The 52,403-nt window shown below is 70.9% G+C and carries 49 protein-coding genes and 1 pseudogene (1 of these 50 running past the window's edge); 24 read left to right on the top strand and 26 right to left on the bottom strand.

The genetic code is table 11. The features are described 5' to 3' along the window. A partial coding sequence (locus tag ACFY36_RS12910) for a hypothetical protein (protein ID WP_499746120.1) occupies positions 1-196 on the top strand: 196 nt, incomplete at its 5' end. A gap of 370 nt (positions 197-566) precedes the next feature. On the opposite strand, the gene ACFY36_RS12905 is transcribed toward ACFY36_RS12910, so the two are convergent. From ACFY36_RS12905 to ACFY36_RS12895, 3 genes are read right to left on the bottom strand one after another with little or no spacing between them, the layout of a single operon-like run. After that, positions 567-1,571, bottom strand: a complete 1,005-nt coding sequence (locus tag ACFY36_RS12905; protein WP_499746119.1) for an alpha/beta hydrolase family protein — start codon at positions 1,569-1,571, stop codon at positions 567-569. Continuing rightward, positions 1,568-1,888 carry a transcriptional regulator gene (locus ACFY36_RS12900; protein ID WP_499746118.1) on the bottom strand — a complete coding sequence of 107 codons (321 nt, stop codon included), beginning with the start codon at positions 1,886-1,888 and terminating at the stop codon, positions 1,568-1,570. Before ACFY36_RS12900 ends, ACFY36_RS12905 begins: the two co-directional genes overlap by 4 nt. Beyond that, complete coding sequence (locus ACFY36_RS12895; protein WP_499746117.1) at positions 1,885-2,574, bottom strand: hypothetical protein; 690 nt, start codon at positions 2,572-2,574, stop codon at positions 1,885-1,887. The genes ACFY36_RS12900 and ACFY36_RS12895 overlap by 4 nt, the downstream gene beginning before the upstream one ends. Before the next feature lie 144 nt (positions 2,575-2,718). On the opposite strand from ACFY36_RS12895, the gene ACFY36_RS12890 reads away from it, so the two are divergent. Further along, entirely contained in the window at positions 2,719-3,906 is a 1,188-nt protein-coding gene (locus ACFY36_RS12890; RefSeq protein ID WP_499746116.1) for an MFS transporter, read from the top strand. A 417-nt stretch (positions 3,907-4,323) separates the two neighbouring features. Then, positions 4,324-6,963, top strand: a complete 2,640-nt coding sequence (locus ACFY36_RS12885; protein ID WP_499746115.1) for a tetratricopeptide repeat protein — start codon at positions 4,324-4,326, stop codon at positions 6,961-6,963. On the opposite strand, the gene ACFY36_RS12880 is transcribed toward ACFY36_RS12885, so the two are convergent. From ACFY36_RS12880 to ACFY36_RS12870, 3 genes are read right to left on the bottom strand one after another with little or no spacing between them, the layout of a single operon-like run. Beyond that, positions 6,926-7,516: a GrpB family protein gene (locus ACFY36_RS12880; RefSeq protein ID WP_499746114.1), complete on the bottom strand. Its 591-nt coding sequence runs from the start codon at positions 7,514-7,516 to the stop codon at positions 6,926-6,928. The genes ACFY36_RS12885 and ACFY36_RS12880 overlap by 38 nt on opposite strands. A 10-nt stretch (positions 7,517-7,526) precedes the next feature. After that, positions 7,527-8,141 (bottom strand): hypothetical protein, encoded by a 615-nt coding sequence (locus tag ACFY36_RS12875; protein ID WP_499746113.1) that lies wholly within the window; start codon positions 8,139-8,141, stop codon positions 7,527-7,529. Positions 8,142-8,146: 5 nt separating this feature from the next. Continuing rightward, positions 8,147-9,001, bottom strand: coding sequence for a helix-turn-helix domain-containing protein (locus ACFY36_RS12870; RefSeq protein ID WP_499746112.1), 855 nt, complete (start codon positions 8,999-9,001; stop codon positions 8,147-8,149). A 103-nt stretch (positions 9,002-9,104) separates the two neighbouring features. Here ACFY36_RS12870 and ACFY36_RS12865 point away from each other — a divergent pair, with 103 nt between their 5' ends. Next, the gene (locus ACFY36_RS12865) at positions 9,105-9,791 is read left to right on the top strand and encodes an SDR family NAD(P)-dependent oxidoreductase (protein ID WP_499746111.1); all 687 of its coding nucleotides are present in this window, start codon (positions 9,105-9,107) and stop codon (positions 9,789-9,791) included. A 28-nt stretch (positions 9,792-9,819) separates the two neighbouring features. Here ACFY36_RS12865 and ACFY36_RS12860 read toward each other — a convergent pair whose 3' ends face one another. From ACFY36_RS12860 to ACFY36_RS12820, 9 genes and pseudogenes are all read right to left on the bottom strand, one after another. After that, entirely contained in the window at positions 9,820-10,341 is a 522-nt protein-coding gene (locus ACFY36_RS12860; RefSeq protein WP_499746110.1) for a 2'-5' RNA ligase family protein, read from the bottom strand. Between the two features lie 43 nt (positions 10,342-10,384). Then, positions 10,385-11,989: a hypothetical protein gene (locus ACFY36_RS12855; RefSeq protein WP_499746109.1), complete on the bottom strand. Its 1,605-nt coding sequence runs from the start codon at positions 11,987-11,989 to the stop codon at positions 10,385-10,387. 109 nt (positions 11,990-12,098) lie between these two features. Then, positions 12,099-13,760 carry an alkaline phosphatase family protein gene (locus ACFY36_RS12850; protein ID WP_499746108.1) on the bottom strand — a complete coding sequence of 554 codons (1,662 nt, stop codon included), beginning with the start codon at positions 13,758-13,760 and terminating at the stop codon, positions 12,099-12,101. Between the two features lie 32 nt (positions 13,761-13,792). Continuing rightward, positions 13,793-15,250 (bottom strand): aldehyde dehydrogenase family protein, encoded by a 1,458-nt coding sequence (locus tag ACFY36_RS12845; RefSeq protein WP_499746107.1) that lies wholly within the window; start codon positions 15,248-15,250, stop codon positions 13,793-13,795. Further along, entirely contained in the window at positions 15,240-16,172 is a 933-nt protein-coding gene (locus tag ACFY36_RS12840) for a branched-chain amino acid ABC transporter permease (protein ID WP_499746106.1), read from the bottom strand. The genes ACFY36_RS12845 and ACFY36_RS12840 overlap by 11 nt, the downstream gene beginning before the upstream one ends. A gap of 31 nt (positions 16,173-16,203) precedes the next feature. Beyond that, positions 16,204-17,079 carry a branched-chain amino acid ABC transporter permease gene (locus tag ACFY36_RS12835; protein ID WP_499746105.1) on the bottom strand — a complete coding sequence of 292 codons (876 nt, stop codon included), beginning with the start codon at positions 17,077-17,079 and terminating at the stop codon, positions 16,204-16,206. Further along, positions 17,076-17,729 (bottom strand): annotated as a pseudogene (locus ACFY36_RS12830) (ABC transporter ATP-binding protein); the annotation flags it as partial. The gene ACFY36_RS12835 and the pseudogene ACFY36_RS12830, both read right to left, overlap by 4 nt. 35 nt (positions 17,730-17,764) lie before the next feature. Then, positions 17,765-18,478: an ABC transporter ATP-binding protein gene (locus ACFY36_RS12825; RefSeq protein ID WP_499746104.1), complete on the bottom strand. Its 714-nt coding sequence runs from the start codon at positions 18,476-18,478 to the stop codon at positions 17,765-17,767. Further along, positions 18,475-19,746 carry an ABC transporter substrate-binding protein gene (locus ACFY36_RS12820; protein WP_499746103.1) on the bottom strand — a complete coding sequence of 424 codons (1,272 nt, stop codon included), beginning with the start codon at positions 19,744-19,746 and terminating at the stop codon, positions 18,475-18,477. Before ACFY36_RS12820 ends, ACFY36_RS12825 begins: the two co-directional genes overlap by 4 nt. A 105-nt stretch (positions 19,747-19,851) precedes the next feature. On the opposite strand from ACFY36_RS12820, the gene ACFY36_RS12815 reads away from it, so the two are divergent. After that, a complete protein-coding gene (locus ACFY36_RS12815) occupies positions 19,852-20,649 on the top strand; it encodes an IclR family transcriptional regulator (RefSeq protein ID WP_499746102.1) in 798 nt (265 codons plus the stop codon). Between the two features lie 46 nt (positions 20,650-20,695). Further along, positions 20,696-22,159, top strand: a complete 1,464-nt coding sequence (locus ACFY36_RS12810) for an aldehyde dehydrogenase family protein (protein WP_499746101.1) — start codon at positions 20,696-20,698, stop codon at positions 22,157-22,159. Positions 22,160-22,167: 8 nt separating this feature from the next. Here ACFY36_RS12810 and ACFY36_RS12805 read toward each other — a convergent pair whose 3' ends face one another. Genes ACFY36_RS12805 through ACFY36_RS12785 form a run of 5 tightly spaced genes read right to left on the bottom strand, consistent with a single transcriptional unit; the run spans position 22,168 to position 28,546 of the window. Beyond that, positions 22,168-23,523: an nSTAND1 domain-containing NTPase gene (locus ACFY36_RS12805; RefSeq protein WP_499746100.1), complete on the bottom strand. Its 1,356-nt coding sequence runs from the start codon at positions 23,521-23,523 to the stop codon at positions 22,168-22,170. Then, positions 23,520-26,441: a caspase, EACC1-associated type gene (locus tag ACFY36_RS12800; RefSeq protein ID WP_499746099.1), complete on the bottom strand. Its 2,922-nt coding sequence runs from the start codon at positions 26,439-26,441 to the stop codon at positions 23,520-23,522. Before ACFY36_RS12800 ends, ACFY36_RS12805 begins: the two co-directional genes overlap by 4 nt. A 24-nt stretch (positions 26,442-26,465) precedes the next feature. Further along, on the bottom strand, positions 26,466-26,960 hold the full coding sequence (locus tag ACFY36_RS12795) for a hypothetical protein (protein WP_499746098.1): 495 nt from the start codon (positions 26,958-26,960) through the stop codon (positions 26,466-26,468). A gap of 39 nt (positions 26,961-26,999) precedes the next feature. Further along, on the bottom strand, positions 27,000-27,686 hold the full coding sequence (locus ACFY36_RS12790; RefSeq protein WP_499746802.1) for a response regulator: 687 nt from the start codon (positions 27,684-27,686) through the stop codon (positions 27,000-27,002). An 11-nt stretch (positions 27,687-27,697) separates the two neighbouring features. Further along, entirely contained in the window at positions 27,698-28,546 is an 849-nt protein-coding gene (locus ACFY36_RS12785; RefSeq protein ID WP_499746097.1) for a sensor histidine kinase, read from the bottom strand. Positions 28,547-28,647: 101 nt separating this feature from the next. On the opposite strand from ACFY36_RS12785, the gene ACFY36_RS12780 reads away from it, so the two are divergent. The 3 genes from ACFY36_RS12780 to ACFY36_RS12770 are packed head-to-tail and all read left to right on the top strand — an operon-like array spanning position 28,648 to position 30,613. Then, entirely contained in the window at positions 28,648-29,355 is a 708-nt protein-coding gene (locus ACFY36_RS12780) for an ABC transporter ATP-binding protein (RefSeq protein ID WP_499746096.1), read from the top strand. Continuing rightward, on the top strand, positions 29,349-30,080 hold the full coding sequence (locus ACFY36_RS12775) for a hypothetical protein (protein WP_499746095.1): 732 nt from the start codon (positions 29,349-29,351) through the stop codon (positions 30,078-30,080). The genes ACFY36_RS12780 and ACFY36_RS12775 overlap by 7 nt, the downstream gene beginning before the upstream one ends. Next, positions 30,077-30,613: a hypothetical protein gene (locus tag ACFY36_RS12770; protein ID WP_499746094.1), complete on the top strand. Its 537-nt coding sequence runs from the start codon at positions 30,077-30,079 to the stop codon at positions 30,611-30,613. The genes ACFY36_RS12775 and ACFY36_RS12770 overlap by 4 nt, the downstream gene beginning before the upstream one ends. A gap of 20 nt (positions 30,614-30,633) precedes the next feature. On the opposite strand, the gene ACFY36_RS12765 is transcribed toward ACFY36_RS12770, so the two are convergent. Then, on the bottom strand, positions 30,634-31,173 hold the full coding sequence (locus ACFY36_RS12765) for a P-loop NTPase family protein (RefSeq protein WP_499746093.1): 540 nt from the start codon (positions 31,171-31,173) through the stop codon (positions 30,634-30,636). Continuing rightward, on the bottom strand, positions 31,170-32,147 hold the full coding sequence (locus tag ACFY36_RS12760; protein WP_499746092.1) for an ArsR/SmtB family transcription factor: 978 nt from the start codon (positions 32,145-32,147) through the stop codon (positions 31,170-31,172). Before ACFY36_RS12760 ends, ACFY36_RS12765 begins: the two co-directional genes overlap by 4 nt. 67 nt (positions 32,148-32,214) lie before the next feature. On the opposite strand from ACFY36_RS12760, the gene ACFY36_RS12755 reads away from it, so the two are divergent. After that, positions 32,215-33,399, top strand: coding sequence for an MFS transporter (locus ACFY36_RS12755; RefSeq protein WP_499746091.1), 1,185 nt, complete (start codon positions 32,215-32,217; stop codon positions 33,397-33,399). Here the strand turns inward: ACFY36_RS12755 and ACFY36_RS12750 are convergent. Then, positions 33,356-34,561 carry an MFS transporter gene (locus ACFY36_RS12750; protein WP_499746090.1) on the bottom strand — a complete coding sequence of 402 codons (1,206 nt, stop codon included), beginning with the start codon at positions 34,559-34,561 and terminating at the stop codon, positions 33,356-33,358. The two genes, ACFY36_RS12755 and ACFY36_RS12750, sit on opposite strands and share 44 nt — an antisense overlap. Positions 34,562-34,687: 126 nt before the next feature. On the opposite strand from ACFY36_RS12750, the gene ACFY36_RS12745 reads away from it, so the two are divergent. Then, positions 34,688-35,962, top strand: a complete 1,275-nt coding sequence (locus ACFY36_RS12745; protein WP_499746089.1) for a cytochrome P450 — start codon at positions 34,688-34,690, stop codon at positions 35,960-35,962. Here the strand turns inward: ACFY36_RS12745 and ACFY36_RS12740 are convergent. Continuing rightward, positions 35,955-37,007: a glycoside hydrolase family 26 protein gene (locus ACFY36_RS12740; protein ID WP_499746088.1), complete on the bottom strand. Its 1,053-nt coding sequence runs from the start codon at positions 37,005-37,007 to the stop codon at positions 35,955-35,957. The genes ACFY36_RS12745 and ACFY36_RS12740 overlap by 8 nt on opposite strands. A gap of 163 nt (positions 37,008-37,170) precedes the next feature. Next, positions 37,171-37,638 carry an RrF2 family transcriptional regulator gene (locus tag ACFY36_RS12735; protein WP_499746087.1) on the bottom strand — a complete coding sequence of 156 codons (468 nt, stop codon included), beginning with the start codon at positions 37,636-37,638 and terminating at the stop codon, positions 37,171-37,173. 83 nt (positions 37,639-37,721) lie between these two features. Between ACFY36_RS12735 and ACFY36_RS12730 the strand changes: the two genes are divergently transcribed. The 5 genes from ACFY36_RS12730 to ACFY36_RS12710 all read left to right on the top strand — a co-directional run bounded on the left by ACFY36_RS12730 (position 37,722) and on the right by ACFY36_RS12710 (position 43,413). Continuing rightward, complete coding sequence (locus ACFY36_RS12730) at positions 37,722-38,459, top strand: SDR family oxidoreductase (RefSeq protein ID WP_499746086.1); 738 nt, start codon at positions 37,722-37,724, stop codon at positions 38,457-38,459. 12 nt (positions 38,460-38,471) lie between these two features. Next, positions 38,472-39,413 carry an adenosine deaminase gene (gene add / locus ACFY36_RS12725; RefSeq protein ID WP_499746085.1) on the top strand — a complete coding sequence of 314 codons (942 nt, stop codon included), beginning with the start codon at positions 38,472-38,474 and terminating at the stop codon, positions 39,411-39,413. Between the two features lie 107 nt (positions 39,414-39,520). After that, entirely contained in the window at positions 39,521-41,914 is a 2,394-nt protein-coding gene (locus ACFY36_RS12720; RefSeq protein WP_499746084.1) for an alkaline phosphatase D family protein, read from the top strand. Between the two features lie 22 nt (positions 41,915-41,936). Then, positions 41,937-42,302 carry a hypothetical protein gene (locus ACFY36_RS12715; protein WP_499746083.1) on the top strand — a complete coding sequence of 122 codons (366 nt, stop codon included), beginning with the start codon at positions 41,937-41,939 and terminating at the stop codon, positions 42,300-42,302. 886 nt (positions 42,303-43,188) lie between these two features. Beyond that, complete coding sequence (locus ACFY36_RS12710; RefSeq protein ID WP_498686071.1) at positions 43,189-43,413, top strand: tautomerase family protein; 225 nt, start codon at positions 43,189-43,191, stop codon at positions 43,411-43,413. 24 nt (positions 43,414-43,437) lie between these two features. Here ACFY36_RS12710 and ACFY36_RS12705 read toward each other — a convergent pair whose 3' ends face one another. After that, positions 43,438-44,217: an IclR family transcriptional regulator gene (locus ACFY36_RS12705; protein ID WP_499746082.1), complete on the bottom strand. Its 780-nt coding sequence runs from the start codon at positions 44,215-44,217 to the stop codon at positions 43,438-43,440. A gap of 128 nt (positions 44,218-44,345) precedes the next feature. On the opposite strand from ACFY36_RS12705, the gene kduI reads away from it, so the two are divergent. The 8 genes from kduI to ACFY36_RS12665 all read left to right on the top strand — a co-directional run. Then, positions 44,346-45,161, top strand: coding sequence for a 5-dehydro-4-deoxy-D-glucuronate isomerase (gene kduI / locus ACFY36_RS12700; protein ID WP_499746081.1), 816 nt, complete (start codon positions 44,346-44,348; stop codon positions 45,159-45,161). Next, positions 45,158-45,916: a 2-dehydro-3-deoxy-D-gluconate 5-dehydrogenase KduD gene (gene kduD / locus ACFY36_RS12695; protein ID WP_499746080.1), complete on the top strand. Its 759-nt coding sequence runs from the start codon at positions 45,158-45,160 to the stop codon at positions 45,914-45,916. The genes kduI and kduD overlap by 4 nt, the downstream gene beginning before the upstream one ends. 61 nt (positions 45,917-45,977) lie before the next feature. Next, entirely contained in the window at positions 45,978-47,051 is a 1,074-nt protein-coding gene (locus tag ACFY36_RS12690; RefSeq protein WP_499746079.1) for a sugar ABC transporter substrate-binding protein, read from the top strand. Beyond that, positions 47,048-48,049 carry an ABC transporter permease gene (locus ACFY36_RS12685; protein WP_499746078.1) on the top strand — a complete coding sequence of 334 codons (1,002 nt, stop codon included), beginning with the start codon at positions 47,048-47,050 and terminating at the stop codon, positions 48,047-48,049. The genes ACFY36_RS12690 and ACFY36_RS12685 overlap by 4 nt, the downstream gene beginning before the upstream one ends. Continuing rightward, the gene (locus ACFY36_RS12680; protein WP_499746077.1) at positions 48,046-49,563 is read left to right on the top strand and encodes a sugar ABC transporter ATP-binding protein; all 1,518 of its coding nucleotides are present in this window, start codon (positions 48,046-48,048) and stop codon (positions 49,561-49,563) included. Before ACFY36_RS12685 ends, ACFY36_RS12680 begins: the two co-directional genes overlap by 4 nt. Then, entirely contained in the window at positions 49,560-50,543 is a 984-nt protein-coding gene (locus ACFY36_RS12675) for an ABC transporter permease (protein WP_499746076.1), read from the top strand. The genes ACFY36_RS12680 and ACFY36_RS12675 overlap by 4 nt, the downstream gene beginning before the upstream one ends. Beyond that, complete coding sequence (locus ACFY36_RS12670; RefSeq protein WP_499746075.1) at positions 50,540-52,042, top strand: aldehyde dehydrogenase family protein; 1,503 nt, start codon at positions 50,540-50,542, stop codon at positions 52,040-52,042. Before ACFY36_RS12675 ends, ACFY36_RS12670 begins: the two co-directional genes overlap by 4 nt. 158 nt (positions 52,043-52,200) lie before the next feature. Continuing rightward, positions 52,201-52,403 carry the 5' portion of a LamG-like jellyroll fold domain-containing protein gene (locus ACFY36_RS12665; RefSeq protein ID WP_499746074.1) on the top strand. The gene runs 4,036 nt beyond the window's last position, so 203 of the gene's 4,239 nt are visible here — the first part of the coding sequence; it begins with the start codon at positions 52,201-52,203; its stop codon lies off the right edge, out of view.

The raw sequence follows: 52,403 nt of genomic DNA, 5'->3' as shown, positions 1-52,403 counted from the left end.
GCCCGACGGCAACTGGATAGCCAGTGTTGGCAGCGACGGCAACATTCAGTTCTGGTCTACGGCGATAACCGGGCTACGAGCGGCAATGCGCGTTGATTCCGCGTTGCAGACGTGTGCCTGGATTCCCTCCTCAGGCCGGATTTGTGTCGGCGGAGTCGGCGGTGGTGTCTACCTGTTTGAGCTGCACCCGCCCTAGCAGCACGGTCTGCGGTGTTGGTGGGCGTGCAATTGCACCGGGCCGGCTGGGGCTGCAGTCAGACGGCGTCGGAGTAGGAGGTCTCGGTGCTGCGTTTCGGCGCGCAGCCAGTGGCACCAGCCGCGCAGGAGGGGCCGGAAGCGGGCTGCGGTGAAGTCCGCGGTCATCAGGAATGGCTTGTGGATGTCCTCCGTGATGGGCGGCTGGCATCCCATCGCGCCCCTCCAGGCCGAGGCCCTCGAAGCGGTCGAGCACCCGTGTTGAGGTCGGCGGCATGGTCTCACGGGTAGCCGAGACGTCGTCGGGCACGAGAGGCGGTTGGCCTTGAAGGGCGCGGTAGGGAAGCCAGGCAGCAGCTCGTGAACCTGAGCTAGCGGAGGTGCTGGTCGAAGAAGGCGAGCGGGTACGCCTGCTGGAGGCGCACGGCGCGGGCCGGGTCGTACGTGCCGATCCAGCCGGCCAGGTCCTCGTCGCTCATGCCGGTGAGGCGGGCAAGTTGCGGCAGGATCCAGACCGCGTCCGAGAACGAGATCTCGGTGCCGTCGTCGATGTGCAGGTCGCGGCGCCAGCCTTTCAAGTGGGTCCAGAAGTCGGCGGCGCTCGATCCGGGGGTGCGGGGGAAGCTCGCGGTCATCATCAGGAACGGGCGTTCGATGTCGGTGGTGAGCGGCGGCTGGCACTCCATCGGGCCGTCCAGGCTGACGCCGGCCCGTATCCGCCGGTCGCGGCCCATGATCACGGCGGTGGCGGTGCCGCCCTTGGAGTAGCCGAACATGCCGATGCGCCGTCCCGCCAGTTCTTCCTCGAGGTGGCCGAGCACGAAGGAGATGTCGGCGGCGTGGTCGTACGGGGTGACCGACACGTCGTCGTCGGGCACGTGGAGGCGGCCGCCGGGGAACTCGGTGTAGGAATCGGTGTGGTCCACCGTGATGACGGTGTAGCCGTGACTGGCCAGTTCCTGCACGATGACGGTGGTCTCCGAGCGGTGGCCGTCGGCGCCGTGCGAGAACAGGATGACGGGCCGCCGGCCGAGAGCCCGCAGCGGCGGAGCGCCGTCGTGCCCGGCCGTGAGCGGCGCCGCGGCGGCGCCGTCCGGGAGGCCGTTGGCCGCCAGCAGGGCGCGCATCGGCGCGTCGGGCATCCACGGCACCAGCGGGCCGCGCCGGGCCGACGCGGGGTACCAGACGCTGGCCATCATCTTCCGGCGCTTGCCGGCCAGCTGCCGTTCCACGGTGCCGACCGGGTACGGGCCGGTCGGCGCGGGCAAGGTGAGGCGGGGCCGCGCGGCCGAGGCCTCGCCGGCGGCGAGTGGGCCGGCGATGCCGGCGGCGAGGGCGGTGGCGAGCAGGGTGCGGCGGGTCAGTGCGGTGGTCATCGATCCTCCGGGGTGGTCTCCACACGGGCGATGAGCTGTTTCAGGCGGCCGATCTCCTCGGCCAGCGCTGTCGTGCCGGCCGGGGTGAGGGTGATCCAGGTGCGGGCGCGGCGGCCCTCGTAGCCCTTCTCGACCTCGATCAGGCCCGCTTCTTCCAACACGCTCAGGTGCTTGGAAAGGTTGCCGGCGGTCAGGTCGAGCTGGGTGCGCAGATAGCCGAACTCCACGCGGCGGGCCTCGTGGGCGACGGTGAGGATGCCGAGCCGGACCCGCTGGTGCACCACGTCGTCGAGGCCGAGGGAGGGATGGTCGCTCACCGCCGCCGTCCGGCCCACGCGAAGACGGCCGCCGCCACCAGCAGGACGACGCCGGCGATGAGCTGGGGCAGTGCCATGCCGGTCCGGAGGCCGAAGTGGGGCGAGGCGAAGCCGTCGTTCATCGGGAGCACCAGGAGCACCAGAGCCAGATATCCGGCGGTGAACAGCAGCAGCGCGAGGTTGCGTTCCAGCCAGACCAGCACCAGCAGGGCCACGCCGATCATGCCCCACGGCATGACCAGCCGGTCCAGCACGAAATACCAGTACGGGAGCGGCCCATCCGGGTACGGGTGGCTGCGGAAGTACAGGAACACGGCCAGCCAGGCGGCGGGGAACACGATGGTCGTCACGGCGCCGGTGATGGCGTACGGCAGGACCCTCGTCCCCAGCCCTCGCTGCCGGGCCGCCCGGAGGTACCAGACGGCGATGGTCGCGTACGCCAGCACCATCGCGGCCGGCCAGTAATAGAGCATGCCGTTGCGCGCGAACGTGCAACCGCCGTCGGGCCGGCAGTCCACTCGCATGCCGAACCAGTCGACCGGGATGGCGAGCAGCGTCGTCACACCCAGCACGAGCAGTGCGGCCCAGGTCATCCGCTGGTCGACGCGTACGCGGTGGGCGAGGGCGCGCACCTCGGCCAGCAGCCGGCGCGGATCGCCGTCGGCGGAGATCGGGTTCGTTGTCATGCCAATAGGTTTCCATTACAAACCTGTCGGCGCAAGTAGGTGGCGGCCTTCACATGATCGTTGCTTGCGCTTCCTATCCGCGCCCGCCTAGTTTTTATGACGCGTGCGCAACTATCGGCGTACGCAAGAAAGGGTGTGGATCTTATGCCTCTCGGACTGGTGGCGCTCGCCATCGGCGGCTTCGGTATCGGCCTGACCGAGTTCGTGATCATGGGCTTGCTGCCCGAGGTGGCGGCCGACTTCGACGTCTCGACGTCGGCGGCGGGCTGGCTTATCAGCGGATATGCGCTGGCCGTGGTGGTCGGCGCGCTCGGCCTGACCGTCGCCACGACCCGGCTGCCGCGCAAGCCGGTGCTGCTCGGCCTGCTGATGCTCTTCATCGCCGGCAACCTGCTGTCGGCGGTGGCCCCGACCTACGAGGTGATGCTCGCCGGCCGCATCGTCGCCGCGCTGTGCCACGGCGCGTTCTTCGGCATCGGCGCCGTCCTGGCGGCCGGTCTGGTCGCCCCGCAGCGCAAGGCGGCGGCCGTCGCGACGATGTTCACCGGCCTGACCGCGGCCAACGTGCTCGGCGTCCCCCTGGGCACGCTGCTGGGCCAGGCCGCGGGCTGGCGTTCGACGTTCTGGGCCATCACGGCGGTCGGGGTGGTGGCCTGGGTGGGCATTCTCGCCCTGGTGCCGGCGGACGCGGGAGGGTCAAGTGCTTCGTCCGTACGCCGTGAATTGAGCGCCTTCAAGTCCGCGCAGGTCTGGCTGTCGATCGTGGTGACCGTGCTGGGCTTCGGAGGGATGTTCGGCGCGTTCACGTACATCGCGTACACCCTGACCGACGTCTCCGGCTTCTCGTCGGGCACCGTGCCGTGGCTGCTGGTCATCGTGGGCGTGGGGCTGTTCATCGGCAACATGGTGGGCGGCCGGGCGGCCGATCGCGGCGTCGACCGCACGCTGGTGACCGTTCTGGCCGGCCTGGTCGTGGTCCTGTCCGGGTTCGCGCTGACCGCGCACAGCCAGTGGGCCACCATCGTGTGGCTGCTGCTGATGGGGGCCTTCGGCTTCGCGACGGTCCCGGGCCTGCAGACTCGGGTGATGCACTACGCGGCGGGCGCCCCGACGCTGGCTTCGGGGGCCAACATCGCGGCTTTCAACCTGGGCAACGCACTGGGCGCCTGGGCCGGCGGCCTGACGATCTCGGCCGGTCTGGGATACGCGTCCCCGTTGTGGGCGGGCGCGGGCATCACGGTCGCGGGCCTCGCGGTAATGGGAACGGCGGCGGCCATGGCCCGCACGTCGAATCAAACCGCCTCCTCTCCCGAACCAGCGCTGGTGGGCTGAACGCATCCACGGTGCCGTGGCCCTGGCTGGCTTCCGCGCCGTCCAAGTCGACGCTGTCGAGGGCCCGAGTGATGCCGGCCCAGCCCGCCGCGAGCGGGCCGGGCCGGCATCCGGATCAGTGCTCGAGCATCCAAGTGATCAGCGCGCGGGCGGCGCCCGCGATGGCGCCGCGGACGGCGGCAAGGGTGAGCTTCTCGCGCCAGGTCGGGTTGGCGGGTTCGTTGGGCATCAAAGGGCTCCCGGTGAGTCGTCGGGTCGGAGAGCCGGCCGGTCTCCCACGGTGACGTCTTCGAGCGAAGCGCCTGTTCGGGGGGTTCGGCATCGGGTGCGAACGAAGCCGAAGAGCGGCACCTGCCATCGGTGTCGTCCACGTCTGCGTTCGCTCCGCGGTCAACAGCGGTCTACGGTGATTCGTTAGTGTTCGACGGCACCGCCGAACAGCCGGGAGACGCTCACATGGTCGACGATCGGGTTGCCGCAGCGGACGAGAAGTCCCGAACCGACCCGAACTCGGTGCAGTCGCTTGCGGACTTCGCCCGGGCGTGCGACCGGCTGCGCGCCGGCCGCTCCTACGCCGCGCTTGCCAGAGCAGCCCGGCCACGGTCGCTGCCACCGGCGACGCTCAGCGGCCTTCTCAACGCCAGGACGACGCCGACCCTCGACACGGTGACCACCTTCCTGATTGCGTGCGGGCTCGGTGACGAGGCCGCGCGGGGACCATGGCTTGCCGCGTGGCGACGAGTCGCGACCGCTCACCAGCCCCGCCACGCCGATGCCGTGCGTGTCCGGCAGGCCCGGCCGCGCTTGCTCGGCGTCCACGCTGCGATCCGGATTCCTGGCGCCTCCAGCGAACTGCCGCCGTACGTGCCGCGCGACCTCGATCTCGGCCTGCGCGCCGCGCTCGCTGCCGCAGCCACGCAAGGAGGTTTCGTTCTGCTCTTGGGCGGATCTTCGGTGGGCAAGACCAGAGCCCTGTATGAAGCGGTAAACGCCGGGCTGCCGGACTGGTGGCTGTTGCACCCCGGCGATGCCGCGGTGATCGCAGCTCATGCGGTGGCGCCGACGCCGCGGACGGTGCTCTGGATCGACGAACTGCAGCGCTACCTCGATCATCCCGACGGGCTGTCCGCCGCCACCGTGCGCCGGCTCATAACTTCAGGGACGGTCCTGGTTGCGACGCTGTGGCCGGACGACTACAACATGCGGATCGCCCGGCCGCCGGCCGAGCAGGAAGATCGCTACGCCAACGACCGTGCGCTCCTCGGTCTTGCCAGCCTCATCGAGGTGCCCGAGGCCTTCACCAGTGCTGAACGGCGCCGTGGCGAAACGCTCGCAAGCACCGACGAGCGTATTCGTATTGCGCTCGACTCCAGTGACGCTGGCTTCACTCAGGTCCTCGCGGCCGGTCCCTCCCTCGTCCGCCGCTGGGAACTCGCCCCAGCCGCCGAGTGCTACGGCAAAGCAGTGATCACGGCCGCGCTGGACGCTCGCCGCGTCGGCGCTGACCAACCCGCCACCCGCGACTTTCTGTCAGCGGCTGCCCCCGCCTATCTCACTCCCGCCCAGCAGGCCCTCGCGCCATCCGACTGGCTGGACCGAGCACTGACCTACGCCACCAGTCCTGTGCACGGTGCCGCCGCGTGCCTCACGCCGGTCGCCGCCGGCATGGGTTCCATTGCTGGCTTCACCACTGCCGACTATCTCCATCAGCACGCTCAGCGAGCGCGCCGTGCCACTGCCCTGCCCGACCTCTTCTGGCAGACGCTCGTCGCCTGCTGTCATCCCGACGACGATCTCAGGGTCGCGCGCAGCGCTCAGCGTCGTGGCCGGCCCGAGCACGCCGTGGCCCTGTACCGGCGCGCCGCGGAGTCCACGGACCCCGAGAACGCCCGGGCCGAACTGGCCGATGTCCTGATCGAGCAGGGACGCGTGGACGAGGCGCTGCGGGTTCTTCGTGACCTCGACGGCACCTGGAGCTGGTACGCCGCCCGCAAGCAGTCCGACGTCCTGATCGAGCAGGGCCGTGTCGACGAGGCCCTGCGGGTGCTTCGCGACATTGCCGACGCTGGACACGAGGACGCCAAGGAACGACTGGCCGACGTGCTGGCTGCCCAAGGTCGCCTGGACGAACTTCGCGATCGAGCCGCCGCCCACGACGAGGACGCCAATCGCAAGCTCGCCGACGTTCTGGCCCAGCGGGGTTGCTTGGAAGAGCTGCGTGAACGCGCGGCAACCGGGCGCGACGCCTCATTTCGATTGGCCAATGTGCTGGTCGAATTGGGGCGCGTCGACGAGCTGCGCGAACGTGCCGATATCGGAGACCGGGCCGCCGTTGTCAGGTTGCCCGCCGTGCTGGTCAGGCAGGGGCGGATCGAGGAGGCGCTGCAGTGGCTCCTCGACCGCGAAGCAACCGGAGACGAGCACGCCGCCCGACAGTTGGTCGACATCCTTTGCGAGGATGGCCGTGCGGACGAACTGCGCCGGCGTGCTGCAACGGGTGACGACTACGCCGCCGATCGGCTGGCCACCGCGTTGGTCCGCCAGGGCGACTTCGACGAAGCGCTGGTGGTCCTCCGCGAACGCAACGAAGCAGAATGCCCAGGGGCCGCTGACCAATTGGCCCGGCTTCTTGCGAAACGCGGTCATGTCGACGAAGCGCTGGGAGTGCTGCGAGACCGTGACGACGGCGTAGACGAGTACGCCGCACTCCGCCTGGCCGAGATGCTCGCCGAACACAACCGGGTGGACGAGCTGCGCAACCGGGCCGCCACGAGGTCGGCACGACAGCGACACTTCGCGCACGCTCTGGCCGGGGTGCTCGCCGAGCTGGGACATATCGATGAGCTGCGCGAGCGTGCTGTTGGCGGGGACAAGTACGCGGCCGAGCGGTTGGTCGCCGCGCTGGTCGAGCTCGGCCGTGTCGACGAAATCCATGACGAAGTTGCGGCCGGCACGCCACACGCGGTCGAGCACCTTCACCGCCTTGAGCAGCGAACACTCAGCACGGATTCGCGGCCGGCTATCGCAACCCCGCGCGGCGGAGGATGTCGACGATGACGCCGGCCTTGCCGGCGACGTACTGGGCCATCGACATCGGATGCTCGGCGGCGACCGTGTGCTTGCGGGCGGCGTAAAGCGCGCGGTCGTCCGGGTGGGCCCGCAACCAATCGCGGAACACCAGATGCCGCAGGTGTTCGTCGCAGTCCGGGCCAAAGACGTGCACGTTGGCGTCATGGGTCTCGGTCCACAGGCAGCGGTGCTCATACCAGTGCGGTTCCCGGGCGGCCAAGGTGAAACCGGCCGCGGTCAGGGCCGGCACGTACGCGTCCTCGTCCGCCGGGTCGGCCACGATCAGGTCGATGTCGACGCGGTCCTTGGCGGCCAGGCCCGGCACCGCCGTCGAGCCGACATGCTCGACGGCGAGCGCCCGGCCGCCGAGCGCGTCCCGGATGCGCGCCTCGTAGCGCCGGAAGCGGGCCGGCCACGCGGGATCGTAGGCAACGATCTCGATGGGCTTGCTCACCTCGGCCGGCCGGCCACCGACCCGGCGCTGAGCCATCTGTTCCGGAGTGAGGGGCGCGGCCGGAGCGGGCAGTGGCGGCAGTCGCATGCCCGCGACCTTATCGCCGGCCCGCCCACGCGCCGGTCAGGGCGAGCCTTCCAGCGGCCTTCTCCGCGCGGGCCTCGGCAATCCACCGGGTGAGGTCGGCCGCTGTCTGCCCGACCGTGCGCCCGGTGGTGTCGACGACCCGTACGGTCCAGCGCCGATCGCCTTCGGCCCAGCCCCGCCAGCGTTCCCACCGCATCGCCTCGTCGCCGCCCCGCGTGATCGCCTCCGGCGCGTGCCGGGGATCGGCGGTGTGACCACGAAGCCATCGCGCCCATGCGAGCAAGGCCGGCTCGGCGGCACCACGGTCCTCGAGCCTCTGCCACCGCTCGCGGTCGTCGACGTCGACCAGGCACGCGGCGATCCCGTCCAACTCGGTGGCCGACGGGCAGGCGAGCACCTCGCCCAGGGGTGACTGCCCGGTCAGGATGACGTCGAGTCCCTCGTCCTGCCACCGCAGCGCACGCCGGATCCACTCCTCGGTGGCCCGCTGCCGCCACACCTTGTCCGCCCCCGGCGGCACGCCGATCTCGTCGAAGTCGTGCACGACCAGGCCGTCGATCCCCGTGCAGGCCCGCATCGCGGTCGTCTTCCCGGAGCAGCTCGACCCGGCCACCGTGAGCAGCATCGGCGTCAGGCGTGCCGTGGCGCCGCGTTGCGGGCGGCTTCGGGCAGGGCGGCCGACGCCAGCAGGGACAGTTTGTCGGCGTCGGGGGAGCCCGCGTCGGGGTGGAAGACGACCAGCATCAGGCTGTCGGTGCCGCTGATGGCCAGGCGCTCGCGGTTCAGGGTCAGCTCGCCGACCTGCGGGTGGTTGATTTTGATCGGGGCGCCGGTCTGACCCCGTACCTCATGACGGGCCCACAGAGCGCGGAAACGGGCGCTGGCCAGGGTCAGCTCGCCGGTCAGCTCGATGAAGCGGGGATCGTCGATGTCGTTGCCGACCGCCTGGCGCAGGTTGGCCACGAAGCACTCCGTCACGTTCTCCCACTCGGGGTGCAGCGCCTGCTCGGCCGGGTCGAGGAACAGGTCGCGCAGCTGGTTGCCGCCCGCGGCCAGGCCGGGGGAGAGGGCCCGGGCCAGGCTGTTCGAGGCCAGGATGTCGAAGTAGCGGTCCTCGATGAAGGCGGGCTGGATCAGCGAGTCGAGCAGCTTGAGCGCGCCCGGCGGCGGGGTCTGCTTGCGGGGACGGCGTTTGCGCCGCCGGGGCACCTCGGCGACCAGGGTCAGCAGGTGGGCGAAGTGGTCCTCGTCGAGGCGCAGCACCCGGGCGATCGCCTCGAGCACCTGCACGGACGGGTTGCGGTTGCGGCCGCGCTCCAGGCGCAGGTAGTAGTCGGCGCTGATCCCGGCCAGCATGGCGACCTCCTCGCGCCGCAGGCCCGGCACCCGTCGCACGCCCACGCCGGGGATGCCCGCCTGCTCGGGCGTCACCAGTTCGCGCCGGGCGCGCAGGAAGGCCCCGAGGGCGTTGGTCGTCTCGCTCACCAGGCCAGCGTATTCCGGCGTACGGGAACAGAGGGGGTCCTGTCATTCCCCTGGCATCGCAGGGATCTGGCTGGCATCCGGGGCCGCGCCTAGCGTTCCGGCCATGACCGTCACTCTGATCACCGGGGCCAACAAGGGCCTCGGCTTCGAGACCGCAAGGCAACTTCAAGACCTGGGCCACATGGTGTACGTCGGCGCCCGCGACCCGGAGCGCGGCGCGAAAGCCGCCGCCGAGCTGGGCGCCCGCTTCGTCCAGCTCGACGTGACCGACGACGCCTCGGTGAAGGCCGCGCTGGCCACGATCGGCGCCGCCGAGGGCCGGCTCGACGTCCTCGTGCACAACGCGGGCATCCTTGCCGACGGCCCGGTCGACGGCCCGGCGGCGCTGCGCGCGTTCGACACCAACGCCATCGGGCTGATCCGGGTCACCGAGGCCGCACTGCCCCTGCTGCGCAAGTCGGAGAACCCCACGGTGGTCACCGTCTCCAGCAGCATGGGCTCCTTCTGGGCGGTCACCAACCCCGAGCGGCCGGAGTACGGGCTGCCGCTCCCGCTCTACGCGGCCTCCAAGGCGGCCGTCACCATGCTCACCGTGCAGTACGCCAAGTCCGAGCCGGGCATCAAGTTCAACGCGGTCGAGCCCGGCCCCACCGCCACCGACATGACGGCCGCCTGGGGCATCGGCCGCCCGCCGGCGGAGAGCGCCCGGGTCGTGGTCGGCCTGGCGACGCTGGGCCCGGACGGCCCGACGGGCACCCTGCGCGACGAGAACGGCGAGTTGCCCTTCTGACCTGTTGCCCACCCGGCCTCGTCCACCCTCACGGGACGAGGTCGGGGAAGGTCCCGACCGGCCCGACCGGCCCACTGAACATCGTCAGCCGGAGCACCCCTGTCGGCACCGTGGACAGCGCAGGCAGCGAGGGCGGTTCAGCGGTCACCCCGAGCGTGATGTGCGGCCGGTAGTCATCACCCACCAGCCCCAACGGCGGGTGCCCGAGCCGCAGGAATTCCTGGTGAAGGGCGTCGAGCTCCGGAGTACGGATGACTTCGAGCCCGAAGTAGCAGCCACCGCTGGGGACGTAGTAGTCGCCGGGCGCGATCACCGAGTAGAGCAGCCCGATGACTTTCGCCTCGAAAACCCGGCCACGATGGGGCACGGTGGCCGCCACGATGCCGGCCACCTGCTCGTCAGCACAGTCGACATGCAGCACCGAGACATGGGGCGGAGCGTCATCCCCGAGCAGCATCAGCGGCCGGTGCCCGCCCCCGATCGCGTGCGACAGCCCGGCAAGCGACCGCGACGTCTCGGCGTCCGGCCGCAGCACCACCCCGTACGCCATGAGACCACGGTGCCACCAACGGCGGGCCTCCGCACGCGCCCGGTCAGGCCGAGTTGCCTCCGCCGCTGCTCGTCTCGTTGCTCGCCGTGCGGTGGAACCTGCGCGAGATCTTCCCCATGGCCGTCAGGCGGTTGAACTCCTCGTCCGAGTGCGCGAGTTCCCGGGCCAGGTCGTACGCGTCACGGCCGTGCCGGGATGCGACCGCGTCGGTGTCGGCGGCCAGATCGAGGATCGCCCCGAGTGCGGGCAGCCGGCCTCCCGATGGCAGGCGGCGCACCAGATCGACCACGATCGGGAACGTGTCCGCGTACCAGGCCTCCACCGCGGCGTCGATCTGCTCGTCGTCGGCGACGGCGAGATGGTACTGGAAACTCCGCACGAGCCGGACCACCTCATCGAGTTCCGTTCCGGTCAAGGCGCTGTCGACCATCCGTCTAGCCTCGGCCCTTCTCCCGACGATGAACAGGCTCTGAGCATGCGCCAGCGGATAGCTGTGCTCGGGGAGCAGCCGCTGCACGCGCTCGTGCCATGCCGTGCGCGTGGCCTCACTGTCCAGAGTCCTGTCGCCGAGGTTGACGAAGAGGCTCACCAGCGTGTCGGGCGCGCCCGTGGTGTGCAGGTAGTCGAGACCGGCGAAGCGCGAGAGCAGCGACGAGGGGAGGGTCAGGTAAAGGTCCATCAGATAGAGGAGGATCGTCTCCCGATCGGCGTCATCCAGATAGCGCCGAACCCGCTCCTCGGCCCGAGCGAAGTTGCCGGACGCCATGTCGAGTTTCGCGCGCACCAGGACACTGCGCCGGCCGACACTGCCGTCTTTCGAAAGCCACTCGCGCGCTTCCTCGAGATCGCCCAGGCTGATGTAGTCGTCCGCGATCGCCAGCATGTCGTCGCTTGATCGTTCGAGCCTCCACAGGCCGGCCAGCGATTTGATGCCGACGCCGTAGTTCAGGAGTCCGATCAGGCTGACGGCGGCGGCCGCCCACTGCTGCCGGAATATGTCCGGCAGCTTCTTCAGAGCGAACAGGTCGGCCGCGGCCGCCTGCATCGCCGCGGCATCGACGCCGACTCCGTGACTCGAGGCTCTGACGACCGACACGCAGACCAGCAACCCGATCGAGTCCAGGACGACCACCATCGGGAAGACGAAGCGGGGGTCGAGGCTCGAACGCTTCAGTCGTTCGGGAAGAGACCGCAGTGCGTACGAGAGTTGCCTGAGGACGATCGCAGCCAGGGCCACGGCGGCGGAGGCGAGGGTCAGCCAGTGCGGCGCCAGGCCGGCGAGGCTGATGACCAAGGTGACGGAACCGTAGGTCAGGGCGCAATAGGACATCGCCACGTCATCCGGCCAGAGCCGGATCCGGGCCCCCCATTCCCGGCCGCTCGGACGCCGGGAGAACTCCGCGAAGGTCTTCGTACGGATCGGCGCGGTGAGGGCGGTCGGCAGAATGAAGGCCAATCCCAGCACTCTGCCGACGAATCGGTTCCGCCGCCCGGCTTCTCTCTCGATCGCGTCGATCAACGGCTGCCGGGAGGGCGGCACAGAGCTCGGCCGCAACGCGGCGCGCAGGGCGGCGCCGCAGAACAGGGCGACGACGGCCAGGCACCACACCAGCAGAATCGTCGCTATCACATATCCGAAGCCGTGCACCCGCATTCCTCCCCGCGGCGGAGATCGGTCGCGGATCAGCCGATCGACCACGTCTATCACCGGAGGAGGGGGGATCGGCCGCTTCTGGCCTCGATCGGACACCTGAGGGTCAGCGCTTGCCCATCGCCACGCCGGGGGTGCGGCCGTATGCGGCGAAGAACCTGTCCCGGAACTCGTCCATTCGCCAGATCGGGGTGGTGTCGGTCGGGCGCAGGCCGTCGGTCCAGTTCCAGGAGGCTATGCGGTCCAGGACTGTCTTGTCCTTGGCGATCACTGTCACCGGGATGTCGTGGCTGGCGTTCTGGCCCGTGATGATGGACATGGGCTGGTGGTCGCCGAACATCACCAGGACCAGGTTGTCGCCGCCGTATTTCGTGGCCCACGAGATCAGGCTGTCCACCGAGTAGGCGACCGATTTCGCGTACTGGGCCTGGGTCTTCGCCGGGTCGCCCCACAAGGCTGAGCGGTCCTGGGCCGTGCCCTCCATCGACTTGTAGACCGAGCCGTCGCCGATCGTGTCCCAGTCGACCTTTGTGGGGATGTGCGTCCACGGCTCGTGGCTCGACGTCAGGGTGATCTCGGCCATCACCGGGCCCTGGGCCTTGCCGTAGACCTCCCTCTGGAAGGTGGCCAGCGTGTACTGGTCGGGCATGCGGGACCAGCCGAAGTCGGGGCCCTTGTAGCCCATGTTCCGCGAGTCGAGGACTTTGTCGTAGCCGTAGAAGCCGGCCTCCGGCCAGTCCTTCGTGTTGCCCGGCTCGATCCCGGCCGTTTCCCAGCCCGCTTCGTGGAAGGCGCGGGTCAGGGTCAGGCGGTCGCCGCTGACCATCTCGTCGTAGCGGCGCTGGCTGGTCACCCACAGGCCGGACTGGAACGAGCCGTGCGCCAGCCAGCTGCCGCCGCCGTACGTGGACGAGGTCAGCCAGCCGGTCCGCGCGTGGAAGCCGGCCGCCGTGAGCTGGGAGTCCGCGGCCGTCAGGGCGGGGGTGAGCACCGCGTTCATGGCCGGGTCGGTGAGCACGCTGTGGCCGTAGCTCTCGACCACCCCGATGACGACGTTCTTGCCGCGCAGGCCGGAGACGAGGTCGGCGGCCGGGACACCCGCGTACGCGTCGTGGCTGACCGCCGCGGCGAACTGGCGCTCGTCGCGGATGGTGGCCGGCACCTGACGGGCCAGGGTCTTGACCATGGCCGCGGCCGAGTCGGAGGCCACCGGGTTGTTCGGGTAGAGCGTGAGGCCGCTCAGCGCCAGGGCCAGCCAGACCGCGCTCAGGCCGATGAGGGTGCGGCGCACCGGCAGCTGATGGCGGCCGGCGACGCCCGCGAGCCGGACCGCCGACCACGTCAGGCCGGCCAGCAGGGCCACGGCGAGCAGGACGGCTCCGGCCACGGCCAGGTTGGCCACCGTCGAGCCGTCGGTCTCGGTCAGCGCGTTGTAGCCGTCGTGCAGCAGGGGCAGGTCGAGCACCGGGTCGAACTTGCGGCCCAGGACGGTCCGGAAACCCGCGTTGGCGATCTTCAGGATGACCAGGACGCCGATGCCCAGGCCCAGGAGAGCCGCCACCGGCCGGCGCCACCGCGGGGACACCGCCAGCACCACCGCGCCCGCGAAGATCAGCTCCATGGGCAGGCGGAGGAACGCTCCGGGCACGAACGCGCCGTCGGCCGGCCGGGCGATCGTGTCCGGCACCACCAGGGCCGCGATGATCAGGACCGCCGCGAGGATGGTGACCAGGGGGCCGAGCGCGCGGCGGATCTTTGTCAAAGGCACGACCAGCAGTACGGGACCGGGCCGCGCATGGTTCAGAACGGGAACTCGCGGCTTTCGTCCCGCAGGGTGATCCATTGAAGTTCGGTGAAGTCCTCGTCGGCGAAGCGCAGCCCGAACCGGCCCCACCCGGAGTCCTTGAGCCCGCCGAACGGCATCTGCGGCTCGTCGTTGACGGTCTGGTCGTTGATGTGCACGATCCCGACCTCGAGACGCCGGGCCAGGTCGAGGCTGCCGTACGTGTCGGCCGAGATGATCCCGGCCGTCAGCCCGTAGCTGGACGCGTTGGCCCGCCGCACCGCGTCGTCGGGGCCGTCCGCCGTCTCCAGCAGCGCCACCGGCCCGAACGTCTCCTCGAAGGCGATCTCCGCCGCGGCCGGAACGTCGGTCAGCACCGTCGGCGGATAGCAGGGCGGCGCCGCCTTTCCTCCGGTGAGGACCCGCGCGCCCATCGCCACCGCCTCATCCACCCGCCGTGCGACCAGCGACAAGGCCCATTCATTGATCAAAGGCCCGACCACCGTACGGGGATCACGGGGATCCCCGACCGCGAGCCCGGCCACCTTGTCCACGAATCTCGCGATGAAAGCGGGCGCGATCGGCTCTTCCACGATGATCCGCCGGACGCACATGCAAATCTCGCCCTGGTGGACGAAAGCCCCGTAGGCCGCCGCGTTGACGGCCAGATCCAATGAGGCGTCGGCCCGTACGATCAGGGCGTTGTGCCCGCTCAGCTGGAGCACCGGCCGTTTCAGGTGACGGGCCGCGAGCTCGGCCAGACGCCTGCCGGTGACCGTCGACCCGGTGAAGCTCACCCTCCGTACGAGCGGGTGGGTGACCAGCGCCGAAGCGATCTCCCCGGCGTCACCGGGCGCGTGGGTGACCACGTTGACCGCCCCCGGTGGCAGCCCGGCCGCCGCGAAGATCTCGGCCCACAGGATCCCGCCGGTGATCGGCGACTCCTCCGACGGCTTCAACACGACCGTGTTGCCCAGGGCCAGGGGACCGACGATGGCCCGGCCGGCCAGGCTCAGAGCCGCGTTCCAGGGGGCGATGGCCGCCACGACGCCGACCGGACGGCGTACGGCCAAAGCCCTTGACCCTGGAAGATCGGTGGGAAGGATCTGGCCGGTGGGCTGGTGGGCGAGCCCGGCCGCCTGCCGCAGCAGGGCCAGGCAGAAGTCGAGCTGCATCTGACCGAAGTAAGGCCCGCAGCCGGTCTCGGCGGCCAGCAGCGACAGCACCTCATCGGCGCGGCGGGCCAGCTCGTCGGCGGCCCGGATGAAGATCACCTGACGTGAGGTCGGCGGCAGGGCGGCCCATCCGGGAAAGGCGTCGTGGGCGGCCTGTACGGCCAGCCGCGCGTCGTCGCCGTCGCCGGACGAGACGGAGGCGAGCACGGATCGGGTCCAGGGGTCGTAGTCGGGGTGGCGCCGACCGCTCAGCGACCCGACGGCCGCGCCGCCGATGTGGTGTGACACCTCACGAGCCATAGGGATGCAGAGTGTAACCGACGGGCAACAACTGGAACGGCATCCGGTCGGCGGCCAGGCTCCACAGCCCGCGCGGCAGGAACAGCGCGAATCCGATCGCCACGGCGCCGAGCCCGATCAGGTACCAGGCCCCGTACTGCGCGAACCAGTCCTGGAGCAGGAAGAAGATGACAGCGCCGAGGATCGGGCCCTCGAACGTGCCGATCCCGCCGACCAGGACCATGAAGAGCAGGTACGCGCTCCACTGCACCCCGAAGATCGACTGGGGCTGGATGAAGAGCGTGCCGGCCAGCGTCAGCGCCCCGGCCGCGCCACATCCGAAGCCGGCCAGCACGAACAAGCCGAACTTCAACGGCCACGCCCGTACGCCGAGAGACGCCGCCGCTTCCTCGTCGTCCCGCACGGCCTGGATGGCCGCGCCGGTGCGCCGCCGCAGCACCACGAAGACCATGAGAAGCAGGACCAGGGCGAAGATCAAGGTCAGCCAGTACGTGTACGCCCGCCGCCAGTCCGGCGCGATCGTGTTGAGCCCGCGGAGCGAGACACCCGTACCACCGCCGAGGTCCTGATCGAGGGCGATGAGCAGGGCGAGCGCCTCGGCCACGACCCACGTGCCGACCGCGAACTGACCGCCGCGCAGGCGCAGCAGCAGCGGCGCCAGGATCACGGCGAGCACGGCCGAGACCAGGGAGGCGAGCACGACCGCGAGATAGGGGTGGATGTCCTTCTGGGCGAGGAACACCGTGGCGTACGCCCCGAAGCCGATGAAGGCCTGTTGCCCGACCGAGACCAGGCCGCCGTAGCCGGCCAGGACGTTCCACATGGCGGCCAGGATGATCAGCGTGCCGAGGGTGGTGAGCTGCTGGACCACGTCCGTGCGGAAGAGGAATGGGACCGCGAAGAGGGCGAGACCTCCGGCCACCAATATCAGTGAGGGAACCGGCGACGATCGCCTAACCTGCCAGCCGCTCACGGAAGAGCCCCCTTCCGCGTGGACCGGCCAGGACGATCAGGAAGACCAGGTGGCCGGCGAGGATCGAATATTGCGGGTCGACGGCCGCGCCGACGGTCTGGGCCACGCCGAGCACGATGCCGCCCCACAGGGTTCCCCAGATCGAGCCCAGGCCGCCGATCACCACCGCCTCGAAGGCGAAGATGAGCTGCGTCGGGCCGCTGGAAGCGTCGAAGACCGAGCGCATCCCGAGGAACACCCCGGCCAGGGTGGCGGTGGCGACGGCGATCGCGGTGGCCTTGGCGTAGACGGACCCGGCGGGCACGCCGACCAGCGCCGCCGTGTCCGGATCCTGCGCGGTGGCCCGCATCTCGCGGCCGAACTTCGTGCGCCTCAGCACCAGATGCAGCCCGCCGAGCACGAGCACGGCCGTGGCCAGCACGAGCAGGCCGAGCCAGGGGATCGTGAAGCGGCCGATCTGCCAGCTGCCGGTGGCCAGGGCGCCGGCCGCGCCGCCGAGCGAGCGCACATCGGGGGAGTACGCCTCCAGCAGCGCGTTCTGGATGACGATGGCCAGGCCGAACGTGGTCAGCAGCGGGGTGAGCGGGCCGGCGCGCAGGCTGCGGGCCAGTAACGTGCGGTGCAGCACGTAACCGAGGGCGAGCATGACCGGCAGCACGGGCAGTAGGGCCACGAACGGCCCGACCCCGGCCCGCACGCAGACCGACCACACCAGGAAGGCGCCGAGCACGGCCAGGTCGCCGTGGGCCAGGTTGATGATCCGCATGACGCCGAAGATCAGCGACAGCCCGCAGGCGAACAGGGCGTAGAGGCCACCCAGGAAGATCCCTTGGAGTACGGCGCCGGCCCAGCTCACGAGGGCCTCGCGAAGCCGAAGTAGGCGGTGACGACCTCGTCGCGGGTCAGCCCCTCGGTCGCCGCGTCGAGGACGATCCGCCCCTCCAGCAGGCAGATCACGCGGTCGGCGACCGCGAGGGCGCGCGCGAGATCCTGTTCGACGATGATGCGCGTCGTCCGTACCGCGGTCAACGAGGCGTACACCTCCTCGACCGCCTTGGGGGCCAGGCCGAGGGAGACCTCGTCGATCAGCAGGAGCCGGGGATTGGTCATCAGGGCGCGGGCGATGGCGGTGGCCTGCTGCTGGCCGCCGGAGAGGCGGGCGGCCGGCCGTCTTCTCAGCGGCCCCAGGGTGGGGAAGGCGGCGAGGACGGTTTCCAGGTTCCACGGGCCGGGGCGGGCCCGAGCCACCAGCAGGTTCTCCTCGACGGTGAGCTCGGGGAACAGCCTGCGGCCCTCGGGCACCAGCGCGATACCCCGGCGAACGCGTTCGTGGGCGTGCACCCCGGCGAGGTCCTCGCCGTCGTAGACGACGGTGCCGTCGGCCGGTGGGTGCGCACCCGCGATTGTCCGGAGAAGGGTGGTCTTTCCCGCGCCATTGGCGCCGATGAGGGCGACCGTGCTGCCACTCCGGACGTCGAACCCGGCGTTTCGGACGGCCGTCAAGAGGCCGTGCCGCGCGGTCAGGTCCCGGACTTCGAGCATCAGGCCGCCTTCCCGAGATAGGCGTCGATGACCTTCGCGTCGCCCAGCACCTCCCGCGGCGGGCCGTCGGCGATCACCCGGCCGGTGTCCATGCAGATCAGCCGGTCGACGACCTGGACCAGCACGTGGACGATGTGCTCGATCCAGACGATCGCGGTCCCGGCCGCCCGCACCTGCTTGACCGCGGTGACCAGCTCGGCCGCCTCGGCGTCGGTGAGGCCGGCGCCGATCTCGTCGAGCAGCACCACGCCGGGCTGGGTGGCCAGGCAGCGGGCGAGCTCGAGCCGTTTGCGGTGCAGCAGGCCGAGGCTCTCCGCGCGCCGGTCGGCCAGCGGCGTCAGGCCGCATTCCTCCAGGACCTCGACGCATCTTCCGTACGCCGTCCGGCGATCACCGCCGTAGCTGGCGGCCACCACCAGGTTTTCGAGGACGGTCATGCCGCCGAACGGCCTCGGTATCTGGAATGCTCGGCCGATGCCCAGGCGGCAGCGTTGATCGGGGCGTGTCCGGGTGATGTCGACGCCGTTGTGCGCGATCTGTCCCTCGGCCCGGATCGATCCGGCGAGGACGTTGAGCAGAGTGGTCTTGCCGGCGCCGTTCGGCCCGACGATGCCCACCGCCTCGCCTCGCGCAATCGCAAGATCGACATTGTCGAGGACCACGAGATCGCCGTAGCGCTTGGTGAGCCCGCGCCCCTCCAGCAGCGCCGTCACAGGGGATACCGCTGGAGCTTGGCCGCCGTCGGCACGTTCGGGTCGGACGAGTTCTCCACCAGCACGAACTCGACCTTGTAGCGGCTGTCCGTCGATGTGATCCACTGCCCGCCGAGGATCGGGGTCGCCACCACGTTGGCGTTCGGCCCGGATCCCCACTTGAGCCGCCCGACCGGCGTCTCCACTTCGAGGGACCCGATCGCCTTGGCCACGGCCGTCTTGTCCTTCGGGTCGGAGGCGGCGCTCAGCGCGGCCACGGCCACGTCGAACAACGCCAGGCTCGGCCCCAGCTGCTGGTTCCACTGCTTTCCGGCGCTGTTCTGATATCCGTCGGCCAGCGTCTTCCCGCCGATTCCGGTCAATGTCGAGGTGTACGGATATGAGGGCGCCCAATAGGCGCCACCGGCCACCCCGAGGCCGATGTCGCCGAGCGCCTCGATCTGCGACGGGAACAGCCCGGTCTTGGCCACCTGGCAGATCTTCGGCACGTATCCCTGCTGTGCCGCCTGCCGCCAGAACGTCGCGAAGTCGGGCGGGATCGGGAACGAGTTGAAGATCTCGCAGTTCTCCGCCTTGAACCGGGCGATCTGCGCCGAGAAATCGTTGGTGCCGTTCGTGTACGCGCCCGGGTCGACGATCGTGTAGCCCTCCTGCTTGAGCAGCGGGCCGAGCGACGCGCGGATGGCGTTGCCGTCGGAGTCGTTGGGCCACATGACGCCGACCTTCTTGTTGGTCGGCACCTGGGGCCACTCATGGGCGTACATCTGATGGAACTGCTCGACGCCGAAACAGAAGTGATAGGTGAACTTGTAGGCGTTCTTCTCGTCCGGTTTCGCGCCCCGGCCGAAATACCAGGCCTCCCACGGCACCACTGTGGACACGCAGGGCACGCCGGCCGCCTCGCACGCGTCGGAGACCGGGTTGACCGTCTCGGGCGTGCTGGTGGTGAGCATGAGATCGACCCGGTCACCGTTGATGAGGTCGTTGGCGACCTGCGCGGCGCGCTGCGGATTCGACTGGCTGTCGCGGTCGAGGATCTGCACCGGGAACTGCTTGATGCCTTTGCCCAAGGCCTTCTTCGCGAGATCGAGGACGTACGCGTCGGGCTCGCCGAACCCGGCGGCCGCGCCGGTCCGCGGGCTCACGAAACCGATCTTCAGAACGTCGGTGGTCTCGGTGGAATCGTCGCTTCCCAAGCCGCCGCACGCGGCCAGCAAGGGTACGGAAACGCCTAGCCCGGTTGCTTTGAGGAGGTCGCGCCTTTCCATGGATGCCTCCCGGCAGGTCTGGTGCCCACGGAAGGTAGGAGTGGTTTGCGACACACGTCAATCGAATGTTCGAATAGGTGGAACGCCGCTCGAAGGAGTGCTCGAGTGAATCCCTCCACCTCGCAGTCGCTCGAACGCGGCCTGCGGATCCTGACCGAGTTCGCCGAGAACGGCCCGGTGCTCGGCATCGCCGACCTGGCCCGGGCGGTCGACCTCAACCGCAGCACCACCCACCGCTACGTGGCGACCCTGGCCGGGCTGGGCTTCCTGCAGCAGGATCCGGACACCCGCAAATATTCGCTCGGGCCGCGCGTGGTCGACCTGGGCTTCGCCGCGATCAGCTCGATGGAGATCACCGGGGTGGCCGCGGGATATCTGCAGGGCCTGTCGGACGAGACCGGGTGCGCGGCCAGCATGGCCGTGCTCGACGGGGCCGACATCGTCTACGTCGAGCGGCGCCGCAGCCGGCGGCAGACCGGGGTGCACGTCGACCTGAACCTGCACGTCGGGTCGCGCCTGCCGGCGTACTGCACCTCGATGGGAAAGGTCCTGCTGGCCTATCGGGAGCCGGCGGCGCTGCGGCCGCTGCTCGACCGGATGGACCTGGCCCGCCGCGGGCCGAAGACGATCACGGTGCGGGAGCAGCTGGTCGGCGCGCTGGCCGCCGTGCGCCGCGGCGGCATCGCGGTCAACGACGAGGAGCTGGCGCCCGGCCTGCGCTCGATCGCGGCCCCGATCCGCGACCGTTCGGGCCATGTGGTGGCCGCGATCAACATCGCGGTCCACCTGACGACCTGGACCGCCTCGGTCGACTCGGTGATCGCCCGGCTGTCCGGCCCGCTCCTGCGGACGGCGGCCGACATCTCGCACCAACTCGGGTACCGCCACGATTCGAATATCTGAAACACCGTGTTGATTGCTCGGAAACACTGTGCCTAGGGTCGGGCCCATGGTGCTTTTGAGCGAGGACCGCTGGCACGACGTGCTCCACATCGACGGGGCCTGGCGGGCCGGCAGCGGCCCGTCGATGGACGTGGTGGAGCCGGCCACCGGAGGCACCCTGGCCCGGATCAACCTGGCCACCCCCGGCGACGTGCTCGCCGCCGCCCGCTCGGCCGCCGCCGCCCAGGTGTCGTGGGCGGCGGCCCCGCACACCGAGCGGGCGGCGGTGCTGCGCCGCGCGGCCCAGCTGTGGGCCCAGCACGCCGAGGAGATCTCCTGGTGGAACGTGCGCGAGGTCGGCGCCGTCCCCGGCATGGCCGGCTTCGCCGTGCACACGGCCGAGCAGGAGTGCTGGGAGGCGGCGTCGCTGCCCGGGCGCCCGTACGGCGAGCTGATCCCCAGCGGCGAGCCGCGCCTGTCGATGACCCGCCGCTACCCCGTGGGCGTGGTCAGCGTCATCTCCCCGTTCAACGTCCCGATCATCCTGGGCATCCGGTCGGTCGCCCCGGCCCTGGCGCTGGGCAACGCCGTACTGCTGAAACCCGATCCCCGAACGGCCGTGACCGGAGGTCTGGTCCTGGCCCGGATCTTCCAGGAGGCGGGCCTGCCCGACGGCCTGCTCCAGGTGCTGCCCGGCGGCCGTGAGGTCGGCGAGGCGGTGGTGACGGCCCCCGAGGTCTCGGTCATCTCGTTCACCGGCTCCACGACGGCCGGCCGCCAGGTGGGCGCGCTGGCCGGCCAGCACCTGAAGCGGGCCCACCTGGAGCTGGGTGGCAACTCGGCGCTGGTGGTCCTGGAGGACGCGGACGTCGACGCGGCGGTGAACCTGGCCGCCTGGGGCAGCTGGTTCCACCAGGGCCAGATCTGCATGACGACGGGCCGGCACCTGGTGCACGAGCGCCTGTACGACGACTTCGTGGAACGCCTGGCCGACAAGGCGGCGAAACTCCCGGTCGGCGACCCGGCCCGGGAGCAGGTGGCCCTGGGCCCGGTGATCGACGCCGGCCAGCGCGACAAAATCCACTCCCTGGTCACGTCGAGCACGGGCGACGGCGTCCGCGTGGCCGCGGGTGGCGAATACGACCGCTTGTTCTACCGCCCGACGGTCATCGCAGGGGTGACGCCATCGACGCCGGCCTTCGCCGAGGAGATCTTCGGCCCGGTGGCCCCCGTGGCCCGTTTCGGCAGCCTGGACGAGGCGGTGGCCCTGGCCACGACCTCGGAGTACGGCCTGTCCCTAGGCATCGTGACCCGCGACGCCATGCGCGGCGTGGAACTGGCCGACCGCATCCCGACCGGCATAGCCCACATCAACGACCAGACGGTCAACGACGAGGCGAACGCCCCCTTCGGCGGCACCGGCGCCTCGGGCACAGGTTCACGCTTCGGCGGGGCCGCGGCCAACATCGAGGCCTTCACCGACACCCGCTGGGTCACGGTCCGCAGCCAGCCGGCCAGCTTCCCGTTCTGACAACTGAACTACCTCGTCGCCAGCAGGATGATGACCACGGATTGCAGGAGCACCACGGCGAGCAGGACGACAATGAGGACCGGCACGCCTTTTCGCCGCGATCCCCTGGCGCTCTCGGAAAGGAACTCCCTCTCGTACGGGGTGAGCTCATCCTCCCGCGCGTGGCTCTGTGCCGTCGCCAGCGCCGCGCCAGTCAGCAACTGGTCCGTGCGGCGTGTACGGAACCACACCCAGGCCGCCTGTTGCCATGGTTCCAGGGTGGACCGGCGCCAGACCTCGTTGTCCTCGAGGATCGGCCGAATCAGCTGGTCATGACTGAGTTCGTACCAGAGGGCACCCGCCCGCACCTCATCGCGGATCAGATAGGCATCGTTCAGCCACCTCGCCACCTCCCCGCCGGGTCCGGTCATGGTCTGGGTGCGGACGCCATGCGAGGTGATGAGCTGCGTCTCCAGCCAATCCCGGATCGGCCGGACCCCGGCATCCGTGCGCCGCCCGATCTCCGTGACCGTGTCCGCGTAGTAGGTCCGGAGCGCCTCGGCGACATCGGCCCGGCGGGCGATGTCGTCCAGCCCGATCGAGGTGAACTCGTCGCCCTTGACGCGGCTGACGGATCGCCAGATCTGCCGGCAGACCACCTGGAGCTGGAACGGCTCGACATGGCGGGCGGTGGTGAGCCGGTCGACGAGTTCGTCCGCGGCGTCGTCGGCGAAGACGGCGCCGTGCTGAGCCGCCGGTTTCTGGATCGCCGCCCTGGCCCCCGCCCGGGTCAGCGAGTCCAGGCGATATGTGTTCCGCAGGCCGTCGGGGAAGTGATGGGCATAGGGCTGGAGGCCCCCCAGATACTCCTCCCGGAGCGCGATCAGGGTCCACACCAGCTCGTCGCCGAGCAGCACGCCCAGCTCGTCGAAGAAGGCCGCCTGCCCGGCCCCGTCGGCCGGGTCAGCCGTGAATATCTCCTCGAACTGGTCGAACACCAGCACCGGGAACTCGGTCTCGGCGTCGTGGCCCGCCTTCACCGCCTCGGCGAGCGTCATCGACCCGGGCTGTGGCGCCTCGTCGCCGAGCAGGTCGGCGATGACACTGGCGACATACCGGTTGTGCCCCTCCGGTCCGGCGTGCGGCCGGCCCAGGCGTAGCGAGCCGGTCGGCGCGAAGCGTTTCTCGCCGAATCCCTCCCAGCGCAGCAGCGGAACGACGCCCGCCCGAATCAGCGAGCTTTTTCCCGCGCCGGAGGGCGAATGCAGGAGCATGACGCGTTCGGCGATGAGCAGATCGCTCAATTCGTGTGCCGCCCGATCGCGCCCGAACAGCGTTTCCCCGGCGCGGAAGGGACGAGGTCCGACATACGGGTTGTCTCTCACGGCCGTTGCTCCAGCCGCCGGCGCAACTCTCGGCAGAAGGTCCGCGGATCGCCCCAATACAGGCTGACGTTGTCCTCGCCGTATTGGTAGCCGAGATATTCCTGTGCCGCCTCCGGCTCGATCGTCTCCATCGACGGGCTCTCCTGCACCGCGAAATGGGCGTTCTGCCGGAGCAGGGAGGATCCGCCGAGCTCGGTGATCGCCCGGAACACCTGACGGAACCAGCGGCCGCCGAGGTCGAATCCGAGGATCATCAGGGAGTTCGCGGCGAGGGCCTTGAGCACCGCCGTCGGCATGCTCTTGCGCCGGGATGCCCAGGCGCTGAGCCACTCGAGGTAGTCGTCCTCCGTGAGGACCACGGACTCCGGGTCGTCGAGATGGCCGTGCAGATGAAAGACGAGTGGCGCGTCCACGGTCGGCCTCGCCTGCTCCGGCGGGCCGGCGGCGGCGCTGTTCCAGGAGAAGACGCCGGTGACCGGTGTACGGCCGGCGTCGCGCAGCGCGTCCTCGAGGAGGCTGGTCCACGACGTCGTCACGTAGACGGCGGCCCGCATGCCGGCCAGCACGCTGTGCGGCTCGTCGGGGTCCGCGGCCCGCATGTGGCGGCCGGCCTCCGAGATCGCGCCGTTCGGATTCGGGTCGCCGGGCGGACTCCAGCCGCGCTCCGTGAGGCCGAGCCCGAGCTGGGTCAGGAACTCGCGGACGGCGGCGGCCCGGCTCCGGGCGACGCGAACGTATTGTGCGGCCTCGGGCAGGTTGCCGCGGCCGGCGCGGGTGAGCGGGATGCGCCGGTTCCGGGTCCATCGGGCGGCGATCTCCGCCAGCGACCCGACGATCGGTGCGGACAGGTCGGCACCGATCAGGGGAGTGAGCCGGCCGCTCATCGTCATCACCTTCACGGAGTTCCACACGGCGTTGCTCTGCAGGGCGAACGACGGCGCGAAGTACGCCCGCCCCGACCGGAGACGGGAGAACAGGACGGGCGCCCACCACTGGGCGTGGCCGCTGATGGCCTGCCGGGCGTCGGTCATCGACCGGTCGATGACGCCGTGCCGTGCGAACGACGAGAAGAACGTCCCGAGGAACGTCGACATCGTCTGCGCCGGCACGGCCGCTTGCAGCGCGACGACCCCGGCGACGCCCGTCGTGGACAGCAGCCGGCCGGCGGACAGCGTGACGCCGGGGAGCAGAACCACCAGGGTCGGCGGCTGCGCCGACTCGGCTATCAGGTCGGCGAGAAACCGGGCGTCGATGACGTCGGCCGGCCGGTCCGGCTTCTCGCTCGGGCAGATCAGAAAGAGTACGTCGACGCCCGGTCTCAGCGCGTTGACGACGGCCGAGGGGGAGGCGGCGCCGGGCAGCAACTCGTCCACCGCGAATCCGGTCAACGCGGCGCGGGCGCGGCGCAACTCGCCGTCGACGTCGATGCCGCCCGGTGAGGCGGCGACGATCAGCGCGCGCGGGTGGCGCCGGGTGGTGAGCCGGGCCGGCTCCGCGCGCTGGTCGTCCACGTACCGCGAGAGGAACATGGTGGGCTCGGTCGCGATCGGCCGCCGGCTGTGCGGATCACGGAGGGTTTCCCAGCGAATCGACTGGAACGCGGCCGGCCCGGTGATGCTGAGCCGCACATGCAGGTCCAGGCCCGCGCTCTCGGCCTTGGCCCGGGCCAGGGCATAGAACGGCTTTGCCTCGCCGTGGTCGAGAAAGGTCCTGGTCAGCAATTCGCCGTACGCTCGTTCGTCCTCCGTCGCCGTCGCCGGCTCGCCGAGAGCGAATGCCAGCGGTCCGACGGCCGGGAGCGAGTCGGCCAGGCCGGCCGAGGGGGCTTCGAAGAACATGGCGAGGTAGGCCGCGCCTTCGATCGCCTCCCACCGCACAGCGATCTCCAGATAGGCGTCGTGCCTCGCCGGGGCCGCCTCGCCGGCGAGCGGGCCGGAAGCCTCCTCGACAACCCGCGGCGTGATCACCGGATCGTCGAGCTCGCTTTCCACGGCCTGCCGGACCCGGAAGCTCTCGTCGGCCCGCATCTCTTCGAGCGCCTGCCGGGCGGCCAGGGCCTGGCCCGGGTTGTCGCCGCCGAGGATGGCGCCGAGCGCGGCCACCGCGCCCAGCCGCATCTCGGCGACCGGCCAGGTCATCACCATCTGGATCTCGCGCGGCAGCAGCGTGGGCTGCGGTGGACGGACACTCCGCGCGATGATCATCTCACCTCGCACGCCCTGCTCCGACTTGGTCGGTGTCTGACCGGGCATGGCTTCCCGGACGTGCTCGAAGAGATAGTCGTACAGGTCGCCGACCGAGATCTGGCCGTCGCCGTCGCCGTCGGCCTCGCCGGTCTCGAGGCCGCGGACGAGGCAGGTGGTGAACACCGAGTTCCGGGAGGCGTCCAGGGTCAGCTCGTCGCCCTCCCAGGCGTATTCCATGGCGTCCGACGCGGTGATGACGGCGAGGCCGTGACCGCCGAAACTCTCCTTCACGTGAGCGCTCGGGTCGGCGCGGGCGGCCAGGCCCCGGGCGAAGGCGCCGCTGTAGCAGCAGTCCAGGAGCAGTATCTTGCGCTTGGAGCGACTCAGATCGATCTGCTCGTTGACGAAGACCGATGAGATGCCGGTGGCCGCGAGTCGCCGCATCTTCGTGTCCCGGGCCGCGAAGTGCAGGCGGCCGTTGTCGTCCTTGATGCCGTGACACGAGAAGTACAGCACCAGCAGATCGTCTTTCCGGCGATCGCTGAAGAATCCTTCGATCTCCTGGTTGATCTCGTAGGCGCCCCGGTTGAGCAGCGTCCGCACCTGGTAGTCGCCGATCTCGGGATCGCCGAGCACGCGCGCGAGGGCCTCGGCGTCGTGCGTGGGCGCGCGCAGCCGGCCGAGCTTCGCATCCTCATACTCGTCGCATGCGACGATGAGAGCCGCTCTCAAGGTCATCACCGGGCTCAGCGGCGGTCAGGCCAAGGGGGCGAAGCCGAGGCCGGCCAGGACTTGGGCGATCGTTTTGAAGGCCTTCGAGACGTCACCGCAGCCGAAGCCGTTCGCCGCCGCGCTCGTGCAGATCGTCGTGTTCCAGCGGGCTACGAAGGTGGCGGTCCGGCGTTGCTGAGCCGGTGTGAGGTCGAGGTTCGGCGCGCCAATGAAGTCGTTGTAGCGGTTGATCGTTCGCAGGATCGTCGGCTTTCCCTGGCGCATGGAGGCGATCTGGGCATACAGCCGATCGAACTGGGAACGGGAGTCGGCGGCGGAGCGGGCCGCGCACTTCTCGAGGCGGACCCGGAACTGGTCGAGCTCGGCGAGGAGGCCCGGCACCGTGAGGTTGTTGTGCTGCGAGAGGTTTTCGGCCATCTCGGGCGGGGCGTCGTTCGTCCCGCACGCCGGTGGGCACATCAGGGCGGTCATCAGCACGGCCAGGCACGGGCCCCGATGTTCTTCGCTGATCCGAACCATGACGGAACCTCCAGGTCAGAACCCCCGCCGCCCAACAGACTAGCCGTCGTGGCGGGTCTCGAGAGTCGGGCTCCTGACCGAAGGCCCCGCGGGGCGGACCAGGCCCGCGTCGTAGGCGGCGATCACCAGCTGGGCGCGGTCGCGAGCCGCCAGTTTGGACAGCAGATGGGTGATGTGGGTCTTCACGGTCTTGACCGAGATGACCAGGGACTCGGCGATCTCGTCGTTGGACCGGCCGGCGCCGATGAGGGCCAGCACGTCTATCTCGCGGGTGGTCAGGCCGCTCAGCCGGCCGTCGCGGGCCGGCCTCGGCGCCTCCAGGTAGTGCGCTACCAGGCGGGTCAGGATGGCCGGGGCGAACAGGGACTCGCCCTGATGCGTACGGCGAATCGCCGTCAGAAGATCCTCCGGGCGGGCGTCCTTGAGCAGGAAGCCGGACGCGCCGGCGCGCAGCGCCTCGTGCACGTACTCGTCGAGCTCGAACATGCTCAGGACGACCACGCGGGTGCGGCCGAGGACCGGGTCGGCGCAGATCCGCCTGGTCGCCTCGAGCCCGTCGAGGCGTGGCATGCGCACGTCCATCAGGATGACGTCCGGCCGTACGCCCCGGGCCTGCGCCACCGCGTCGGCGCCGTCGGCGGCCTGCGCCACCACGGTGAGGTCCGGCTCCCCGTCGATGATCATGGCTAGGCTCTGGCGCAGCAGCGGCTGGTCGTCGGCCAGCATGACGCGGACGGTCACGGCGTCTCGTCGGGGACGCGGGCGGTCAGCCGGAAGCCGCCGTCGACCGGGCCGGCGCGCAGCGTGCCGCCCAGCGCGGTGATGCGCTCGCGCAGCCCGAGCAGGCCGTGCCCGGCGCCGGGGGCGGCCTGCCACCCGGCCGGGCCAGGGCCGCTGTCGGCGACGGTGACCGTGACGGCCGTGCCGTCGCGATGGACGCCGACCCGGACGTCGGTGGGGCCGGCATGCCGGGCGGCGTTGCTCAGTCCCTCCCGCACGGCCCGGCAGACCGCGAGCTGGACGCCGGGGGAGACCGGGCCGAGGTCGCCGGTGGTGAGCTCCGGCCGGAGGCCCATCACGGTCGCCGCCCGTACGATTCCGGGAAGGTCTTGGAGGGTTTCCGCAGGCGTCCGGGGTTCCCCGCTGGACGGTTCGCGAAGCACCGTGAGCATGCGGCGCAGCTCGGCCGTGGCGGTGCGGCTCGCCTCCTCGATGCCGGTGAGCGCGGCCTCGACGTCCGCGGGATCGCCCGCGTGCCGGGTGGCGGCGGCCCGCACCGTGATGAGGCCCAGTCCGTGCGAGACGACGTCGTGCAGGTCGCCGGCGATACGCAGGCGCTCGGCCAGCACCGCCTCCGAGGCGGCCCAGGCGGTCAGCCGCGCCTCGTAATCGGCCCGGTCGGCCCGCCACCGGCGGATCGCCCACAGCGCCGTCGCGAGCGACGCGCCGACGAGGACCGGCGGGACGACGGTGGCGGCGGCGCCTCCCGAGCCGGTCGTGACCATCGCCATGGCGGCCACCGCGGCGACCACCGCGAGCACCCGCAGGGCCCGGGAACGCCGCACCGGGCGGTGGTCTGCGCTCATGGAAGGCCACTGTAGTTCTCAGACCTGGGTCGTAGGCCGCGCGCGACGGTTGCGAGCCTGGTCCGATGTGCGCGGTCCGGCCACGGGCTTGACTGACGCCTATGATCACCATCGACCGGGTCGGCAAGACCAAGGGGCGCAGGACGATCCTGCGCGACGTGAGCTTCGAGGCGAGACCGGGGCGGGTCACCGGGTTCCTCGGGCCGAACGGCGCCGGCAAGACCTCGACGATCCGCATCCTGCTCGGCCTCGACCGGCCCGGCGCCGGGCGCGCTTTGGTGGACGGCCGGCCGTATGCCCGGATCTCCCGTCCCTTGACCGTCGTCGGCGCCCTTCTGGACGGCAGTGGGGCCCACCGGGCCCGGTCGGCGCGGGCCCATCTGCGCTGGGTCGCGGCGAGCAACGGCATCGGCCGCCGCCGCGTGGACGAGGTCCTCGAGATCGTCGGCCTGACCGGTGACGCGCCGCGGCGGGCCGGCCGGTTCTCGCTCGGCATGAGCCGGCGGCTGGGCCTGGCCGCGGCGCTGCTCGGCGACCCGCCCGTGCTGGTGCTGGACGAACCGGTGAACGGCCTGGACCCCGGCGGCATCCGCTGGATGCGCTCGTTCCTGCGCGACAGCGCCGCCCAGGGGCGTACGGTGCTGCTCTCCAGCCACCTGATGGGCGAGCTCGCCGAGACCGCCGACGACGTCGTGGTGATCGACAAGGGCGCCGTCGTCGCTCAGGGCACACTCGCCGGGGTCACCGGCGGGCACGCGACGCTGGAGGACGCGTTCTTCGCGCTCACCGGTGCGGAGCGGTCATGGTGACCGTGGAGATGCGCAAGCTGCTCGGCCTGCCGACGGCCTGGGCCGGCCTGATCCTGGGCACGCTCGCGGCCCCGGCGCTCGTGCTGGTCAACGCGCCGGCGATGCGCCGGGCGATCGCCGAGGGGCGGGACGTGACCGATCTGGGCTATCAGAACCTGGGCATCGGCCTGCTCGGCGCGATGATCCTCGGGGTGGTGATCGTGAGCAGCGAATACACGCGGACCGGCGACACCCCGGGCGCCCGGCAGCTGACCACGACCCTGACGGCGCAGCCCCGCCGGATGCGCCTGCTCGCGGCCAAAGGCGTGGCGCTGACGCTGGTGACGGCGGTGCAGGGAGCGCTCACGGCGACGATGACGGTCGCGCTGACCCGCGCGGTGCACGGCACCTCCGTGGCGCCGTGGTCGGTGGGGCGGATCGCCGGGGCGGTGCTCTACTGGATGCTGCTCGGGCTGATGGCCTACGCGATCACGCTGGCCACCCGCAACGGCGTCATCACCCTGACCCTGCTGATCATGAACGCCTCGGTGGTCTCGGTGTCGTACCTCCTGACCAAGGTGACCAGCCTCGCGAGGTACCTGCCCGACATCGTCGGCGCCCACATGTTCCTGCGCGGCGGCCCGGACGAGCGCGTCGCGCCGGTGACCGCCGCTCTGATCATGACGGCGTGGGTGGCCGCGATGCTGGCCGGCGCGGCGGTGCTCTTCCACCGGAGGGACGCGTGACCGCCGTACACGCCGAGATCCGCAAGCTGCTGACCCTGCCACCGCTGCTGTTCACGGCCGCCCTGACCGCCGGGGCGGCGCTGCTGCCGGAGCCGGCGCCGTACAGCCAGGTGGGTTTCCTGCTGTTCGGCGTCCTGGCGGCCACACACGAGTTCCAGGGCCAACTCGGCGCGAGCCTGCTGGCCGTTCCCCGCCGCGCGCGGCTGGCCGCGGCGAAGGTGGCGGCGCTGGTCGCCGTGGCCGGGCCGCTCACGCTGCTCACGCCGCCCGCATCGGCCTACCTGCTCGCCACGACGCTGACGGCGGCGGGAGTCGGCCTGCTGCTGAGAAGTACGCTGCCGAGCGTCGCCGTGACGTTGACGGCGTACCTGATGGTGGGCCCTCTGCTGCGCGCTCGTTTCCCGGCCAGCGCACCTTGGCTGCCGGACACCGCCCTGCTGCAGCCGGCGGAGGGCGCGGCCGCCACCGCGGCGTGCACGATCGCGGTTCTCGCCGCCGCCACCACGGCCCTCATCCACCGAGACGCGGCATGACCGCCGGGGGCGGTCGCGGGTCAGCCCGTCCGGTTCAGGAAGGACCCGGCCTGGCTCGGCCGGGTGAGGCGTACGACCTCCAACCCCCGATGTGACGGGTCGGCGATGCGCGCGGTGAGGTCCTTCCGGCGGGCGCTGTGCGCCGACCATGCCCGGCGGATGGGATGGTCCGGGCGGAGCCACTGCAGCGGGGAATCGCGGTGACCGTGCCAGAGGCGCCGGCGGGTGACTATGCGCCGCAACGACCGGGTGGTGGCCCGCCACAGGACGACAGGTTGCGAGTAATCCAGCCAGATCAGCGTGTCGGCGCGGGACCACATGAGGTCACGCACGCCGGCTGAGACGGGATCCGTGGGTGGCGGGCCGCCCGAGTCGAAGATCCATGCGCCACCGGCGGTGATCCGTTCCACGGACGCCGGGAAGGCCGGAGCCATCAGCAGATCGGGGCCGTAGAAGAGGTCGTCGAGCGAGTGCCAGGGGACGCCGGTCGTTGCCGACAACCGGCGGGCCAGTGTCGTCTTTCCCGCGCCGGCCAGTCCGGTGATCAATATCCGCCTCATGCGGGAGGACGTAACAGGGAGAGGCCGAGCCCGGTGGTGGTGTAAAGGACGCGGCGGCCGCTTCGGGTGCCGGTCACCAGGCCCGAGTCGCGCAGGATGCGCAGGTGCTGGGAGACGGCGCTCGGGGTGACTCCGAGGGAACGGGCCAGGTCGGCGCCGGTGGCGGGGGAGCGGAGGGCTTCCAGCAGGTCGGCTCGTGCGCGGCCGAGCAAGTTGGCGGCGGCGCCGGCCGCGGGGTGGGTGCCGGCCGTCCACAGGGTGCCGATGCCGCGTGCCGGGTAGCGCACGGTGGTCCACGTGGACGTGGACGCCCTGATGTGGGCGGACGAGGAGCGCAGGGCCGACGGCATCAGCACGAGGCCGCCGGGGGCGGGGCGGATCGTCCGGTCGCCGGGGCGGCTGCGCTGGATGAGCCGGCCCTCGTGCCAGTCCAGGTCGGGGTGCAGGGCGGCGAAGAGCCGGGCGGCGCCGCCCTCGGCCAGCTGCGCGGCCCGGTGGGCCACGTCGGCGCCGAGCAGCGAGCGGATCTTCGGCCAGTGGGGTGCGACCAGCGTCTCGTACGCCTCGTGGAGCTCGGCCGCGATCCTCCGCAGACCGGCGGCGGGGGCCGCCGCGAGACGCGCGGCGGCCGGTGGCAGGTCGTCGCCGAAGACCCGGAAAAGGCCGGTGCGGACCTGGCCGGAGGTCGTCCGCCGGAGCGCGGCCAGATCATCGTCGATCGCCGGCGCGAAGCCCTCGGGCGCGGGCAGGAGGAACTCCGGCCAGAACCGGCGGTCGTTGACGAGAAGGGGCCAGGTCGCCGGCAGATGCAGGGAGCGGGCCTCGCCAACGGCCCAGCGCAGCCAGCGGCCGTGCGGCCCGGGGCCGGCCCGGTCGCTCAGCAGGACCAGGGCCGCCACGGTCTCGGCGAGGGGCGATATGGCGAACCTCGTGCCGGCCAGCTCGGTGACGTCGAGACTCACCGTCAAAGACACGCGGAGATTATGTAGCGGCGGGCTACATCGTGTCCACGACGGCTGACCGCGCCCCAGGGTGGTCGCCGTGACCCGGTTACCCGCCGCCTTTCGGCTCCTGCAGACGGCCTCGATCGTGAACAACCTCGGCGACGGCGCCTACGCCGCCGCCGTTCCCCTGCTCGCGGTGGCCCTCACCCCGGATCCGCGGCTGGTCTCGCTGGTCGCCGCGGCGGGCGTGCTGCCGTCGCTGCTGCTGTCGCTGCCGGCCGGCGCGCTCGTCGACCGGCGCGACCGGGTCGCCCTGATGCGGTGGGCGCAGGTGGCGCAGGCCGTCGTGGCGGGTGCTCTGGCGCTGACGGTCGTGACCGGTGTGGCGGGCGTGCCGCTGCTGGTCGTGGCGGCGTTCGCGCTGGGGGCGTGTGAGGTGGTGGCCGGCAGCGCCGCCCAGGCGATCCTGCCGCAGATCGTGCCGGTGGCCGGCCTGCACCGGGCCAACGGCCGGCTTCTCACGGCCGCCAGCACGGCGCGCGCCTTCGCCGGGCCGCCGATCGGCAGCCTGCTCTTCGCGGTGGGGGCCGGGCTGCCGATGGTGCTGAACGCGATCTCGTTCGCCGCCTCGGCGGTGCTGCTGGGCCGGCTTCCGCGGCGGGCGGCGCCGCACGCGACGGCGCCGCTGGGCCGGGCCGTGGCCGAGGGGCTGCGCTGGCTGGCGGGTCACCGCTTCCTGCGTACGCTCGCCCTTCTCCTCGCCGTCAATCTCTTCTGTTTCCAGCTGGCCGCCGTCACCCTCGTGCTGCTCGCGACGTCCGAGCTGCGCATGGGGGTGACGGCGTACGGGCTGCTGCTCACCGCGAGCGCGGTGGGCGGCATCGCCGGCGGGCTGGTGAGCCACCGGGGTGGCCTGCTGCTCGCGCTCGGCGGGGCCGTGCCGGCGTATCTGGCGGCCGGGTTCAGCACCGGCCCGTGGACCCTGGGCCTCTGCCTTGCCGCGATCAGCTTCTTCTCGTCGATGTGGAGTGTCGCCACGGTCAGCCTGCGGCAGAGCGTCGTGCCGCCGGAGCTGCTGGGACGGGTCAGCTCGGTCTACCGGATGCTGTCTCTCGGGCTGGCCCCGCTCGGCGCGGTGGCCGGCGGGTTCGTCGTGCACGAGTGGGGCGTGCGGGCGGCGTACCCGATCGCCGGGGTTCTCCGGGGTGCCGCCCTGGTGGTCGCGGTGCCGGTGATCCTCAGTGGTGGGCGGGCTTGTCGGCGAGGACGCGGCCCAGGGTGAAGGTCAGGACCCCGGCCAGGACGACGCTCAGCAGGCCGACCCGCAGGCTGGTCTGGTCGGCGATCAGGCCCACCAGCGGGGGTGACAGCAGGAAGCCGCCGCGCAGGAGCCAGCTCACGACGGTCAGGCCGGTGCCGGACGAGAGGCCGGGGATCTCGTCGGCGGTGGTCATGGTGGCCGGGACCAGGGTGGCCACGCCCAGGCCGGCCAGGGCGAAACCGGCCAGCGCGGTCGGCACCGACGGGAACAGCAGGGCCGCGCCCATGCCCACGGCGGCCAGGGCGCCGCCGGCGCGGACCACCGTGCGCTGGCCGAAGCGGTCGATCACCCGGTCGCCGGTCAGGCGGCCCAGGGTCATGGCCACCTGCAGGGCCACGAAGGCCAGGCCCGCCGTCGCGGCGCTCGTGTGCAGGTCGCCGGTCATGTAGAGGGCGCCCCACGACGAGCCCGCGTCCTCCACCAGGGCGCCGCACGCGGCCAGGATGCCCAGGATCGCCAGCAGCCGTACGGCCGTGCCGGTCATCGCCCGCTTCGCGGTCGTGGGGGTATCGGACGGGGTAACGGATCGCTCGGCGTCCTCGCCGCCTGGGAGCATGAAGCGGAAGGCGGCCAGCGCCACCGCGCTGAACAGGGCCGCCGAGATGCCGAGGTGGACGGTGAGGGACAACCCCAGGCCGGCCGCCGCCGAGCCCATGAGGCCGCCCAGGACGGCGCCGATGCTCCACACGCCGTGGAACGAGTTGACGATCGAACGGCCGTACAGGCGCTGGACCCTCAGGCCGTGGGCGTTCTGGGCCACGTCGACGATGGCGTCGAGGGCGCCGACGACGAACAGGGCACCGGCGAAGGCGTACCACGTCGGGGCGAAAGGCAGGAGAAAAGTCGCGGCGGCCAGCAGGACGATGCCGGGGGCGGCGACGCGGGCCGAGCCGAAGCGGCGGATCGCCGAGGCGGCCAGCAGGCCGGCCAGCAGCGCGCCCAGCGGCATGGCGGCGATGGCCGTGCCGAGCACGGCGTTGGTGACGCCGAGATCGGCCTTGATCTGGGGATAGCGGGGCACGACGTTGGCGAACAGGGCACCGTTGGTGAGGAACACCGCGGCCACGGCGAGGCGGGCCCGGCGGGCCTGTATGGAGGGCGCGGCCGGCGCGAGGAGCGTCATGCGTACGAGCGTACATACGATGTGTACGGCTGTACATATGAAATTTAACCCCCGCGTGCGTCTTTTTCCCAGGCATCCATGTGATCATCTTCCGGACTTGCAGGATGGGGAGGACAAAGCGTGGGGATGACCTCACTGGTGTCGGCGGTACGGTCCCAGGTGTTCGGGCTGCTCGCGCGCAGGTTCGCGGGCGGCAACGGGCCCTATGCGGGACTGGCCATGCTGCCCGACAAGCTGCTGTGGCCCCTGCACCGCGACGGCCTCGACCCGGTCGAGGAGATGGCCCGCCGCGTCGAGCGCGACCCCGTCAGCCGGCTGCCGCTCCCGCTCGGCATGCGCGGATGGCTGATCACCGGCTACCAGCCGGTGCGCGAGGTGCTGGGCAGCCTGGACGGCTACAGCAACGACTTCGGCAAGTTCGCGGGGCGCGTGGGCATCAACGTGACGCAGGATCCCGGTGGGCTCGGCTTCGCCGATCCGCCGGTGCACACCCGGCTGCGCAAGGCGCTGACACCGGAGTTCACCATGCGGCGCCTGATGCGCCTGCAACCGCGCATCGAGGCGATCGTCCAGGGCCGGCTCGACGAGATGGCCGGCAAGGCCGACGTGGACCTCTGGAACGACTACGCGCTGCCGGTGCCGGCGTTGACGATCTGCGAGCTGCTCGGGGTGCCGTACGAGGACCGCGAGTACTTCCAGAAGCTGAGCACGGCCCGGTTCGACCTGGCCGACGGGGCCGGCGCGTCGCTGGACGCGGTGGGGGAGTCGCTGACGTACCTCGGCGGCCTGATCGAGCGGCAGCGGCGTGAGCCTGGGGACGGGCTGCTGGGCTCGCTCATCCGTACACACGGGAACGAGATCGACGACCGGGAACTGGCCGGACTGGCCGACGGGGTCCTCACCGGGGGCCTCGAGACGTCGGCCAGCATGATCGCGCTCGGGTCGCTGGCGCTGATGACCGACGGCAAGCTGCGGGCCCGGCTCGGCGAGAACCTCGACGACACCATCGAGGAGCTGCTGCGCTACATGACCGTGGTGCAGGTGGCCTTCCCGCGCGTGGCGATCCGCGATCACAAGGTGGGCGGCGCCGACATCCGCGCCGGCGACATCGTGATCTGCTCGCTCAGCGGCGCCGACCGCGATCCGTCGGCGACCGGCGCCGATCCGGGCCGGCTCGACACGACGAGGCCGATGAAGAGGTCGCATCTGGCTTTCGGGTACGGCATCCACCGGTGCATCGGCGCGGAACTGGCCCGCATGGAGCTGCGCATCGCGTACCCGCGCCTGTTCGAGCGCTTCCCGGAGATGCGGCTGGCGGTGCCCGAACGGGAGCTGACATACCGCAGGGCGTCCATCGTCTTCGGATTGGACGCCCTGCCGGTTCGTACGACTGCTATTTGAGCTTCAGGGTCACGTTGAACTTCGGCGACGCGGCCAGCTTGCGGAACGAGGCCAGCGAGGCCGGCGAGCTGTCGATGCTGATGTCGCGGTCGCCGAAGAAGTCCTTCTTCGTGTCGAAGTAGACGATCGCCTTCACCTTGGGGCGCTTGGCCAGCTCGGGCAGCACCGAGTTGAACTGCTTGGTCTTGTCGACGACCTTGCCCACGCGGTGGTAGGCGCCCCACTCGGCGACCATGATCGGCTTCGAGGCGTGGTTCTTGGTGGCCCAGTCGTACCAGCCCTGTCCGCCCTTGGCCTTACGGTCGAGCAGGTCGGCGAAGACGCCGGCGTGGTAGTAGGGGACCTCGGAGGAGACGTACGAGTCCAGGCCCATCCAGTCGACGACGTCGTCACCCGGGTAGAGGTCTTTCCACCACGACTGCGCCATCCACTTCTCGTTGCCCATGTACGCGACCACGTTGATCATGTTGCTCAGGCCCTTGGACTTCAGGCGCTTGATGACGTGGCGGTACGACGCGGCGAAGTCCTTGGCCGTCATGCCCAGCTTCGGGTCGATGCGGACGTCGTCCTCGGGCTCGTGGTTGAGCACGAGGAAGAACTTCTCCGGCATGGTCGTCTTGACCCGGGCCGCGAACGCGTCGATGCGCGCGTCGAGCTTGCCGGCGGCGACGTTGGCCCAGGTCGAGCCGTACTCGACGCGCCAGTTCATGAGCAGCACGCGCGGCTTGGCCTTGTCGCGGACCATGGCGATCTCGGACGCGGTCGGGAACTTCTCGTCGCCCTTGTGGTAGACGTGGAAGATCGAGGACGTACGTCCCGACTTCTGCTCCCAGGTCTTGAGCTCCTGGTCGCGCGGCAGGGTGCTGAACCCGCCGGCCGCCGCGCCCCACAGCACGCCGCAGGTGGGGACGAGCTTGGCGTCGGTCACGCACTTGCCCGCCGGCGCCGCCGGCGTCGTCGCGCCCTGCGCGGCCATCGGCCCGGCGAGCGCCGCACCGAGGCCCGCGACGAGCGCGGCCAGCGAGTACATGGACTTCCGCAGCATCTAATCTCCCCCGTTTGTCCGGCCGTTGTCGGCCGGGCATGAGAAGAGATTGCGGTGCGTGCGGTGCGCGCTCGGTGCCCGTGGCGGTGCGGCCCGGTTGCGCTCGCCGGGACCCTTGATCGTGCCCCTGAGATCGGCGGTTCTCCGGGGTGCTTGAGGCTTTTCAGAGCCAGGCGCGTATGGCGGTGAAGGCGCCGGCGCCGTTGTCCTCGGTCACCAGGCCGGCCAGGCCGGCGATGGTGACCGCGCGCAGGGAGGCGCGCCAGGCCTGGTCGGCGGCGCTCATGGTCCGCGCGATCGGGCAGGGCTTGTCGCACGCCTCGGGCGGAGTGGCCAGCGGGCCGCGCTGGCGGATCTCGGTGCACAGGAAAGCCGGCTGCGGCCCGTCGACCGCCTCGACCACGTCGAGCACTGTGATCCGCGACGCCTCGCGGGCCAGCTCGTAGCCGCCGGCGTGGCCCTGCACGGACCGGATGATGTCGGCGCGGGACAGCGCCTGGAGCTGTTTGGCCAGGTAGCTGGCGGAGACGTCGTGCAGCTCGGCCAGGCGGGCGGCGGGCACGGGGCGGTCGGCCGCGCTCAGCACCACGGTGCAGTGCAGGGCCCACTCGACCCCACCGGACATCTTCATGGTCACATCCTACTTGACTCGGACACATGTTGTCCGAGTAGAGTTTGACCCGGACAAGAGATATCCGAGTTAAGGGAGTCGTCATGAAGATCGTCGTCGTCGGTGGCACCGGGCTCATCGGCCAGAAGCTGATCCCCCTGCTCACCGCCGCCGGGCACGACGCCACCGCGGCGTCGCCCTCGACCGGCGTCAACTCGATCACCGGTGAGGGCCTGTCCGAGGCGCTGACCGGCGCTGAGCTGGTCGTCGACCTGACCAACGCGCCGTCGTGGGGCGACGACGAGGTGCTGGAGTTCTTTCGGACCTCGGCCGCCAATCTGGGCGCGGCCGAGAAGGCGGCCGGCGTGCGGCACCACATCGCCGTCTCGATCGTGAACTGCGACCAGATCCCCGACAGCGGATACATGCGGGCCAAGGTCGCCCAGGAGCGTGAGATCCGCGAGGCCGGCGTGCCCTTCACCATCCTGCGGGCCACCCAGTTCTTCGAGTTCGTGCCCGGCATCGCCGACTTCTCGACGAAGGACGGCGAGGTGCACGCGTCCACCGCGCGCTTCCAGCCGGTCGCCGCCACCGACGTCGCGGCCACGCTGGCCGCGGTGGTCGAGGAGCCCGCCACCAACGGCGTGGTCGAGCTGGCCGGCCCCGAGGCGGGCACGCTGGCGTCGTTCGTCCGCCGCTACCTCGAGGCCAAGGGCGACGCCCGCAAGGTCATCGACGACCCGGCCGCCGGCTACTTCGGCGCCGTGGTCGAGTCGCTGGCCCCGGCGCCCGGCAGCGGCGCCCGCGTCGGCGCCGTCAGCTTCGACAGCTGGCTGGGCTAAGCTCCGGTCCTTGTGACCTTGATCGACCTGCACCGCCACCTGGAAGGCTCCCTGCGAGTAGCCACCGTCCTCGAGCTGGCGCGCCGCGACGGACACCCCCTGGCCGTCGCGGCCGACCCCGAGGACCTGCTCGTGGCCCGGGGCCCTCTGGGCGGCCTCGTCCCTTTCCTCGACAAGGTCGACGCCGCGCCGTCCGCCCTCCCGCGCCCCCAGGACTGGGAGCGGGCGGCCGCCGAGGTGGTGCGGGACGCCGCCGATGACGGCCTCGGATACTTGGAGCTGCGGTTCAGCCCCTGGTTCATCCGCCGGGAGACCGGCCTGGAGCCCGAGGCCGTCATCGACGCGGTCGCCTCCGGCGTGCACACGGCGTCGAAGGAGACGGGCTTGCCGGTGGCGCTGATCGGCATCCTGCTGCGCGACCTGGGCCCTTCCCAGGGCGTCGCGCAGGTGGACACCCTGCTGTCCCGCCGCGACGTTTTCTGTGCCGTGGACCTGGCCGGCAACGAGGCGGGAGTTCCGGCGGCCGAGTTCGCGCCCGCCTTCGCCAAGGCCCGGGACGCCGGCCTTCACGTGACGGTCCACGCGGGCGAGGCCGCGGGCCCGCAGAGCGTGTGGGACGCGATCAACCATCTGGGCGCCGAGCGCGTCGGCCACGGCGTCCGCTCGGTCGAGGACCCGGCGCTGCTGGAGCACCTGGCCGCCAACGGCATCACCCTCGAGGTGGCCCTGACCAGCAACCTGCACACGAGCGTCGCCCCGAGCTACCGCGAACACCCCCTGCGGCAGTTGCTCGCGGCCGGCGTCCCGGTCGCCCTGGCCACCGACGACCCGCGCGCCTCCGCGATCACCCTCTCGGGCGAGTACGTCACGGCCAGGACCGAGATCGGCCTGTCGGCCTCCGAGATCAAGACCATTGAGGGGTACGCCCGCAGGGCCGCCTTCGCCCATCCCTGACGTTCCGCCCCGCGCGTCTGTCGGATGAAGGCCAGATCGGCGGCCGGTTGCCGGCGCCGCGATACCGTGCTCGCACCACACGTCGCAGCCCTCCCCGGAGGCGACCGATGCGCATTCGCGTCAGGTGTCTCGACTACACCAGCGGAGCACCCGTCAACCGGGTCCGGCTGACCTGCACCGTGAAGGCGGCGCCCCGTGTCGCGCAGGTCGTGGCCGTCGAACCCGGAGACGGATCCTCCGGCGGCCCGCCTGACGACGCCGACGAGGTCACCCGCCCCGTGATCCTGCACGGCGAGGCGATCACCGTCGCCACGCGGTTGGCGACCTCCGCCGCCGACGGCTCCGGCGAGTTCGTCATCGATGTCGGCGGCGCCTACGGGCAGCTCGCTCAGCAGCACGCCGGCGATGACCGTTTCCTGGACGTGGTGGCGTTCATGCGGATCCGGGGCGCCGTGGAGGGCCTCGACCACCAATCGCCGTTCGTCCTGGTGACGAGCAGCTCGCAGGACGCCGGCGGCGACGTGACGATGGACCGGATCGTGGCGATCGACTTCGCCCAGTCCATCGTCGGGCACACGACCGAGCGCGGCTGCCGCCTGTGGTTCCAGCTTCACGGCCGCCAGATGGCCTCCCGGCGCTACATGTGCGAGCTACGGCCGGTGCGGGCGGGGGCGTCCGGGGCGGTCACCCGCCGGCTCCGGTTCCGGGAGTCCCGGGCCCGCACGGTGGTCACCCGGATCTCGGCCTTGGAGCCGGGGGAGCGCTACCGGTACGAGCTCTGGTCCCGTGACCCGGACGATGCCGCCAACGACCGTCTCCTCTGCTCGGGGTCGTTCCGCACCGCCGAGCCCGGCGAGCGCGAGCTGACCGTGCTGTTCGGGTCCTGCCACAACCCCGTGGAGGGGCCGTACCCGCCGATCGCCGACCTGCGGCAGTGGCGGCGGCTGGCCGACCGCAGCGACGGCGACATCCAGCTGTTCATCGGCGACCAGATCTACGGCGACGAGATCCCCGAGCCGGCCCCGGGTGAGCGCTGGCTCGACGGGTACGTGCGCCGGTACAACGCCTTGTGGGCCTACCAGCCGGTGCGCCAGGCGCTGAGCCGCCGGCCGACGTACATGATCCACGACGATCACGAGGTCAAGGACGACTGGGGCAGCGACCCCGGCATTCCCGAGGCCCGCGTCCAGCAGGCACGGCAGGCGCTGCGATGGTTCCAGCTCGCGCACAGCCCGATCGGCGCCGACGCCGACGTCCTGCACTACCACTTCCGGCGCGGGCCGGCCGCCTTCTTCATGCCGGACGTCCGCAACCATCGCGGCGCCGACGACGAGTTCCCCATCTTCGGGCGCCGGCAGTGGCGCGACATCGTGGCGTGGGCACACTCACCCGAGGTGCGCACCGCCGACGTGATCGTGTTCGCCGCACCGGTGCCGGTCGCGTTGCTCCCGGTCCAGCTGTTGCGCGACATCGCCCAGAACGCGGTCGCGATCGTCGGCCCGCTTCTCGGCGCGGCCGTCGGCAGCCTCCTCGGCGGTGTCGGTGCGGCCACCGGCGCGATGATCGGCCCGGCGGGCGTGGACATCATCTACGAGGCTCTCGAGGAGCACCTGCTCGCGACCACCGACGCGGCGGACGCCTGGAACCTCGAAGAGAACCAGCCGGACGTCTCCCGTCTTCTCAACGTCCTCTTCGGCCTGGCCAACGATGTCGACTTCGACGATCCCGACGCGTCGCCCGGTCAGCACCCGCGTGCCGTCTTCCTCCTCGGCGGCGACTGTCACTTCGGGCTCATCCACTCCATCGCCTCCGACCGGCGTGCCGGCCCCGACCACCGCAACAACCCGCAGATCATGCAGCTGACCAGCTCGGCGATCGGCCGGCCGCCGCAGCCACAGGAGAGGATCCGGGCGCTGTTCGAAGACGTCGACGTGGAGCCACCCGATTTCGACTCCGTCGTCGCCGATCTGATCGAGCTGGTGGACAGCTCGGCCGTCCGGTTCGTTCTCGACGACCACGAGGGCGGGCACTACCGCGCCGCGGCCCTCGGCGCCCTCTTCGAACGCAACGTGGGCAAGCTGCGGATCGAGCGGACCGGACCCGGTCCCCGGTACCGCTTCGACGCCACGATCGAAGGCGAGTCCACCAGCCTGGTGCAGCTGTTCGAGGTCGATCTCGGCACCCGACCGGTCCGATGGCGCTCGCTGATCGGGGAGGTCCTCTCCGTACAGGGACGGCTGACCCTGCTCCGCGTGAACGAGATCGGAGGGAAGTTCGGACCGCCCGGCGACCGTCTGGACGCCGAGGTGATCGTGTCGCTGGACAGCGCGCCCCACCGGTTCTTCGGCTTCCAGCTGCGCCGCGACGACCACGAGCCGGACCGCGCCGCGACTCTCGGCGTGTTGCGCGAGGCGCTCAACAGCGACCGGCCGGTACGGATCGACTTCCGCCGCACCGGCCCGCACAACGGTGAGCTCATCCGGGCGAACGCGCTCGACTAGACATCGAGGCAGGTGTGTGACGATGGCCGTACTCAACGCTCGCGGGAAGATCACCCTTCTGCGGGTCAACGAACGGGACGACAGGTTCGGTCCACCGGACGACTTCATCACGGCCGAGGTGATCGTCCAGCTGGACCGGGAGCCAAACCGCGCGTTCGGGTTCCGCCTCCTCGACGACGGCAACCTGCCGGTCCGGCGGGCCTACCTCGACCTGCTGCGGGACGCACTGGCACACGATCACGAAGTGCACATCGACTTCGACCTCCCGCCGGGCAAGACGAAGGGCCGGATCATGCGGTGCTGGCTGACACCCGGCGAGCGCCTGCGCCCACCCGGCGGCGTCTTCGCCGACCGAGCCGTCCTGACCAAGGACGCCGGCGCCGACTGACGAGGTGGCGCTGATTCGCGTACCCGAAAGGGTGACGCCGGTCGGTGTTCGGAAGTTGTCCGGATGGCAGAGGCCCTGGTCCGTCGCGATCCCGAAGGGCGGGAGGTTGCGGACGTCCCGGCCGCTCTCGTTAACTCTCTGTAGGCCGATCGACGGCCGTTCTCTGGATCGGCGCGGGCCGGCCCTCGCCGCAGGCGATGGCGCGGGACGGATTCACCAGTGCGCCCACGTTGTCGGCGGCGCACGGGGGACATACGTTTCCGACCTGGCCGGCCACGCTCGCCTATCTGCGGAGATGCGGAGTACCCGACACCGATATCCCGGCCTGGCTGAGCCGGTGGTGCCGGGTGCCGACGCCATCGGCTCCCGGGGTCCCCGGCCGGCGGGCTCCAGCACCGCGACCGGCCGGCCGGTGCCGGGCGGTCACCACGATCCCGGGTTTCCGGCTCGCGTTGTGGGAGATCTTCCGCTGGACCGGGGCCTCTTCACAGGCTGATTTCGTACGGGACGCCGATCGTCGCGGCGTCGCCATAGCCAAGGCCACGCTGAGCGACATGCCGACGCCCGGTCGTGAGCACAGCTTGTCCCGGGCGGACAGCGTGCGCGTCGTCCCGTCCTGGTCAACGCGGTCCTGAACCCGATGCGAGGCCGGCCGCCCGAAACTGATCCGGGCGACGGTGTTCGGCGCCGGCTCACGCCTCGGATACGAGCGGGAGCTCGTGACCGCCAGCCGCGCCGCGAACAGGAGCTTGCCCGCCTGCGCGAACTCATGCCAAGTATGTGAATCAGGTGCCTGCATTGCGGCCAGTCGGAGCCGACGGTAGCTTGTGGTTCACAACAGTGAACTGAAGTCCGTCATATGGACGACCGACACGGAAGGGGCGCCATGCCTAACATCACCGTCGAGTTGCTCGCGGGCCGGTCCCTGGAGCAGCGCAAGGCCTTCGCCCGGGCAGTGGCGGAGAGTGCCGTCGAGATCCTGGGCGCGCGGCAGCAGGACGTCCGCATGGTGTTCACCGAGATCACGGCCGACTCGGTGGCCAACGGTGGCGTTCTGGCCAGCGAGGACGCCTCGCGGGCCGGTGTGCTGGCGGGGCTCGAGAAACACTGAGGCCCTTCGGCGGCGCGCGGCGCGTCAGCGCACCAGGCTGTTGCCGCGCATCGCCGACAGGCGGGCCTTCACGCTCAGCAGGGTCTCGATGATGAAATCTTCCCGCGCCTGGTCGAGGCGGCTCACCGGGACCGCGACGCTCAGCGCGTCGACCGAGCGGTGCGAGAAGGGCAGCGTGACGCCGAAGCAGCGCACGCCCAGGCAGGACTCCTCGCTCTCCTCGGCGTAGCCGAGCTGGCCGGCCTTCTCGATGATCGCCAGCAGGGCGTCCCGGTCGGTGATGGTCTGGGTGGTGACGGGCTTGATCTGGTGGGGGACGAGCGCGTCGCGTTCCGCCTCGGGCAGTTCCGCGAGCATCGCCCGGCCCAGCGCCGTCATGTAGGCGGGCAGGCGCCGGCCCACCGCCGAATACATGCGCAGTGGGTGCTTCGACTCCCGCTTGGCGGTGTAGATGATCTCCGCACCCTCGAGGCGGCCCAGGTGGACCGTCTCCTCGGTGGCCGTCGCGATCTCGTCCATGACGGAGCCGGCGCGCGAGATCACCGGGTCGCCGTCGAGATAGGCCGAGCTGACCGTCAGGGTGTGTACGCCGAGCCGGTAGACGCTGCCGGTCTCGTCGGTGTCCAGCCAGCCGCGGGCGCACATGGTGCGCAGCAGCGCGTGCAGGCTGCTCTTCGGGATGCCGAGCCGGGTGGCGAGCTGCAATTGGGTGCCGGGGCCGTGGGCGGCGATGTCGTCCAGCAGGTCGAGGACGCGGGCCGCCGACTTGACCTGGGCGGTGGCGGAGCTTCCGCTGCTTTCCATCACGCCTGCACCCTACACCAGTTCACATAGGCGAACGGGTTTCCGTCCCTTGACCTGTGGTCTGCGCCATAGGTATGGTCGCGGTCAGTTCACGTAGCTGAACGCGGTTCACAAACGAGGAGAGTCCGTTGATCGAGGTTAGGTACTCCGCATCGCCCTCGGCGGTTGAGACGGCGACGAACGCGGACCTGCGGAAGAACTTCCTCGTCGAGGATCTGTTCCGCGCCGGTGAGGTGCGCGGGGTCTACACCCACGACGACCGGCTGGTCGTCGGCGGGGCGGTTCCCGGCGACGGCCAGCTCGGGCTGCCGGCCTGGGAGGTGCTCGGGGCGGCGTCGCACCTGGCCCGCCGCGAGCTCGGCGTCGTCAACGTCGGCCAGTCCGGGCACGTGTTCGTCGACAACGAGAAGTTCGAGCTTCGCCACCTCGACGGCCTGTTCGTCGGCCGGGGCCGCGAGGTGGTCTTCGAGGGGCCCGACGCCGCGTTCTATTTCGTGTCCGCCCCGGCTCACGCGGCGTACCCCACCACGCTCTTGAGCCACGCGGCGATCGAGCCGGTCAAGCTGGGCACGCCGGAGGCCGCCAACGAGCGCAGCCTCTACCGCTACGCCTGGGGCCAGGAGCTGCAGACGGCGGTTCTGCAGTTCGGCGTGACCGTCATCGCCGACGGCTCGGTGTGGAACACCTGCCCGCCGCATCTGCACGACCGGCGGACCGAGGTCTACATGTACGTCGATCTCGACGAACAGGACCGAATCTTCCACCTCATGGGCCGGCCCGGCGCCGCCCGTCACCTCGTGGTGCGCGACCGCGAGGCCGTCATCTCGCCGCCGTGGTCGATCCACTCGGGTGTCGGCACCGGGTCCTACGCCTTCATCTGGGCCATGGGCGGCGAGAACAACGACTACACCGATCTCACCCCGGTGGCGCTGGAGGACCTGTGACCGCCGACCCCTTCGGCCTGCACGGCCGGCGGGCCGTGGTGACCGGCGCCGGTCGCGGCCTCGGACAGGCCATCGCTCTCGGGCTCGCCCGGGCCGGGGCCGACCTGGTCCTGCTGGGCCGGCCGGGAAGCCAGTCGGCCACCCGCGACCAGGTGACCGGTCTCGGCCGGGAGGTGGAGGTGGTCGATCTGGACGTCGGCGATCACGACGCCGTCGACCGGGCCGCCGCCGTGGTGAACGGCGACGGCCCGGTGGACATCCTCATCAACAACGCCGGCGTCATCGACCGCGCGGACTCGGTGGACGTGAGCCGTAGCTCGTGGAACCGCGTGGTCGACATCAATCTGACCGGCCTCTTCCTTCTCTGCCAGTCGTTCGGGCGCCCGATGACCGAGCGGGGGCGGGGAAAGATCGTCAACGTCGCCAGTCTGCTCTCGTTCCAGGGCGGGCTCCGCGTGGCGTCGTACGCCGCCAGCAAGCACGGCGTCGCCGGCGTCACCAAAGCCCTGGCCAACGAGTGGGGGCCGCTCGGACTGCAGGTGAACGCCATCGCACCCGGCTACATGGTCACCGACAACACGACCGCTCTCCGCGAGGACCCGGACCGTTCCCGGGCCATCCTCGACCGCATCCCGGCCGGCCGCTGGGGAGACGCCTCCGACATCGCCGGGGCGGCCGTCTTCCTGAGCTCGGCCGCCGCCGACTACGTCAACGGCCACGTCCTGGCCGTCGACGGAGGCTGGATGGCCCGCTGATGCCCGCCTCCACCGAAGAAGCGCCACCGAAGAAGCGCCACCGACGAAGTAGAGGATCATCATGAAGCCCATCGTGGCCATAGTCAGCCTGTCCCTGGTCGCCGCCGCCCTCGCCGGTTGCAGTGAGCAGGCCGCCGGAGGAGATGAAGCCGCCGGCGGCGGCGCCTGCGCACCGTCGGACGTCCGGCTGGTGGGCCAGGTCCGCAACGAGTCCAACCCGTACGAGGCCTCGTGGCTCACCGGCGGCGACGCCTTCGCCAAGACGGTCGGCCTGACCCAGGAGCGCCTGACGTACGACGGCGACTCCACCAAGCAGCAGGAACAGATCAGCCAGATCCTCGCCGGCGACACCAAGTGCCTGGTCATGAACGTGCTCCCCAACGGTGACTCGGACACCGCGCCGATCGTCAAGGGCGCCGACCAGGCCGGCGCCTATCTGGTCACCCAGTGGAACAAGCCGGCCGACCTGAAGCCGGCCGACCACAAGACCTGGCTCAGCCACATCACGTACAACGGCGTCGAGTCGGGTCAGCAGATCGGCGACGCGCTGGCCACGGCGATCGGCGGCTCGGGCGGCATCATCGCGCTGCAAGGCGTGCTGGACACGGCGGCCGCCAAGGACCGGTTCAAGGGCCTCGAGGCCTCGCTGGCCAAGAACACCGGCGTCAAGCTGCTCGACCAGCAGGCCGCCAACTTCTCCCGGGCCGAGGCGCTGACCGTCACCAAGACCCTGCTGACCAAGCACGGCGACAAGCTCAAGGGCATCTGGGCCGCCAACGACGACATGGCCCTCGGCGCTCTGGAAGCGCTCCAGCAGGCCGGCAAGGCCGGCAAGGTGGCGGTCGTCGGCATCGACGCCGTGCCGGACGCGGTCAGCGCGGTCCAGAAGGGCGACATGACCGCCACCGTCTCCAGCGACGGCGCCTGGCAGGGCGGCATCGGCCTGGCCATCGGATTCTGCGCCGCCACCGGCAAGCTCGCGGTCGCCGACATCGCCGCCGAGAACCGGGCCTTCTTCGCCGAGCAGTTCCTGATCACCAAGGAGAACGCGGCCGACTTCGCGCAGCCGAAGACCGACCCGGCCGACTTCGAGTGCGCCAACGTCTTCAACCGTGTGGCCGGGCCCTTGACATGACCGTGACATCCGAGGTCGCCGCCGCTCCTCGCCGCCGGATCCGGCGGGGAGCGTCGTTCCGGGACGCCGGGCCACCGGTCGCGCTGGTCGTCATCTTCGGAATGTTCGCGGCCTGGAGTCCGCAGTTCCGCAGCGCCGACAACGTCCGGAACATCGTGGACGCCGCGGCCGTGCTGGCCGTGGTCACCTGCGGCATCACCTTCGTGCTGATGATGGGCTCGATCGACCTGTCGGCGGCCGGCGTGATGGGCGCCTCCGCCCTGACCGTCTCGCTGCTGGTGGCCAACAACCGCAACGACAACGACTTCGGGATCCTGGGCATCCTGGCCGCGGTCATGCTGGGCGGCGCGTTCGGTGCGCTGAGCGGCCTGGCCCTGGTCCTGCTGAAGGTGCCGTCGTTCATGGCCACCCTGGGGGTGTCGGCCGTCGGGCTCGGCGTCGCCACCCTCATGTTCGCCGGCGTACAGCCCAACATCTCCGACGCCATGCTGGAGGGCCTGGCCATCGAGCGGCTGCTCGGCCTGTCCTATCTCACCTGGATCGCGGCCGGGTGCGTCCTGGCCGGCTGGCTCCTGCAGCGTTACACCCGGCTCGGGCGGTACGCCTACGCGATCGGTGGCGCCGAGGAGGTGCTCACCCTTTCCGGGGTCCGGGTGAAGCCGTACAAAGTCGCGGTCTTCACCCTGGCCGGAGCCTTCTACGGCCTGGGCGGGGTCATGGTGACCAGCCAGCTCGGGGCCGGGCTGGTCCAGGCCGGCGACGGATACGACTTCTCCGCCATCACCGCCGCCGTGGTCGGCGGCACCCTGCTCACCGGGGGCCGCGGCGGTGTCCTGCACTCCGCCGTCGGCGTCCTGCTCGTCATGGTGCTCACGAACGGCCTCGTGCAGGTCGGCGTCAGCCCCTACTGGCAGGGCGGCGTCGAGGGCCTCATCGTCGTGGCCGCGGTCGCGGCCGCGGTCATCCCGCAGCGTCGAAGGAACCAGGTGGTCAAGTGAGCGCGCCGGCTCTGGAGGTCCGCGGCCTCGTCAAGCACTACCCGGGCGTCAAGGCTCTCGACGGCGTCGACCTGACGGTCCGTCAGCACGAGGTGATCGGCCTGGCCGGCGAGAACGGCGCGGGCAAGTCGACGCTGCTCAAGGCGCTGGTCGGCCTGGTCACCCCGGACCGGGGGGAGATTCTCGTACGGGGGAGGCCCGTCAGACTGCGCAGCGTGGTCGAGGCCGCCGGTCACGGCATCGGCATGGTCTTCCAGGAGCAGTCCCTGGTGCCCAACCTGACCGCGGCCGAGAACATCGTCCTCGGCAGCGAGGGGGCGGCGGTCCGCCGGGGCCTCTACCGCTGGGACACCATGCGCCGCCTGGCCCAGGAGCAACTCGACAAGATCGGGTCGGACATCGACCCCCTGGCCCGCACCGACTCGCTCAGCTTCGCCGACCGGCAGATGGTCGAGATCGCCAAGGTGCTGCGGATCGAGGAGCGCAGCCAGCACCCGCCGGTCGTCATCCTGGACGAGCCGACCTCGGTGCTGGAGTCCAAGGAGATCGACACCCTGTTCGCCCAGATCCGCCGGCTGCGCGAGTTCGCCTCGGTCGTCTTCGTGTCGCACCGCCTCGACGAGGTGCTGACCGTCTGCGACCGGGTCGTCGTGCTGCGCGGCGGCCAGTCGGTCGGCGAGGTCGCCACGGACGGCGCCGTCCCCCGCGAACTGCACCGCATGATGATCGGATCCACCGGCTCCGACGACCACTACCACGAGAACGCCGCCGCCCGGGTCGAGTCCGAACAGCCACGGCTGTCCGTCCGCGGACTGTCCGGCCGCACGTTCCACGACATCGACCTGGACGTCGCGCCCGGCGAGATCGTGGCGATCGCCGGCGTGCACGGATCCGGTCGCGAGGACATCTGCCGGGCCCTGTTCGGCGCCGAGCCGACCACAGCCGGCGAGATCCGGATGGACGGCAGGAAGATCGACCTGCCCACCACGCGGGCCGCGTGCGCCGCCGGCATCGGATATGTGCCGGCCGAACGCAAGACCGAGGGCATGGTCGGCTCGATGTCGGTGGCCGACAACATGACCCTGACCAAGCAGAAGGCCCGCTGCACGGGCCCGTTCGTGGCGCCCGGCAAACAGGCCACCCTGGTCGACCGCTGGATCCAGCGGCTGTCCATCCGCACGCCGGGCCGCGATACTGCCCTGCAGCGGCTGTCCGGCGGCAACCAGCAGAAGGTGGTCCTGGCCCGGTGGCTCGTCGGCGGCGACATCCGGCTGCTCCTGCTGGACCACCCGACCCGCGGCCTCGACATCGGCGCCCGCTCGGAGGTGTACCGGTTGATGCGCGAACTCGCCACCGGCGGCGTCGCCACCGTGCTGCTGGCCGACAGCCTCGAGGAGGCCATCGGCATGGCCGACCGCATCCTGGTCATGAGCGACGGCCGGGTGGCGGCCGAGGTCGCCTGCCCGAACGGCGGCAAGCCGAGCCCACTCGATCTCGTAAAGGCCATGGTATGAGCACACAAGTCGCCGTGCCGACGGCCACCGAGCCCGTCCCCGCCCAGGGCGGCCGCCGTCTCACCGGGCTCATGCCGCTCATCGCCCTGGCCGTGCTGGTGGCCGGTCTGACCATCGCCGATCCCGACTTCCTGACTCAGCGGAGCCTGACGGCTGTGGCGCGGACCGCGGCGCCACTCATCGTGCTCGCCGCCGGGGCCACCCTCGTCGTTCTCTGCGGTGGGATCGACCTCTCCATCGCAGCCCTGGCCTCGCTGTCGACCGTCTTCCTTGCTCTGTGGCTGCCGGACCTCGGCGCGCTGGCCACGCCGGCCGTCATCCTGGTCGCGGCGGTGATCGGCCTCGTGCAGGGCGCGGCCCACGTGCTGTTGCGGATCCCGTCGTTCATCGTCACCCTCGGCGGGCTGAGCATCCTGTCCGCGGTCGCGCTCGTCGTCTCCGGCGCCGGCACCGTGCGGGTCGTGGACGACGCGACGATCAAATGGCTCGACCTGTACGTCGGCGGGTATGTGCCGATGTCGGCCGCGGTGGCGGTCATCGTCGTGGCCCTGATCGCCGTGGTCCTCAAGGTCACCCCGTTGCACAGCTGGATCTCGGCCACCGGCTATTCGGAGTCGGCCGCGCGGCTGGCCGGCACGCCGGTCGATCTGGTCAAGGCCGGTGCGTTCTGCGTCTCCGGCGCCTGTGCCGGGCTCGCCGCCGTCATGCTGGTCTCCCGTCAGTTCAGCGGCGGGCCCACCATGGCCGACAACCTGCTGCTGCCGGCGGTGGCGGCGATCGTCGTCGGCGGCACCGCCATCACCGGCGGCCACGGCAGCGTGTGGCGCAGCCTGGCCGGCGCGCTCGTGGTCACGCTGCTGCGGGTCGGCCTGCCGATCGTCGGTGTGCCGTCCGCCTACGAGCAGATCCTGTACGGCGCGATCATCGTCGTCGCCGTGGCCCTCACCCTCGACGGTTCGAAAGTCTCCATCATCAAATGACCCGGAAGGCCATCATGTCCTCTCTCCTGCCCGCCGTCCGCTCATTCCTGTCCGCGCCCAAGCGACTGCTCATCGACGGCGAATGGGTGGACGCGAAGGACGGCAGAACGTTCGCCACCGTCAACCCGTCGACCGAGGAGGAGCTGGTCCAGGTCGCGCAGGCGTCCGCGGTCGACGTGGACCGCGCGGTCGTGGCGGCCCGCACCGCGTTCGAGTCGCCGTCGCCGTGGTCGCGGATGACGCCGCGGGACCGCTCGCACCTGCTGTGGCGTATCGGCGATCTGATCGAGGCCCACGCCGGCGAGTTCGCTCAGCTGGAGGCCCTCGACAACGGCAAGCGGGTGGAGGCCGCCCGCGACGGTGACATCGCCGTGGCGGCCGAGCTGTTCCGCTACTTCGCGGGCTGGGCGACCAAGATGGAGGGCACCACCATCCCGATGTCGGTACCGGGCCGCGACTTCCACGCGTACACCCGCCGGGAGCCGGTCGGTGTCGTCGCCGGCATCGTGCCGTGGAACTTCCCCCTGCTGATGGCCTGCTTCAAGATCGTCCCCGCGCTCACCGCGGGCAACACCGTCATCCTCAAGCCGGCCGAGCAGACCCCGCTGACCGCCCTGCGGCTCGGTGAGCTGCTGCTCGAGGCCGGCGTGCCCGGCGGCGTGGTGAACATCCTGCCCGGCTTCGGGGACACCGGCGCCGCGCTGGTCGAGCACCCCGGCGTCGACAAGGTCGCCTTCACCGGCAGCACCGAGGTCGGCAAGAAGATCGCCGCGGCCGCCTCGGGCAACCTCAAGAAGGTCTCCCTGGAGCTCGGCGGCAAGGCGCCCAACATCGTCTTCGACGACGCCGACCTCGACGCCGCCATCGCCGGCGCGGTGCTGGGCGGCTATTTCAACGAGGGGCAGTGCTGCGTCAACGGCTCGCGCCTCTACGTCCAGCGCGGCGTCTTCGACCAGGTCGTCGAGGGGGTGGCGGCGGCCGCGCGGGCGATCCGGGTGGGTGACGGCTTCGACCCGTCCTCGCAGATGGGCCCCCTGGTCTCACGGGAGCAGCACGAGAAGGTGCTGGGCTACATCCGGGGCGCGGTCAGCGAGGGCGCGGTGCTGAACGCGGGCAGCGCCGATGCGCTCGGCGACCGCGGCTTCTTCGTGTCGCCGACCCTGATCACCTCGGTCGACGAGCGGATGGCCGTGCAGACCGACGAGATCTTCGGCCCGGTCGTGACCGCGGTGCCGTTCGACACCGAGGACGAGGTGGTCGCGGCGGCCAACAACACGGTGTACGGGCTGGCGGCCGGCGTCTGGTCGTCGAACATCGGCACGGCCCACCGGGTCGGCGCCCGCCTGCGGGCGGGCACGGTGTGGCTGAACACGTGGCACGCGGACGACGTCACCCTGCCCCGCGGTGGCTTCAAGCAGTCGGGCTGGGGCCGCGAGCTCGGCTCGTTCGGCCTGGACGACTACACCGAGCTCAAGACCGTCATCGCCGAGCTGCGCTGACCGCACTTCGGCAAGGGCCGGCCCTGCGGGGGTCGGCCCTTGCCTGCGTCTAGTTCGCATATGAGAACTCAAATGCAAAAAATTCGCGTACATGGATTCAGTTCTTGACTATGCATTGATAGGCGTCTTACGTTCAGGCCCTCCAAGGAGGGATCCCGATGAAAGCTCCCCGCAGGTCTGCCCTTCTCGTCGCGGCGATCGCCGCGCTCTCGCTGATCACCGGGTCGGCCTCGGCCGCCGTGGCCCGGGCCGCCGCCGTCGACGACGGGCGGCTCAACGTCCTGTTGTTCTTCAAGCCCAACTTCCACGCGTCGAACGTGCAGGCCCGCCAGGCCGTGCGTGACCTGGCGGCCGAGCTCGG

The organism is Actinoplanes sp. NPDC000266 (assembly GCF_042899005.1).
Lineage (GTDB): Bacteria > Actinomycetota > Actinomycetes > Mycobacteriales > Micromonosporaceae > Actinoplanes.
The sequence above is the reverse complement of the archived record's forward strand: the minus strand, read 5'-3'. Positions and strand labels throughout refer to the sequence as shown.

Bases quoted from the DNA above. Each gene is read 5' to 3' on its own strand.
- ACFY36_RS12905 (WP_499746119.1), bottom strand. From the start codon at position 1,571: ATGACCACCGCACTGACCCGCCGCACCCTGCTCGCCACCGCCCTCGCC.
- ACFY36_RS12895 (WP_499746117.1), bottom strand. From the start codon at position 2,574: ATGACAACGAACCCGATCTCCGCCGACGGCGATCCGCGCCGGCTGCTG.
- ACFY36_RS12890 (WP_499746116.1), top strand. From the start codon at position 2,719: ATGCCTCTCGGACTGGTGGCGCTCGCCATCGGCGGCTTCGGTATCGGC.
- ACFY36_RS12880 (WP_499746114.1), bottom strand. From the start codon at position 7,516: ATGCGACTGCCGCCACTGCCCGCTCCGGCCGCGCCCCTCACTCCGGAA.
- ACFY36_RS12875 (WP_499746113.1), bottom strand. From the start codon at position 8,141: ATGCTGCTCACGGTGGCCGGGTCGAGCTGCTCCGGGAAGACGACCGCG.
- ACFY36_RS12865 (WP_499746111.1), top strand. From the start codon at position 9,105: ATGACCGTCACTCTGATCACCGGGGCCAACAAGGGCCTCGGCTTCGAG.
- ACFY36_RS12860 (WP_499746110.1), bottom strand. From the start codon at position 10,341: ATGGCGTACGGGGTGGTGCTGCGGCCGGACGCCGAGACGTCGCGGTCG.
- ACFY36_RS12845 (WP_499746107.1), bottom strand. From the start codon at position 15,250: ATGGCTCGTGAGGTGTCACACCACATCGGCGGCGCGGCCGTCGGGTCG.
- ACFY36_RS12820 (WP_499746103.1), bottom strand. From the start codon at position 19,746: ATGGAAAGGCGCGACCTCCTCAAAGCAACCGGGCTAGGCGTTTCCGTA.
- ACFY36_RS12810 (WP_499746101.1), top strand. From the start codon at position 20,696: ATGGTGCTTTTGAGCGAGGACCGCTGGCACGACGTGCTCCACATCGAC.
- ACFY36_RS12795 (WP_499746098.1), bottom strand. From the start codon at position 26,960: ATGGTTCGGATCAGCGAAGAACATCGGGGCCCGTGCCTGGCCGTGCTG.
- ACFY36_RS12790 (WP_499746802.1), bottom strand. From the start codon at position 27,686: ATGCTGGCCGACGACCAGCCGCTGCTGCGCCAGAGCCTAGCCATGATC.
- ACFY36_RS12785 (WP_499746097.1), bottom strand. From the start codon at position 28,546: ATGAGCGCAGACCACCGCCCGGTGCGGCGTTCCCGGGCCCTGCGGGTG.
- ACFY36_RS12780 (WP_499746096.1), top strand. From the start codon at position 28,648: ATGATCACCATCGACCGGGTCGGCAAGACCAAGGGGCGCAGGACGATC.
- ACFY36_RS12775 (WP_499746095.1), top strand. From the start codon at position 29,349: ATGGTGACCGTGGAGATGCGCAAGCTGCTCGGCCTGCCGACGGCCTGG.
- ACFY36_RS12765 (WP_499746093.1), bottom strand. From the start codon at position 31,173: ATGAGGCGGATATTGATCACCGGACTGGCCGGCGCGGGAAAGACGACA.
- ACFY36_RS12750 (WP_499746090.1), bottom strand. From the start codon at position 34,561: ATGACGCTCCTCGCGCCGGCCGCGCCCTCCATACAGGCCCGCCGGGCC.
- ACFY36_RS12745 (WP_499746089.1), top strand. From the start codon at position 34,688: ATGACCTCACTGGTGTCGGCGGTACGGTCCCAGGTGTTCGGGCTGCTC.
- ACFY36_RS12740 (WP_499746088.1), bottom strand. From the start codon at position 37,007: ATGCTGCGGAAGTCCATGTACTCGCTGGCCGCGCTCGTCGCGGGCCTC.
- ACFY36_RS12735 (WP_499746087.1), bottom strand. From the start codon at position 37,638: ATGAAGATGTCCGGTGGGGTCGAGTGGGCCCTGCACTGCACCGTGGTG.
- ACFY36_RS12730 (WP_499746086.1), top strand. From the start codon at position 37,722: ATGAAGATCGTCGTCGTCGGTGGCACCGGGCTCATCGGCCAGAAGCTG.
- ACFY36_RS12720 (WP_499746084.1), top strand. From the start codon at position 39,521: ATGCGCATTCGCGTCAGGTGTCTCGACTACACCAGCGGAGCACCCGTC.
- ACFY36_RS12715 (WP_499746083.1), top strand. From the start codon at position 41,937: ATGGCCGTACTCAACGCTCGCGGGAAGATCACCCTTCTGCGGGTCAAC.
- ACFY36_RS12710 (WP_498686071.1), top strand. From the start codon at position 43,189: ATGCCTAACATCACCGTCGAGTTGCTCGCGGGCCGGTCCCTGGAGCAG.
- ACFY36_RS12705 (WP_499746082.1), bottom strand. From the start codon at position 44,217: ATGGAAAGCAGCGGAAGCTCCGCCACCGCCCAGGTCAAGTCGGCGGCC.
- ACFY36_RS12690 (WP_499746079.1), top strand. From the start codon at position 45,978: ATGAAGCCCATCGTGGCCATAGTCAGCCTGTCCCTGGTCGCCGCCGCC.
- ACFY36_RS12685 (WP_499746078.1), top strand. From the start codon at position 47,048: ATGACCGTGACATCCGAGGTCGCCGCCGCTCCTCGCCGCCGGATCCGG.
- ACFY36_RS12675 (WP_499746076.1), top strand. From the start codon at position 49,560: ATGAGCACACAAGTCGCCGTGCCGACGGCCACCGAGCCCGTCCCCGCC.
- ACFY36_RS12670 (WP_499746075.1), top strand. From the start codon at position 50,540: ATGACCCGGAAGGCCATCATGTCCTCTCTCCTGCCCGCCGTCCGCTCA.